This window comes from Enterobacter cloacae complex sp. ECL72, from assembly GCF_019056635.1.
Taxonomy (GTDB): domain Bacteria; phylum Pseudomonadota; class Gammaproteobacteria; order Enterobacterales; family Enterobacteriaceae; genus Enterobacter; species Enterobacter hormaechei_C.
The window spans coordinates 4,131,551-4,187,770 of sequence record NZ_CP077659.1 but is presented as its reverse complement, the minus strand read 5'-3'; the positions used below and the strand labels follow the sequence as shown (position 1 = coordinate 4,187,770).

The 56,220-nt window shown below is 55.2% G+C and carries 56 protein-coding genes (1 of these 56 running past the window's edge); 24 read left to right on the top strand and 32 right to left on the bottom strand.

The features are described 5' to 3' along the window. Positions 1–22: 22 nt before the first annotated feature. The 6 genes from KTH07_RS20230 to KTH07_RS20205 all read right to left on the bottom strand — a co-directional run bounded on the left by KTH07_RS20230 (position 23) and on the right by KTH07_RS20205 (position 5,931). On the bottom strand, positions 23–928 hold the full coding sequence (locus tag KTH07_RS20230) for an EamA family transporter (protein WP_017383673.1): 906 nt from the start codon (positions 926–928) through the stop codon (positions 23–25). 133 nt (positions 929–1,061) lie between these two features. Next, the gene (locus KTH07_RS20225) at positions 1,062–2,441 is read right to left on the bottom strand and encodes a carbohydrate porin (RefSeq protein WP_017694006.1); all 1,380 of its coding nucleotides are present in this window, start codon (positions 2,439–2,441) and stop codon (positions 1,062–1,064) included. A gap of 136 nt (positions 2,442–2,577) precedes the next feature. Then, positions 2,578–2,880 (bottom strand): PTS lactose/cellobiose transporter subunit IIA, encoded by a 303-nt coding sequence (locus tag KTH07_RS20220; RefSeq protein WP_014168006.1) that lies wholly within the window; start codon positions 2,878–2,880, stop codon positions 2,578–2,580. A 5-nt stretch (positions 2,881–2,885) separates the two neighbouring features. Further along, positions 2,886–4,262, bottom strand: coding sequence for a glycoside hydrolase family 1 protein (locus KTH07_RS20215; protein WP_023302831.1), 1,377 nt, complete (start codon positions 4,260–4,262; stop codon positions 2,886–2,888). 17 nt (positions 4,263–4,279) lie between these two features. Continuing rightward, on the bottom strand, positions 4,280–5,605 hold the full coding sequence (locus tag KTH07_RS20210; protein WP_023302832.1) for a PTS sugar transporter subunit IIC: 1,326 nt from the start codon (positions 5,603–5,605) through the stop codon (positions 4,280–4,282). Between the two features lie 11 nt (positions 5,606–5,616). Continuing rightward, the gene (locus tag KTH07_RS20205; protein ID WP_003861034.1) at positions 5,617–5,931 is read right to left on the bottom strand and encodes a PTS sugar transporter subunit IIB; all 315 of its coding nucleotides are present in this window, start codon (positions 5,929–5,931) and stop codon (positions 5,617–5,619) included. 293 nt (positions 5,932–6,224) lie between these two features. Here KTH07_RS20205 and KTH07_RS20200 point away from each other — a divergent pair, with 293 nt between their 5' ends. Further along, positions 6,225–7,175, top strand: a complete 951-nt coding sequence (locus tag KTH07_RS20200) for a LacI family DNA-binding transcriptional regulator (protein ID WP_023302833.1) — start codon at positions 6,225–6,227, stop codon at positions 7,173–7,175. A gap of 48 nt (positions 7,176–7,223) precedes the next feature. On the opposite strand, the gene KTH07_RS20195 is transcribed toward KTH07_RS20200, so the two are convergent. The 6 genes from KTH07_RS20195 to KTH07_RS20170 all read right to left on the bottom strand — a co-directional run bounded on the left by KTH07_RS20195 (position 7,224) and on the right by KTH07_RS20170 (position 15,122). Further along, positions 7,224–7,520 carry a YicS family protein gene (locus KTH07_RS20195; protein WP_003861030.1) on the bottom strand — a complete coding sequence of 99 codons (297 nt, stop codon included), beginning with the start codon at positions 7,518–7,520 and terminating at the stop codon, positions 7,224–7,226. A gap of 82 nt (positions 7,521–7,602) precedes the next feature. Next, on the bottom strand, positions 7,603–8,760 hold the full coding sequence (locus KTH07_RS20190) for a multidrug effflux MFS transporter (RefSeq protein ID WP_023302834.1): 1,158 nt from the start codon (positions 8,758–8,760) through the stop codon (positions 7,603–7,605). Positions 8,761–8,809: 49 nt separating this feature from the next. Further along, positions 8,810–10,174, bottom strand: coding sequence for an efflux transporter outer membrane subunit (locus KTH07_RS20185; RefSeq protein ID WP_023302835.1), 1,365 nt, complete (start codon positions 10,172–10,174; stop codon positions 8,810–8,812). Continuing rightward, a complete protein-coding gene (locus tag KTH07_RS20180) occupies positions 10,174–13,284 on the bottom strand; it encodes an efflux RND transporter permease subunit (protein ID WP_023302836.1) in 3,111 nt (1,036 codons plus the stop codon). The genes KTH07_RS20185 and KTH07_RS20180 overlap by 1 nt, the downstream gene beginning before the upstream one ends. Continuing rightward, positions 13,284–14,405 (bottom strand): efflux RND transporter periplasmic adaptor subunit, encoded by a 1,122-nt coding sequence (locus tag KTH07_RS20175; RefSeq protein ID WP_017383665.1) that lies wholly within the window; start codon positions 14,403–14,405, stop codon positions 13,284–13,286. Before KTH07_RS20175 ends, KTH07_RS20180 begins: the two co-directional genes overlap by 1 nt. A 147-nt stretch (positions 14,406–14,552) precedes the next feature. Beyond that, positions 14,553–15,122: a TetR/AcrR family transcriptional regulator gene (locus KTH07_RS20170; RefSeq protein WP_032620543.1), complete on the bottom strand. Its 570-nt coding sequence runs from the start codon at positions 15,120–15,122 to the stop codon at positions 14,553–14,555. A 185-nt stretch (positions 15,123–15,307) separates the two neighbouring features. Here KTH07_RS20170 and KTH07_RS20165 point away from each other — a divergent pair, with 185 nt between their 5' ends. After that, positions 15,308–15,727, top strand: coding sequence for a GNAT family N-acetyltransferase (locus KTH07_RS20165; RefSeq protein WP_017383664.1), 420 nt, complete (start codon positions 15,308–15,310; stop codon positions 15,725–15,727). On the opposite strand, the gene KTH07_RS20160 is transcribed toward KTH07_RS20165, so the two are convergent. Continuing rightward, positions 15,724–16,371, bottom strand: a complete 648-nt coding sequence (locus KTH07_RS20160) for a TetR/AcrR family transcriptional regulator (protein ID WP_023302838.1) — start codon at positions 16,369–16,371, stop codon at positions 15,724–15,726. The two genes, KTH07_RS20165 and KTH07_RS20160, sit on opposite strands and share 4 nt — an antisense overlap. A gap of 78 nt (positions 16,372–16,449) precedes the next feature. Between KTH07_RS20160 and KTH07_RS20155 the strand changes: the two genes are divergently transcribed. Further along, positions 16,450–17,949, top strand: a complete 1,500-nt coding sequence (locus KTH07_RS20155; RefSeq protein WP_015570095.1) for an MDR family MFS transporter — start codon at positions 16,450–16,452, stop codon at positions 17,947–17,949. Between the two features lie 228 nt (positions 17,950–18,177). Next, complete coding sequence (nlpA, locus tag KTH07_RS20150; RefSeq protein ID WP_023302839.1) at positions 18,178–18,978, top strand: lipoprotein NlpA; 801 nt, start codon at positions 18,178–18,180, stop codon at positions 18,976–18,978. A 33-nt stretch (positions 18,979–19,011) separates the two neighbouring features. On the opposite strand, the gene KTH07_RS20145 is transcribed toward nlpA, so the two are convergent. Both KTH07_RS20145 and KTH07_RS20140 read right to left on the bottom strand, forming a co-directional pair. After that, complete coding sequence (locus KTH07_RS20145; RefSeq protein WP_023302840.1) at positions 19,012–19,692, bottom strand: EAL domain-containing protein; 681 nt, start codon at positions 19,690–19,692, stop codon at positions 19,012–19,014. 75 nt (positions 19,693–19,767) lie between these two features. Beyond that, positions 19,768–20,388: a LuxR C-terminal-related transcriptional regulator gene (locus KTH07_RS20140; RefSeq protein WP_015570093.1), complete on the bottom strand. Its 621-nt coding sequence runs from the start codon at positions 20,386–20,388 to the stop codon at positions 19,768–19,770. 570 nt (positions 20,389–20,958) lie between these two features. Between KTH07_RS20140 and KTH07_RS20135 the strand changes: the two genes are divergently transcribed. Continuing rightward, a complete protein-coding gene (locus tag KTH07_RS20135; protein ID WP_015570092.1) occupies positions 20,959–21,594 on the top strand; it encodes a LuxR C-terminal-related transcriptional regulator in 636 nt (211 codons plus the stop codon). A 6-nt stretch (positions 21,595–21,600) separates the two neighbouring features. Here KTH07_RS20135 and KTH07_RS20130 read toward each other — a convergent pair whose 3' ends face one another. Genes KTH07_RS20130 through KTH07_RS20115 form a run of 4 tightly spaced genes read right to left on the bottom strand, consistent with a single transcriptional unit; the run spans position 21,601 to position 26,518 of the window. Next, positions 21,601–22,665: a fimbrial protein gene (locus KTH07_RS20130; protein ID WP_023302842.1), complete on the bottom strand. Its 1,065-nt coding sequence runs from the start codon at positions 22,663–22,665 to the stop codon at positions 21,601–21,603. 15 nt (positions 22,666–22,680) lie between these two features. Beyond that, entirely contained in the window at positions 22,681–25,173 is a 2,493-nt protein-coding gene (locus tag KTH07_RS20125) for a fimbria/pilus outer membrane usher protein (RefSeq protein WP_032620547.1), read from the bottom strand. Positions 25,174–25,188: 15 nt separating this feature from the next. Then, positions 25,189–25,881 (bottom strand): molecular chaperone, encoded by a 693-nt coding sequence (locus KTH07_RS20120; protein WP_015570089.1) that lies wholly within the window; start codon positions 25,879–25,881, stop codon positions 25,189–25,191. A 52-nt stretch (positions 25,882–25,933) separates the two neighbouring features. Beyond that, the gene (locus KTH07_RS20115; protein WP_017383657.1) at positions 25,934–26,518 is read right to left on the bottom strand and encodes a fimbrial protein; all 585 of its coding nucleotides are present in this window, start codon (positions 26,516–26,518) and stop codon (positions 25,934–25,936) included. Positions 26,519–26,892: 374 nt separating this feature from the next. On the opposite strand from KTH07_RS20115, the gene KTH07_RS20110 reads away from it, so the two are divergent. The 14 genes from KTH07_RS20110 (at position 26,893) to KTH07_RS20045 (ending at position 41,097) form a co-directional block, all read left to right on the top strand. Then, positions 26,893–27,705 carry a winged helix-turn-helix domain-containing protein gene (locus KTH07_RS20110; protein ID WP_015570087.1) on the top strand — a complete coding sequence of 271 codons (813 nt, stop codon included), beginning with the start codon at positions 26,893–26,895 and terminating at the stop codon, positions 27,703–27,705. Between the two features lie 18 nt (positions 27,706–27,723). Beyond that, complete coding sequence (locus KTH07_RS20105) at positions 27,724–28,194, top strand: hypothetical protein (RefSeq protein ID WP_017383656.1); 471 nt, start codon at positions 27,724–27,726, stop codon at positions 28,192–28,194. Positions 28,195–28,421: 227 nt separating this feature from the next. Further along, the gene (locus KTH07_RS20100; RefSeq protein WP_003860995.1) at positions 28,422–29,045 is read left to right on the top strand and encodes a common pilus major fimbrillin subunit EcpA; all 624 of its coding nucleotides are present in this window, start codon (positions 28,422–28,424) and stop codon (positions 29,043–29,045) included. Positions 29,046–29,090: 45 nt separating this feature from the next. Beyond that, a complete protein-coding gene (locus KTH07_RS20095) occupies positions 29,091–29,768 on the top strand; it encodes a pilus assembly protein (protein WP_015570085.1) in 678 nt (225 codons plus the stop codon). Positions 29,769–29,774: 6 nt separating this feature from the next. Beyond that, complete coding sequence (locus tag KTH07_RS20090) at positions 29,775–32,369, top strand: CS1-pili formation C-terminal domain-containing protein (RefSeq protein WP_032620742.1); 2,595 nt, start codon at positions 29,775–29,777, stop codon at positions 32,367–32,369. Continuing rightward, a complete protein-coding gene (locus KTH07_RS20085; protein ID WP_023302845.1) occupies positions 32,347–33,945 on the top strand; it encodes a hypothetical protein in 1,599 nt (532 codons plus the stop codon). The genes KTH07_RS20090 and KTH07_RS20085 overlap by 23 nt, the downstream gene beginning before the upstream one ends. A gap of 6 nt (positions 33,946–33,951) precedes the next feature. Then, complete coding sequence (locus KTH07_RS20080) at positions 33,952–34,605, top strand: hypothetical protein (protein ID WP_006812468.1); 654 nt, start codon at positions 33,952–33,954, stop codon at positions 34,603–34,605. A gap of 73 nt (positions 34,606–34,678) precedes the next feature. After that, the gene (locus tag KTH07_RS20075) at positions 34,679–34,873 is read left to right on the top strand and encodes a hypothetical protein (protein ID WP_013094846.1); all 195 of its coding nucleotides are present in this window, start codon (positions 34,679–34,681) and stop codon (positions 34,871–34,873) included. Positions 34,874–34,896: 23 nt separating this feature from the next. Further along, a complete protein-coding gene (locus KTH07_RS20070) occupies positions 34,897–35,082 on the top strand; it encodes a hypothetical protein (protein WP_001196016.1) in 186 nt (61 codons plus the stop codon). A gap of 67 nt (positions 35,083–35,149) precedes the next feature. Continuing rightward, positions 35,150–37,246: a peptidase domain-containing ABC transporter gene (locus tag KTH07_RS20065; protein WP_017383654.1), complete on the top strand. Its 2,097-nt coding sequence runs from the start codon at positions 35,150–35,152 to the stop codon at positions 37,244–37,246. Next, positions 37,243–37,992, top strand: a complete 750-nt coding sequence (locus tag KTH07_RS20060) for a hypothetical protein (protein ID WP_017694789.1) — start codon at positions 37,243–37,245, stop codon at positions 37,990–37,992. The genes KTH07_RS20065 and KTH07_RS20060 overlap by 4 nt, the downstream gene beginning before the upstream one ends. A gap of 6 nt (positions 37,993–37,998) precedes the next feature. Continuing rightward, a complete protein-coding gene (locus KTH07_RS20055; RefSeq protein WP_017693988.1) occupies positions 37,999–39,249 on the top strand; it encodes an HlyD family secretion protein in 1,251 nt (416 codons plus the stop codon). An 89-nt stretch (positions 39,250–39,338) separates the two neighbouring features. Further along, positions 39,339–40,118, top strand: a complete 780-nt coding sequence (locus tag KTH07_RS20050) for an MBL fold metallo-hydrolase (RefSeq protein WP_017693987.1) — start codon at positions 39,339–39,341, stop codon at positions 40,116–40,118. A 25-nt stretch (positions 40,119–40,143) separates the two neighbouring features. Then, positions 40,144–41,097, top strand: a complete 954-nt coding sequence (locus tag KTH07_RS20045; protein ID WP_017383650.1) for a GlxA family transcriptional regulator — start codon at positions 40,144–40,146, stop codon at positions 41,095–41,097. Positions 41,098–41,125: 28 nt separating this feature from the next. Here the strand turns inward: KTH07_RS20045 and KTH07_RS20040 are convergent, their stop codons facing one another. From KTH07_RS20040 to KTH07_RS20025, 4 genes are all read right to left on the bottom strand, one after another. Beyond that, positions 41,126–42,214 (bottom strand): AAA family ATPase, encoded by a 1,089-nt coding sequence (locus KTH07_RS20040; protein WP_032620741.1) that lies wholly within the window; start codon positions 42,212–42,214, stop codon positions 41,126–41,128. 146 nt (positions 42,215–42,360) lie between these two features. Continuing rightward, positions 42,361–43,320 carry a DUF523 and DUF1722 domain-containing protein gene (locus KTH07_RS20035; protein WP_017383648.1) on the bottom strand — a complete coding sequence of 320 codons (960 nt, stop codon included), beginning with the start codon at positions 43,318–43,320 and terminating at the stop codon, positions 42,361–42,363. Positions 43,321–43,422: 102 nt separating this feature from the next. Then, the gene (uraH, locus tag KTH07_RS20030) at positions 43,423–43,833 is read right to left on the bottom strand and encodes a hydroxyisourate hydrolase (RefSeq protein ID WP_017693985.1); all 411 of its coding nucleotides are present in this window, start codon (positions 43,831–43,833) and stop codon (positions 43,423–43,425) included. 99 nt (positions 43,834–43,932) lie between these two features. Next, positions 43,933–44,658, bottom strand: coding sequence for a MerR family transcriptional regulator (locus tag KTH07_RS20025; RefSeq protein WP_023302852.1), 726 nt, complete (start codon positions 44,656–44,658; stop codon positions 43,933–43,935). A gap of 118 nt (positions 44,659–44,776) precedes the next feature. On the opposite strand from KTH07_RS20025, the gene KTH07_RS20020 reads away from it, so the two are divergent. Continuing rightward, positions 44,777–45,301, top strand: a complete 525-nt coding sequence (locus KTH07_RS20020; protein WP_015570073.1) for a lipocalin family protein — start codon at positions 44,777–44,779, stop codon at positions 45,299–45,301. Position 45,302: 1 nt separating this feature from the next. Here KTH07_RS20020 and KTH07_RS20015 read toward each other — a convergent pair whose 3' ends face one another. Genes KTH07_RS20015 through KTH07_RS19990 form a run of 6 tightly spaced genes read right to left on the bottom strand, consistent with a single transcriptional unit; the run spans position 45,303 to position 51,338 of the window. Beyond that, positions 45,303–46,310 (bottom strand): fimbrial protein, encoded by a 1,008-nt coding sequence (locus tag KTH07_RS20015; RefSeq protein ID WP_017383645.1) that lies wholly within the window; start codon positions 46,308–46,310, stop codon positions 45,303–45,305. Further along, the gene (locus KTH07_RS20010; RefSeq protein WP_015570071.1) at positions 46,310–46,828 is read right to left on the bottom strand and encodes a fimbrial protein; all 519 of its coding nucleotides are present in this window, start codon (positions 46,826–46,828) and stop codon (positions 46,310–46,312) included. The genes KTH07_RS20015 and KTH07_RS20010 overlap by 1 nt, the downstream gene beginning before the upstream one ends. Further along, positions 46,819–49,344 carry a fimbria/pilus outer membrane usher protein gene (locus KTH07_RS20005; protein WP_063162101.1) on the bottom strand — a complete coding sequence of 842 codons (2,526 nt, stop codon included), beginning with the start codon at positions 49,342–49,344 and terminating at the stop codon, positions 46,819–46,821. The genes KTH07_RS20010 and KTH07_RS20005 overlap by 10 nt, the downstream gene beginning before the upstream one ends. Positions 49,345–49,367: 23 nt before the next feature. Continuing rightward, on the bottom strand, positions 49,368–50,045 hold the full coding sequence (locus KTH07_RS20000) for a molecular chaperone (protein WP_032104018.1): 678 nt from the start codon (positions 50,043–50,045) through the stop codon (positions 49,368–49,370). Positions 50,046–50,098: 53 nt separating this feature from the next. Next, positions 50,099–50,683 carry a fimbrial protein gene (locus KTH07_RS19995; RefSeq protein ID WP_015570069.1) on the bottom strand — a complete coding sequence of 195 codons (585 nt, stop codon included), beginning with the start codon at positions 50,681–50,683 and terminating at the stop codon, positions 50,099–50,101. 52 nt (positions 50,684–50,735) lie between these two features. After that, the gene (locus tag KTH07_RS19990; RefSeq protein ID WP_015570068.1) at positions 50,736–51,338 is read right to left on the bottom strand and encodes a helix-turn-helix transcriptional regulator; all 603 of its coding nucleotides are present in this window, start codon (positions 51,336–51,338) and stop codon (positions 50,736–50,738) included. Positions 51,339–52,172: 834 nt separating this feature from the next. Between KTH07_RS19990 and KTH07_RS19985 the strand changes: the two genes are divergently transcribed. The 4 genes from KTH07_RS19985 (at position 52,173) to KTH07_RS19970 (ending at position 55,058) form a co-directional block, all read left to right on the top strand. Beyond that, on the top strand, positions 52,173–52,961 hold the full coding sequence (locus KTH07_RS19985; protein WP_023302855.1) for a transcriptional regulator: 789 nt from the start codon (positions 52,173–52,175) through the stop codon (positions 52,959–52,961). 1 nt (position 52,962) lies between these two features. Further along, on the top strand, positions 52,963–53,442 hold the full coding sequence (locus KTH07_RS19980) for a hypothetical protein (protein WP_023302856.1): 480 nt from the start codon (positions 52,963–52,965) through the stop codon (positions 53,440–53,442). A gap of 353 nt (positions 53,443–53,795) precedes the next feature. After that, the gene (locus KTH07_RS19975) at positions 53,796–54,566 is read left to right on the top strand and encodes a GlxA family transcriptional regulator (RefSeq protein WP_223230145.1); all 771 of its coding nucleotides are present in this window, start codon (positions 53,796–53,798) and stop codon (positions 54,564–54,566) included. A 48-nt stretch (positions 54,567–54,614) separates the two neighbouring features. After that, the gene (locus KTH07_RS19970; protein ID WP_017383639.1) at positions 54,615–55,058 is read left to right on the top strand and encodes a GNAT family N-acetyltransferase; all 444 of its coding nucleotides are present in this window, start codon (positions 54,615–54,617) and stop codon (positions 55,056–55,058) included. Positions 55,059–55,090: 32 nt separating this feature from the next. Here the strand turns inward: KTH07_RS19970 and KTH07_RS19965 are convergent, their stop codons facing one another. The 3 genes in view from KTH07_RS19965 to tssD are tightly spaced (at most 9 nt apart) and all read right to left on the bottom strand, a layout consistent with a single transcriptional unit that may run on beyond the window. Beyond that, entirely contained in the window at positions 55,091–55,678 is a 588-nt protein-coding gene (locus KTH07_RS19965) for a hypothetical protein (protein WP_023295690.1), read from the bottom strand. Beyond that, positions 55,675–56,040 carry a tlde1 domain-containing protein gene (locus KTH07_RS19960; RefSeq protein WP_023302859.1) on the bottom strand — a complete coding sequence of 122 codons (366 nt, stop codon included), beginning with the start codon at positions 56,038–56,040 and terminating at the stop codon, positions 55,675–55,677. Before KTH07_RS19960 ends, KTH07_RS19965 begins: the two co-directional genes overlap by 4 nt. A 9-nt stretch (positions 56,041–56,049) precedes the next feature. Further along, positions 56,050–56,220: the 3' end of a type VI secretion system tube protein TssD gene (gene tssD, locus KTH07_RS19955; protein ID WP_017383637.1), read on the bottom strand. The gene runs 315 nt beyond the window's last position; the window shows 171 of its 486 coding nt (coding positions 316–486); its start codon lies beyond the right edge, outside the window — the gene reads right to left on this strand; the stop codon is at positions 56,050–56,052.

Here is a 56,220-nt window from a genome sequence, read left to right as displayed (position 1 = left end):
GGGTTGGGGTGAGGGCATCAGGCTACGCCGATGTCTGAACCCGTCTTCTCGAATCCATCGAAATCAACACCACCGACGACACAATCAGCAGCGTCCCCAGCCAGTCCGGCAGGGTGAATGCCACCCCCAGCAACACCACCGACAGCAGCGCGCTGCTCAGCGGCTCGGCGCAGCTCAGAATGCTCGCCTTCGGCCCGCCGATCATCTGTGCGCCTTTCAGATACAGGCTGAACGTCAGCGCGGTACCTATCACCACCAGGTAGAAAAACGCCAGCAGCAGGCCCCCGTCGATCACGAAGGTGGTGCCGCGTCCGGCGTAGAACGGCGTCAGCATTAGTCCCGCAATCAACATACTCCAGCCGACAATCGGCAGCGTGCCGTAGCGGGCGATAAGCGTCGACGGGTACGTCGTATAAAACGCCGCGGCAAACGCCGAGGCGATACCGAAGAACAGCGCGGCCGGCGAGATGGAGAGCGACGTCGGGTCGCCGTGGGTTACCAGCAGGAAGGTACCCACAAGCGACGTGAAAATCGCGGATAAGACAAATATGCCGGGACGCGTTTTCCGCGCCAGCGCAAACCATGCCACGATAATGGTCGGCGACAGAAACTGGAGCACGGTGGCCGTCGCGGCGTTGGATTTTTCAATTGTCAGCAGGAAGGTGAGCTGCACGGTAAGCGCGCCAGCCAGCGAGAAAAACAGCAGGCTGAGGGCGTCTTTGCGGTTTTTGACGACCGAGAAAATCTTGTCGCCGTGAACGAAGGAGAGCGTCAGCAGGATCACGCCGGTAAACAGCAGACGAACCATGGTCAGGTAAGGCGAAGAGATGTGGCTTTTCTCCATGATGTACTGCGCGCAAACCCCGGAACTGCCCCATAAAACGGCGGCGATCAGGACGTTGAGCATCCCTTTGCGTGTGGAACCCATGTTCTCCCCTGTTATGTTGTCGTTAATTGGCCAACAGCATAGCATGGTTGTGTGCGGCCTGATGCCCTCACCCCGGCCCTCTCCGAAAACCGTAGGCCGGGTAAGCGTAGCGCCACCCGGCATGTTGTTGACCTTAGAACCACGCCTCCCACATCGCGCCGACGTTGAAGTCGTCCAGCGTCTCATCTTTGGTATTGTTCACGCGCGCGGTACGTTCGTTATCCACCTTGCCGCCGGTCACGTAGAAGCGCAGCATCGGACGGAACTCCGGCCCCATGGCGATAGACATGTTCTGCGACAGGGTCAGCTTCCAGCCCTTGTTGTCGCCGCCGTTGTCGTAATCCACGTGCTGCCAGCCCGCTTCCAGCCAGGTGGAGTGAACGTCGTTCCACCAGTGCATCGGGCGCACGATGGCGTTGTAGTTCTTGCGGTTGTCGGTCTTATCGCGGCTGTTGTCGTAGTCATGGAAGGCGAGGAGGTACTCCACCTGCGTCGCCTGGGTGAATTTGTACAGCCCTTCGAAGCTGGCGTAGACCGTGGTCAGATCCTCGGTTTTGTTGAACACGCTGTTGTCCGCGTTATCGGAGTAGCGGGCAATCACCTTGTTCACGCCGCTGTCGTTGGTGTGGCTCAGCACCACGCCGCCCTGCCAGGCGTTCAGACGTTCGTCGCTCTCCACCGCTTTCGAGTCAAAGCCGTAGTTGGCGTACAGCTCCAGATCCAGCGGACCGAGCTTCATACCATGGATTTTAGACGTCGCGGCGTAGTTGCCTTTGTCGCCCGTGCCGGACCCGCCGGTACAGGTGATGCGCGACGGGTTCGCTTCGTCCTCCATCACTTCCGGGCTACAGGATTCCACCGCTGCCACGGCGGCCACGTCAAACTGCACGCCGCCGATGTCGAAGTTCTTCACCCCGGCGCCCTGACCGTCGTGGTTCATCCAGAAGTAATCGTTGATGCCCTGCTGCGGACGCTGGTGGAAGTCGCGACCCGCCCAGAAGTAGGCGTTCGGGTTGGAGGCCATAATGTTGGTCACGCCGGCGTAGGCTTTCTTGAGGTTAACTTCGTCGCCCCAGTGGTCGATCATCACGTTGATGTCCCAGATGGCGCCGTTTTCGCCCTTGAAGGCTTTAGAGAGCTGGAACTCGCCGCCGTTGCCTTCGTTGCCCAGACGACCAATGGCGGACGCGCCGTTGTAGGAGCCGTCCACCGCCACGTATTTCTGATCGGCGGCCTGGAAGTGCGCGCCGTAGCGGGCGTAGCCGGTAAATTTAACCCCGAACGGGATCGCCATATCCGGAGATTGCGCCGCGCTCTGCGGCTCGGTCACCACGTCCGCTTTTTTCGCGACCGCAGCATCCATTTTGGCCTGACGCTCGGCCAGGGCTTTATCCACCGCTTTCGCCACAATGGCGTCGATTTGCTCCTGAGTGAATTCCTGAGCGAGGACGGAAATTGGGCAAAGCGCGGCGATAACCGCCATGGTTACTGGAAGTTTTTTAATCGTATTCATGGTTATCTCAATATAGTTTAATTTTATTCAGACAATAACCATCCCGCTCCGATCTGACAGAGTATGTCGCTATCATCAGAACAAGTGGATCTCTATTTAGGGTACAGAGGTATTACAGTAATTATTTCGCCATAGACTATCTCTGATATAAATGAATAATTTCTTCGGATAACTCGCGCGCTAATAAGGAATTCATTAAATGATCCTGGGCGTGCACCATAATTAAGGTCATCGGCTGGCGGGCTTCGCCCGCATCCTGCTCGATCAGTTTGGTCTGCATCTTGTGCGCCTGGCGCGCGTAGCCGTCGGCTTCGCGCAGCAGGCTTTTGGCCTCGTCAAGGTTGCCCTGACGCGCCGCGTGCAGGGCTTCAAAGCACAGGCTGCGGGACTGGCCGGCGTTGACGATAATTTCCATTACGGCTTCTTCTAGTGCGATCATCATCATTACTCTTTATCAAAACTATTATTTAAGGCGGTGGCGGCAAACCACTCTCCGCTTTTTTTAATGGTGCGCTGCTGCGTCTCTACATCGAGCTGAATAAAACCGTAGCGGTTTTTATACGCATTACACCACGACCAGTTATCAATAAACGTCCACATATGATAGCCAAGGCAATTGCAGCCTTCGCTAATACCTTTGTGCAGCCACGATAAATGCTCAGAAATAAAATCAATGCGGTATTGATCGTTAATCTGGCCGTTTTCAATAAAGCGCTGCTCGTTTTCGACACCCATGCCGTTTTCAGAAATAAAGCAGCGAGGGTTGCCGTAATTATCGCGCAGGTTAACCAGAATATCGTAAATACCCGGCGCGTAGATTTCCCAGCCGCGGTACGGGTTCATCTTACGGCCCGGCATCTCGTAATTATCAAAGAACCACTCCGGCATAAACGGCGCCTGCGGGTTCACCGCGCTGTCGCGACACTTCACGCGACGCGGCTGATAGTAGTTAACGCCGAGCAGGTCGATTTTCCCTTCCGCAATCAGGAAACCGTCTTCCGGCTTGCAGGCGGGCAGCTGATCGTAAGATTTCAGCAATGCCACCAGGTCCGCCGGATACTCCCCGCGCAGCACCGGGTCGAGGAAGCTGCGGTTAAACATCAGGTCCGCTATGTGCGCCGCCTTCACGTCCGCCGGGTTCCGGGAGCGCGGGTACGACGGCGTCAGGTTGAGCACGATGCCGATCTCACCCGCGTAGTGTCCGGCGCGGTAAGCCTGAACGGCCTTCGCATGGGCCAGCACGGTGTGATACGCCACGGTGGCTGCCCGACGAAAATCCACCACGTTCGGGTAGTGGAAGTCGTACAGATAACCGCCTTCCACCGGAACAATCGGCTCATTGAAGGTAAACCAGTGCAGCACGCGATCGCCGAACAGCTCGAAGCAAATCTGCGCATAGCGGGCGTACGCGTCCACCACGTCACGGTTTTCCCAGCCGCCAATCTCCTGCATCGCCATCGGCATGTCGAAATGGAACAGGGTGATAAACGGCGTGATGCCCTGCTCGTTTAGCTCATCAATGACCTGATTGTAAAAATCGACCGCGTCCGGGCTCACTTCACCGATACCGTCGGGGATCAGGCGCGCCCAGCTAATCGAGGTGCGAAAGCTGTTGTGGTTCAGCTGCTTTAACAGCTGAATGTCCGTTTTCCAGTGCTGATAAAACGTGGAGGTGTGCTGCGGCCCCACGCCGTTGTGAAAACGGTTCGGCTCGCGGGCAAACCAGTAATCCCACGTGGTTTCACCCTCTCGTGTCCCTTCCGTCTGGAGAGCGGAGCTTGCGCTGCCCCACCAGAAGTTATCGGGAAATGCGTATTTCATGACTCTTCCTCTTTGACTTAATTGCTGGCGGCTTCAGCGTTACCGACGGTCGCCTGGGCTTTCTGCTCTTCATTTTTGATGAGCGTACGCTCATAGGCGCGCAGGAACGGCAGGTACATCAGGGCGGACATCACCATGCAGACCAGGCACATCACCACCGGGCTGAGCGCCCAGTTCGCCGCCCACGAGGCGCCAATCGGCGCGGGGGTGGTCCACGGGGTTAACGAAACCACCTGAGCCAGCCAGCCGAGTTTGGTTGCGCCGTACGCCAGGCAGGCGTTGACCAGCGGAACAAACACGAACGGGATAAACAGCATCGGGTTCATGATGATCGGTGCGCCGAACAGAATCGGTTCGTTGATGTTAAAGAAGCTTGGCACCACGCCCATTTTGCCGATGGTGCGCAGGTGGGTAACGCGGCTACGCAGCAGCAGGAACGCCAGCGGCAGGGTGGAGCCTACGCCGCCAATCAGCAGGTAGTGATCCCAGAAACCTTGCAGATAAACGTGCGGCAGCGCCGCGCCCGCCGCCAGCGCCGCCTGGTTTGCAGAGAGGTTCGCCATCCAGAACGGGTTCATGATGCCGGTGACAATCAGCGACCCGTGGATACCAGCGAACCAGAAGATCTGGCACAGCAGCACGGAGAGCAGAATGGCGGGCAGCGAGTCAGACGCCGACACCAGCGGCTCCAGCAGGTGCATAATCGCCTGCGGGATGATCATCCCGGTCTGCGCTTCAATGAACAGGTTCAGCGGGTGCAGCGTTCCGATCACCACCATCACCGGGATCAGGATCTCAAACGAACGCGCCACGCCGGTCGGCACTTCCTTCGGCAGGCGGATGGTGACGTTGTTCTGTTTCAGCCACGCATAGACGCGAGTGGAGTAGATCGCGGTGATAAGCGCAGTGAAGATCCCCTGACCGGAGAGATACTGGGTCGAAATTTTGCCATCGGCATAGGGCGCGGCGACCAGCAGGAAGGCCATAAAGGCCAGCAGGCCGGACATCACCGGATCGAGGTTAAACTGACGCCCCAGGCTCGCCCCAATCCCCACCGAGATGAAGAAGGTCATCACGCCCATGCTGAGGTTAAACGGCAGCATCAGCTGTTCGCGGTAGGTCTCGGAGAAATCCAGCCAGCCGCGGGCGAAGCTGTTGGTGGTATCCGCCGAAAACGGCGGGAAGATAAACACCAGCATAAACGAGCCGATGATCATAAAAGGCAGCGCAGCGGTAAAGCCGTCGCGGATGGCAATCACATACTTTTGCTGACCGAGCTTCGCGGCCAGCGGCGTAATTGACTGCTCAATCACCGCGACCATGGATTGATATAACGAACTCATGTGAACACCTTTTAGTGTGCCGCTTCGATGAGCGACAGAGCATAGTCCAGTACTTTATCGCCACGCTGCATGCCGTAATCCATCATGTCGATGGGCTGCACCGGAATGCCTTGCGTCGCTGCCTTGTCTGAGAGCGTCTTTAACATGTATTTCACTTGCGGTCCGAGAAGCACCACCTGATAGTGCGGAAACTGCGTATCAAATTCGGATACGCCATACGCATCTATCTTCACGGGCAAGCCCCGTTCTTTTGCAACATCGATCATTTTGCTGACCAGCAGGCTGGTGGACATCCCGGCAGAGCAGCACAGCATAATCTTGAACATCGACAACCATCCTCAAAATGTAAAAAGTTATTGCGAGGATGATTGGACATGATACGGAAACCGGTTTCCATTTATAAAAGACAGAAGTGTGATAACCATCAAGATCCAATACTTATGAGGCTAATTAACCGGATGTGGGTCACATAATTTGGCTGTTTTGGCATCAAATTGAGTGGAAACGGAAAATCGGTTTCCATGGAAAACGGAAACGGATATACTCCGTTCTGGCTATAATGTGAGCCGTAGCGGTGATGGAAATTACAGACGCCAGTTGCGTCTGACAGGGGAGAGAGATGTCTACAATCAACGATGTATCGCGTCTGGCCGGGGTGTCCAAAGCCACGGTATCACGGGTGTTGAGCGGGTCGCGTGGCGTTAAAGAAGCCAGCCGCCAGGCTGTTCTGAAAGCGGTGGACGAGCTGAACTATCGTCCCAACGTGATCGCCCAGTCGCTGCTCAGCCAGTCGACGGGCTGCATTGGGGTGATTTGCGCGCAGGAAAACATTAACCAGACCACCGGTTACCTGTACGCGCTGGAAAAACACCTCAGCCAGCATCAAAAACATCTGCTGCTGCGTTTTGCACACACAAAAACAGAAGTGATGAACGCCCTTGAAGAACTCTCCTGCGGCTTATGTGATGACATTCTGGTGATTGGCGCGCGTTTCCCGCTGGACGTGGACATGGACAACGTGATTCTGGTCGACTGTATGGAAGCCGATAACGCCAACAGCATTCAGTTCGACCACGCCTTCGCGGCTGAAACGGCCTGTAACTACCTCACCAGCCAGGGACGTCGCCAGATAGCGCTGATCCACCCGCACGGCAGCGGCTTTGCCGATCAGGTGCTGCTGGGCTACAAACACGCGCTGGAGAAAAACTTCCTGCCCTTTAATCGCAACCTCGTGTTTATGGACGCGACTTCATCGTCCGTTGCGCTTCAGGAATTACTCAACAACGCGTCCACGCTGAACTTTAACGCGCTGCTGGTGGCGGATGAGCAGGAAGCCCAGCGGGTGATCCCGCAGTTACAGGCGTTTAATAAATCGGTACCGGAAGACATCATGGTCTTTAGCCTCGGCGGTTCGCTGCATCTGCCGGGTGTTCCGGTGATCCCGGCCATTGAGTATTCCATGGATGCCATGGCGGCGCGCATCGTGAGCTGGCTGACGGAGAAAACACAAATGCTCGGGTCCTACGTTCTGCGCGGGGATTTGATTATTCCGGATGTGCGGAAGCGTTAAACGTGTGATGTAGGCCGGGTAAGCGCAGCGCCACCCGGCGCTCAACCCTCAGTAATCTTCCATACAATCCACCTGACTTACTGCATCCCAGTAGGCGTCCAGGTTGTCACGCTTCACGGCGGTGATGGCGTTTTTGATCAGCAGCTGATTGGCCTCAGACGACAAAATCATCGCCTGCCAGGCCTTATCGCTCTGCTTTTTCTGCGGGGTACAGGTTTTCTTCACATCTTTCAGGACCTGCTGTTTTATCTGGGCCTCTTTCTCCGGAGCGCTCTTCTCCTGCGCGTGAACAAACGCAGCGAAAATCAGGCAAACGAGCAGGCAAACCAGGTGTGCAGATTTCATCGAAACCTCCTTTGAAAGTCACATGCTTCCCCTGAAATATATCGTTACATTCATCAACGCGATTCAAGCCAAAAGTATGAATTTACGCATTCTGCGTGCGGGATCCGAACGCCAGTGCAATGCCATAGCTTACTAACACCGCGAGACTCATTTTCAGCATCGTTTCTCCGCCGATACCGGCAAGAGGCGCTGCGATCCCGCCGAATAAAAACATCAGCATGCCCAGAATGGCTGACGCTGTGCCGGACTCCTTCGCGTCGACTGCGCTCATCGCTTCTGAACCCGCAATGGTGCTGATCCCGCTGTTAAATGCGACGGTGAAAAAGAGTGCAATCAGTGCCGGAACGGAAAGCTGCATCCACGCAAAGAGCAACGTCAGCCCCGCGCAGGTTACGGCCAACACCAGGCCTATTTGCATTAACCCTTCCGCCGGGTGTCGGCGTGCCAGACGGGAGAAAATCAGCGCTGAGACGATCAGGCCGATACCGTTCACACCGAACAGCAGGCTGAACTGCATGGCGCTCAGGCCATATTCGTTTTGCATCACAAAGGAGGATGCCCCGATATAGGCGAACAGCCCCGCCAGCATGAAGGCCTGGATCAGGCAGTAGCGCATAAAGCGACGATTTTTAAGTACCGTCCTGGCGGTTTGCGTCAGCGATCCCCCGCCCTGTTTCTCTGTGAGGGACTCGCGGATAAAAAGCTGGCTGGCGATCAGCAGCGCCAGACCCGCCCCTGCCATTACCCAGAACAGCATCCGCCAGTCGAAATGCGACGCGATATAGCCACCGAGTACCGGGGACACCACGGGCGCGATGCCGTTGACCGTCATCAGTAGGGCAAAAAACTGCGTTAGCATCGTGCCATGATAGTTATCACGGGCGATGGAGCGGGCAAGTACGGAGCCGCCCGCCCCGGCAACGCCCTGCACAAATCGCCAGCCGATCAGGGCGTAAATATTCTGCGTGCTGGCACAAAGCACTGAAGCCAGTACAAACAGCAAAAGTGAGAACAGCAGCGGCGTTTTACGTCCGATGCGATCGCTTAGCGGGCCGAAAAAAAGTTGTCCCAGCCCCAGGCCAATCAGCGCCGAGGTAAGAGAAAGCTGCGTCAGCGTTGTGGAGGTGTTGAGCTGGGTGGCGATCTCCGGCAGCGCCGGAAGATAAAAATCGGAACACAGCGGCCCGATCGCCGTCAGCAGGCCAAGGATGGCCGCGAAAGAAAAAGAGAGTTTTGCCATAGGTATTTACTCTGATGGCCGGGCAACGTTGCGCCGCCCGGCAGTGATGTTACTGAATCCCGCCGCCCAGCGACTGCCACAGCGTGATGCGGTTTTCCAGGTCGGTTTGCTGCAAGGCAATCAGTGATTCCTGCGCCGACCACAGCGACCGCTGCGCGGTGAGCACCGTCAGATAATCGCCTGCGCCAGCCTTGTAACTGCGCGTCGCCACATCCAGCGTTTTTTGCTCCGCCGCCACGTATTCACGCTGGGCATCAAGCTGTTCACTCAACGTTTCGCGCCGGGCCAGCGCGTCGGCCACGTCCTTAAACGCGCTCTGGATGGTTTTCTCATAGGTCGCAATTAACCCTTTTTTCTCGGCTTCCGCATAGCGCAGCTGCGCCATATTGTTGCCGCCGCTGAACAGCGGCAGGGTGATGGACGGCGCAAACGACCAGACCTTCATCCCGTGGCTGAACAAGGACGACAGCGAATCGCTGCCGACGCCCGCGCTGGCGGTGAGCGAGATGGTCGGGAAGAAGTTGGCGCGCGCCGCGCCGATGTTGGCGTTAGCGCTCAGCAGGTTATGTTCCGCCTCCTGAATGTCCGGACGACGCAGCAGCGCGCTGGAGCTGACGCCCGCCGGGATCAGCGTGATGGCGTTGTCGCTCAGGCTCTCCAGCGTGCCGGGCAGCAGGTTCTCGGGCACCGTATCGCCCGCCAGCAGGTTGAGAGCGTTTTTGTCCTGCATCACCAGCGTCTGGTAGCTCGCCACGCTGGCGCGCGCCTGCTGGTAAACCGCCATCGCTTCACTGACGTCCGTTGCCGCTGCCACGCCCACTTCCTGCTGGCGCTTCACAATCTTGAGCGAGTTTGCGGCGCTCTCCAGGGTGGACTTCGCCAGCGCCAGATTGCTGTTATCCGCCGCCAGCGTCACCCAGGCCGTGGTCAGCTCGCTGACCATCGTCAGGCGCGTGTTCTGCGCGGTGAACTCGCTGGCAAGCCAGGTTTCACGCGCGGCGCGCGACAGGCTCTGGTTGCGGCCAAACAGATCCAGCTCGAAGCTGGAGACCGCGCCGTTGGCTTCGTCACTTGTCGCGACGCCGCTCGCCAGCGTGCGGCTGCGGGTGTGGCTCAGTTCCGCGTCCACCGTCGGGAACAGGGACGAGCGCGTCTCGCCATACTGGGCACGGGCGGCGTCGATATCCGCTATCGCTTTTTGCACGTCGCGGTTGCTGTTGAGCGCCATCGTCACCACGCTTTTCAACCGCGCATCATTCATCACCTGCTGCCACTGGCTCACCACGGCGTTGGCTTCGCCGTGCGCGCCGGGCAGGGTGGCCGGAACGGGCGCGTCCGGGCGCTGATACGTGGGATCTAATGACACACAGCCTGCGCTCAGCAGGGCTAACGCTAAAACAGTTTCACGAAACATTATGACCTCCGGTTTGCGTGCTTACCGGAGAACAGACGTTTCACCAGTACAAAGAATAAAGGAACAAAGAAGATGGCCAGCAGCGTCGCGGCCAGCGTCCCGCCGATAATGCCGGTACCGATCGCCACGCGGCTGTTGGCCCCGGCGCCGGTGGCAATCGCCAGCGGCGTCACGCCTGCGATAAACGCCAGCGAGGTCATGATAATCGGACGCAGACGCGTCTGGGCGGCCCGCAGGGCGGCGCGCGTCAGGGAGTAGCCTTCGGCGACTTTGGCTTCGGCAAACTCGACAATCAGAATGGCATTCTTCGACGACAGACCGATGGTGGTCAGCAGCGCCACCTGGAAGTAGACGTCGTTGCTCAGGCCACGCAGGGAGGCGGCAATGGCCGCGCCCAGCACCCCAAGCGGGATCACGAGGATGACCGAAATGGGCACCGACCAGCTCTCATACAGCGCCGCCAGGCACAGGAACACCACGAGGATGGAGAGGGCATAGAGGCTCATCGCCTGACCGCTCGCTAGTTTTTCCTGCAACGACAAACCGCTCCATGCCCAGGTGCTGCCGGACGGCAGGTTATTCGCCAGTTGCTCCATTTTGCTCATCGCCGTACCGGAGCTGGCGCCGCTGGCGTTCTCGCCCTGAATTTCATACGCCGCCGAGCCGTTGTAGCGCACCAGGCTTTCCGGGCCATACTCCCAGCGGGTGGTGGCGAAGGCGGAGAACGGGGTCATGGTGCTGTCGCTGCCGCGCACATACCATTTGTTAAGATCCGACGGCACCGCGCGATAGTCACTGTCGCCCTGGATGTAGACCTTTTTCACACGGCCACGGTCAATGAAGTCGTTCACGTAGGTGCCGCCCCAGGCGCTGGAGAGGGTGTCGGTAACATCGCTCAGGGAGAGCCCCAGCGACACGGCTTTGTTGTTATCGATATCCACCTGAAGCTGCGGCATCTGCGGCAGATCGTTGGCGCGCACGGCGTGCAGCGAGTTGTCCTGGTTGGCTTCGCCAATCAGCTGGTTACGCAGTTTCAGCAGCGCGTCGCGGTCGGTGCCGCCGCTGGCCATCAGCTCAAAGGTAAAGCCGTTGCTCTGGCCTAAACCATCCACCGCCGGGGGCGTCATGGCGAAAATTGTGGCATCCCGAATGGTGCTCAGCTCCTGCGTGGCGCGCAGGGCAATGGCCTGGGCGGTGTTTTCCTCGCCTTTGCGCTCTGACCAGTTTTTCAGGGAGACGAACGCCATCCCGGCGTTCTGGCCGCTGCCACTGAAGCTGAAGCCTTCAACGGTAAAGATCACGTCGGTATTGGCTTTCTCTTTGGTGAGGAACCACTCGCGTACCTGGCGGCTTACCTCGGCGGTACGCACCGCGGTTGCGCCGGCAGGCAGGGTGTACTGCACCATGATTTCACCCTGGTCTTCGGTTGGCAGGAAGCTGCCCGGCAGTTTTAGCATGGCGAACCCCATCGCGCCGCAGAGCAGGGCGTAGATCACCAGCATGCCACCGGAACGGCGCAGGGCGCGCAGCACCTTGTTCTGATAGCCGTGCTCGGTCTTACTGTAGAAGCGGTTAAACGCGCCGAAGAAACCTTTTTTGTGCGGAGCGGTGTGATTCAGGATCGAGCCGCACAGCGCGGGCGTCAGGGTCAGCGCCACCACCACGGAGAGGAACATCGCCGAAATAATGGTGACCGAGAACTGACGGTAAATCACCCCGGTGGAGCCGCCGAAAAAGGCCATCGGCAGGAATACCGCAGAGAGCACCAGCGCAATGGCGATCAGCGCGCCGGAAATTTCGCCCATCGATTTTTCGGTCGCTTCCCGGGCGGGCAGCCCTTCGTCGCGCATAATACGCTCGACGTTTTCCACCACCACGATGGCGTCATCCACCAGAAGCCCTATCGCCAGCACCATCGCAAACAGCGTCAGGGTGTTGATGGAGTAACCGAACAGCGCCAGCACGCCGAAGGTGCCCAGCAGCACCACCGGCACCGCCAGCGCCGGGATCAGCGTCGCGCGGATGTTTTGCAGGAACAGGTACATCACCACCACCACGAGGATAATGGCTTCGAACAGCGTCTGAATCACGTCCTCAACGGAGATCTTGATGAACTCGGTGCTGTCTTTCGGGTAGGCCACATCGTAGCCTTCCGGCATCGACTTTTTGAACTCGGCGATCTTATCTTTTACCGCCGTGGCGGTGTTAAGCGCGTTGGCGCCCGGTGAGAGCATCACCGCCATACCCGCCGCCGGGTGGCCGTTCAGCTTCGCGGTGGCGGTGTAATCTTCGCTGCCCATCTCCACGCGGGCGACGTCGCTGATGCGCACCACCGCACCGTTGGACTGGCTCTTGACGATGATCTTTTTGAACTCATCGACCGTTTGCAGACGCGACTGAGCGCGGACGGTGGCGGTCAGCTGTTGGGCGTTCGACGAGGGCAGTGCGCCGATTTTACCGGCGGAAACCTGCACGTTCTGCGCTTCAATCGCGCTCTGCACGTCGGAGGGCATCAGCGAGTACGACGCCAGCTTCGCCGGGTCGAGCCAGATGCGCATCGCGTATTCTGCACCGAACACCTGTAGGCTACCGACGCCATCCACGCGCGCCAGCGGATCCTGCATATTACTCACCAGCCAGTCGGCGATATCCGAGCTGCTGGCGGTGTCGGTTTTGTCATATACGCCCATGATCAGCAGGAAGTTGCTCTGGGATTTTTCGACGGTGATCCCGGACTGCTGCACCTCGGTCGGCAGGCGCGATTCCGCCTGCTGGACTTTGTTCTGCACCTGTACCTGAGCGGTGTCCGGATCGGTTCCCTGTTCAAACGTGACGTTAATACTCACCGACCCGTCCGAGCTGCTGGTGGAGGTGAAGTAGAGCAGGTTATCCAGCCCGGTGAGCTGCTGCTCGATCACCTGCGTCACGCTGTTTTCCAGCGTCTGTGCGGAGGCACCGGTATAGGTGGCGGAGATTTTGATCGACGGCGGAGCCACGTCCGGGTACTGCGCAACGGGCAGCGTGCGGATCGCCAGCATTCCGGCGAGCATGATGAGAATGGCGATAACCCAGGCAAAGACCGGGCGACGCACGAAGAAACGGGAAAACATCAGGCGTTTCCTCCGTTGGTTTTCATCTCTTCAGCTTTCACTTCCTGCCCGGCGGTGACTTTATCGGTGCCTTCCACAATCAGCTTATCGCCCGCCTTCAGGCCGCTCAGCACCAGCCATTTGTCGCCGTAGGTGTCGCCCGTCTCCAGCTGACGCTGTTCGACCTTGTTGCTGGCGTTCACCACCAGCGCGGTGGCGGTGCCTTTGGCGTCGCGGGTGATGCCCTGCTGCGGGGCGAGGATCGCGTCATTCATGATGCCTTCATCCACTCTGGCGCGGACGAACATGCCCGGCAGAAGCTGATGCTGCGGGTTCGGGAAGACGGCGCGCAGGGTGACTGAGCCGGTAGACTCATCCACCGCCACTTCGGTCAGCGCCAGGCGGCCTTTTTCGCTGTAGCTGCTGCCGTCTTCGAGAATCAACGACACGTTCAGCGTATCGCTGTTGCTGGCGAGGGTTTGCTTGCGTAAACGCAGCAGATCGGCGCTGGAACGGGTTAAATCGACGTACATACTGTCCAGCCCGCGAATGGTGGCCAGCGCGGTATCCTGCTGGGCGGTCACCAGCGCGCCGGGGGTCACAGAGGAGATGCCGATACGTCCGGCAATCGGCGCGGTGACGGTGGTCCAGTTGAGGTTAATGCGGGCGCTTTCCAGCGCGGCTTTCTTTGACTCGACGCTGGCCTTGTCCTGCGCGCAGGTGGACTTCGCGTCTTCCGCATCCTGACGTGATACGCCGTCGTCCTTCACCAGCTGCGCATAACGCCGGGCTTTCTGGCAGTCGGCCTGCACCAGCGCCTGCGCCTGTTTCAGTGCGGCGGCGGCTTCATCATACGCGGCGCGGTAGCTGGAAGGATCGATCTGATACAGCGCTTGCCCGGCCTTGACCGTATCGCCTTCGGTGAACAGGCGCTTCTGGATAATGCCACCTACCTGGGGGCGCACTTCGGCGCTCATTGCGGCGGCGGTGCGGCCGGTCAGCTCGCTGACGACGGACACCGGCTGGCTCATGAGGGTGACAATCCCCACTTCCGGAAGAGGACGTTGAGGAGCAGATGTTTGCGCATTATCGCACCCTGTCAGGAGGAGTAATGCCGCGATGGAGGTTGTTATGGTTTTCATAATCTTTTTCCAGGGTGAACGAAGCCTGCCCTGTTAATCGCTTAACAGGGAGGAGGGCTAATTAAAAGCACAGCGATCCCGCATCTCTGGCTGAGCCAGAAATGAAAAAAGGGAAATTACTTATTTCCGCTAATTATTCACATGCGATTACTTCGCAGAGAAAATCATATTTAAAATATTCTGGTATATAGGCTCTAATTGTTCTGATGGTACTTTTAAAGGCGTGAGTCGACGGTAAATCGTGCCTTCGATCATCACGGCGGTAATCTCCACGCAGCAGCGAATATGCTCATCGCTCAGGTGAGGGAACTGCTTTTTCAGATGCGCGCAGGCGTTGGCGAACATGCGGGCTTCGGCTTCGATCAGCATGTTTGCCACCAGCGGATTGCGCGTGGCCTCTGCGGACATTTCGAGCATCAGCGCGTCATCGTCTTCGTTAAGCGTCTGGCGCCAGGCAAGCGCCTGCGGCATCCCTTCAACCAGGGTTTTGCCCTGCATCTCTTCAATACGTGAGTCGATAATGCGCCGGATCATCTCTTCAATAATCGCGTCTTTGTTACTGAAATAGCGATAGATTTGTCCGACGCTGAGCCTGGCTTCGCTGGCGATCTGCGACATGCTGGCAGCGTGAAATCCACTGGCGCGAAAGCAGCGGCGCGCGGCGGTAATGATTTCGTCCTGCCGCAGTTTTTGTCGTTCTTCCAGCTTTGTACTCATTGTCGGCTACCGTAAAAAGTGAGAATGATCGTTCTCATTATACGTTTTCGGAGACTATTGGAAAGGCTTTTTTTATTTACATATTGAATGAATATTTCCAGGTATAAACAATGGAGAAAATAAGGAGTTTTTATGAAGGTTAAGCTGTGAGATATTCAGATTGCGCTGAAAATAAGGAGAGAATTATGCATCTGAGCATTACAGATAATGTCACAGCCGAAGAAAAAGAAGAATTATTAACGGGGCTAAGAGCCTATAACGCGCAGTTTTTAGATCTGTCGACATTTGGCGGCGATATTGGCGTATATATGCGAGACGACAATGGCGTCATGCTGGGCGGGTTAATCGGCGTACGGAAAGGCGACTGGCTGAACATCGACTATCTGTGGGTCAGCGACAGCGTGCGGGGAACGGGCGTGGGAAGCCAGCTTATCAAAACGGCTGAAGAGGAGGCCCGTCGCAAAGGCTGTCGTCACGCGCTGGTGGATACGGTCAGCTTCCAGGCGCGCCCGTTCTATGAAAAGCAGGGTTATCAGGTGCAGATGTCCTTGCAGGATTACCCTTATCAGGGAATGCAGAGACATTATCTGTCCAAAAATCTTTAACCGCCTATCCCGGTGCCTATCACGGCTAACACGTGGCGCACCACGATCTCCGGCGAGAGGGCGCTAAGCCTCTCGTCATTGCGCATGCGGGAGAACGGCACCAGCACCAGGCTCAGCAGCGTAGTGAACAGCAGTTCGGGGGCCAGCGCCGGATTCAGCTTTCCTTCCTGCTGCCAGCCTTTGATGGTTGCCAGCGTGGTGTGATATTTCTCATTGCCAAAGCGTGCCTGCAAATGGGTGCGCAGTACCGGCATCTCGCCAATCACCTCCTGCATCCACAGCGGGGCAAACCAGCGATACTTTTCCGCCAGTTCGGCCAGCACCCTGACCATTTCCGTCAGGGCATCCACCGGCGAATCCCGGTTGTCGGCGAAAATCGCCCCGATCCGCTCGCGTAACGGCAGGAAGCGCTCCTCAATCATCGCATCCAGTAACTGTTCTCTGGAGTTGAAGTAGTAGTGCAGCATGGCGGGCGTCACGCCTGCTTCGCGGGCAATAGCGTTCAACGACGTATTGGCGATCCCCTGGCGGGAAAAGAGGTTCAGGGCGATGTCCAGCAGCTGTTCACGGCTGGCGGTAACGCGCTTGCCGCCGCGTGGCCGACCGGGGCGGCGGGGTTCAGAATTGTCCTTTTGTGCTGGCATGGTCACCGTATCTCTTGATCTTATTCATCACTTCCACAAATATTAATTATACGATTAATTAATTTCAAGTGATGTCTTATGGAGTCCGACGTAATGACTCAACCTGCGAAAAAGGCGCCGTCGATTAAGCTGCTGTTCAGCGCACTCCTGCTGGTGATGCTGCTCTCGGCGCTGGATCAGACCATTGTCTCCACCGCGCTGCCGACCATCGTCGGTGAGCTGGGCGGGCTGGATAAGCTCTCGTGGGTGGTAACGGCCTATATCCTCAGTTCGACCATCGTGGTGCCGCTGTATGGCAAATTCGGCGATCTGTTTGGCCGAAAAATCGTTCTGCAAATCGCGATTGTGCTGTTTCTTGTAGGGTCCGCGCTGTGCGGTCTGGCGCAGAACATGACCCAGCTGGTGCTGATGCGCGCCCTGCAAGGGCTGGGGGGCGGCGGTCTGATGGTGATCAGCATGGCTGCCGTGGCGGACGTGATCCCGCCTGCCGATCGGGGTCGCTATCAGGGGTTGTTTGGCGGCGTGTTTGGCCTGGCGACGGTGATAGGGCCGCTGATCGGCGGGTTTATCGTTCAGCACGCATCCTGGCGCTGGATTTTCTACATCAACCTGCCGCTGGGGCTGTTTGCCCTGCTGGTGATTGGCGCGGTTTTCCACGGCAGCGCGCGGCGCAGCAAGCATGAGATTGACTACCTGGGGGCGATTTACCTCAGCATGGCGTTGCTGTGCATCATTCTGTTTACCACCGAGGGCGGGACGATCCGCCAATGGAGCGACCCGCAGCTGTGGTGCATTCTGGCCTTCGGCCTGACGGGGATCGCCGGGTTTATCTACGAAGAGCGGCTGGCGTGGGAGCCGATTATCCCGCTGTCGCTCTTCCGCGACCGCAGCTTCCTGCTCTGTAGCCTGATCGGTTTTATTATCGGCATGTCGCTGTTTGGCTCCGTCACTTTCCTGCCGCTCTATTTACAGGTGGTAAAAGACGCCACGCCGACGCAGGCCGGTTTGCAGCTGATCCCCCTGATGGGGGGGCTATTGCTCACCTCCATTATCAGCGGGCGCATCATCAGCCGTACCGGGAAATATCGTCTGTTCCCGATCCTCGGCACGCTGCTCGGCGTGGTGGGGATGGTGTTACTGACGCGCATTTCAATCACCTCCCCAACCTGGCAGCTGTACCTGTTTACCGGCGTGCTGGGCATGGGGCTGGGACTGGTGATGCAGGTGCTGGTGCTGGCGGTGCAGAACAGCGTGTCAGCCGATCAATACGGCGTCGCGACGTCTGGGGTGACGCTGTTCCGTTCCATTGGCGGGGCGATTGGCGTTGCGCTGTTTGGCGCGGTGTTCACCCATATTCTGCAATCAGGCCTGATCGACAGGCTGCCGGAAGGGGCGGAACTGCCGCGCGAACTTAATCCCGTTGCCATACACCATCTGCCTGATGCCCTGCGTCTGGACTATCTGGATGCGTTCGGCTCGGCGATCCATGCGGTATTCATGCTGGCGGCGGGGATTATGGTGCTGGCGTTTGTGCTGTCGTGGTTTTTGCGCGAAGCGCCGCTGCGTCGGCAGGCGTGAGGGAAGCGGTTCTGCTTGCGCCTGGACTACCGTAGCCTGATGCCCATCGCCCGTGGCGCTACGCTTACCGGGCCTACACTTCGCCCGTTACGTAGGCCGGGTAAGCGCAGCGCCACCCGGCAACAGGCCGCATATAACTTAACCGTCTTACTGATTCCTTTTCGTTTTTTAGCCTGCCGTCTCGTTGTCGATATAGTCTTCAAAACGTCTATCAAAAGGAACTGTCTCGTGAAACTTCGATTGGGTGCGCTTCTCCTGACTGGCCTGCTGCTCGCGGGCTGTGATCAGGGCGGCAATGATGCCAGACACATTAAAGTCGGCGTGATCAATGGCGCTGAGCAGGACGTGGCGGAAGTCGCCAAAAAGGTGGCAAAGGAGAAATACGGTCTGGATGTTGAGCTGGTGGGTTTTAGCGGCTCGCTGCTACCCAACGATGCCACCAACCAGGGCGAACTGGACGCCAACGTCTTCCAGCATCGCCCGTTCCTCGCAGAAGATAACAAGGCGCACAATTACAAGCTGGTCGCCGTGGCCAATACCTTCGTCTTCCCGATGGCGGGTTACTCCCGAAAGATTAAATCGGTCTCTGAGCTGAAGGACGGCGCAACCATTGCGATTCCAAACGATCCCACCAACCTTGGCCGCGCGCTGTTGCTGCTGCAAAAAGAGAAGCTGATTACCCTTAAACCGGATGTTGGCCTGCTGCCAACGGCGCTGGATATTACCGCGAACCCGAAAAACTTACAGATTATGGAGCTGGAAGGGGCGCAGCTGCCGCGCGTGCTGGACGATCCGAAAGTGGATGTGGCCATCATCAGTACCACCTATCTCCAGCAAACGGGGCTTTCTCCGGTACACGACAGCGTCTTTATCGAAGACAAAAACTCACCCTACGTGAATATTGTGGTCACGCGTGAAGAGAACAAAGACGCCGAAAACGTGAAGGAATTTATCCAGTCCTATCAGTCGCCGGAAGTGGCGAAAGCGGCGGAGACCCTTTTTAACGGTGGCGCGGTGCCGGGCTGGTAAGCCCCGGTAAAAAGGCCAGCGCTCCGCTGGCCGTCAAAGCGTTACGCGGGCATCGGTTCGGCTTTCGGGCCACAGAAAACCCTGACCAGACTGTGCGCCGGACGCGCGGGCGCGCGCCAGATCCCGCGAGTTTTCGATGCCTTCTATAAGAATTGATTGCGCGATACCTGCCCTGACCTCCTGTACAAACGGGGCAAGCGGCGCGCGCTCGCGCAGCGCTGAGCGGTCAATTTTCACCCCATCCAGCGGCAGCGCAAGCCGCGCGAACGCCTCCGCCAACTCCCGGGTTAAATCGTCCAGCCAGATTTGCCATCCCGCCTCTTTTAACCGAACAAGCGTGGCATGAAGGCGACGTTGCTCATCCTCGCTCAGCCGTGTGATGGTGAGGGGATCCTGAATTTCAATCGTTAACCGCTGCTGATGGCGTAATGCCAGCAACAACCGGATAGCGCGTTCGTTGAGAAGGTGTTCTGCCTGAAGGTTTAGCCAGTAAGCGTCCCGGGCGGGTATCTGTAACAGGGTGTTGGCCTGCCAGAAGAAGATTTGCAGCGCGCTGCGCGAGGGCAGCGAGGCAAACAGCACCTCAAGATTGACGTTATGGATCTCCACGAGAACTTCATGCGCGAACACCTGGCCCGAATGAAGATCGACAAGAGGCTGGAATCGCAGCCCTGAGATACGTTGCAACAGGGGAGAGGGAAGAACGGTATACATGGAACAGCCTTCAGGAAATGAAAAAAGGTTCCCGCGGACACGGGAACAAAAGGCAAACGACACACGGTCAAATTTTTAATTCAGGATCCAGCGAATGCTCTGGTAAAACGAGGGGCCACGCACGGCCTTAAGCTTGTTCATGGCGTTGTTCTTATAAAAGTAAACCAGCCTGACGTTACACCCCAGCTGACGGGCGATTTGCTTGGTTTTGAGATTACAGGAATAGCCGCGCAATACGCTTGCCTCCTCGCTGGACAGCCTCGCCGGGGTGCGTAAGCGGGTCGTCATGCCTACGTTGTAACGGCCAGACTCTTGCGGCGTCTGGCTCATCAGTATTTGCCACAGCGCTTTGATATCCCCAAGGGAGACTCTTTTGCTGATGACTCCATCAACATGTTTGAATTTCAAATAGCCGGCGGATAACGAATAGATATAGATCTTCGCCGTCACTTGTTTCTGTTTAATACAGAGAATGTCGTCATTCGTCGTCACCCGGAAATGACGCGTATTCAACGGATCATAAATGATGATATCAAAGAGTTGTTCACTCATAGCAAGTTCTTCGATATGGGTAAATCCATGGAAAATAACGTCGTGTTTTTCATCAGGCTCACGCTTTCCAAGCGATTGCAGGCCAATCATCGTGAATTCGCAGCTGTCAACAACGGCAACGTGAATTGTTTTTTTATTTTGCATTGGCATTCTCCTTTCGCTGAGTAAACAGTCCATATAAGAGAAAATGGCGGTTCGCACTCTCTTATTAAAAGAATGGCGAGCACTTTTTTAAATAACGCGATGCGATGGCATCAATGTAAGCCAATACAAACCGTCGAGTAAAGCTGAAGCCAATTATTAGCGGAAGATAAAATTGAAAAATGGTTTTAATGGTATATGCAATTGTTTTAATCTTCTAATAATATTCATGCCAGATTTTTATTCTGTAAATGAGCGGATAATAAGCATCAGAAGGTTGATTAATGGGGTTAATCCACCGCCTTTTCAGTGATTTACTGCTGTTTCTGTAAGAAAAATTGTGATCGTGGCAGGGTTATCGACAGGGCTTTATCTGCGAGGGGAAACGGCGTGCAGAATAAAATAGAATTTTTTCTATGAATTTAATGTCCTTGTTCAGATTTTTAATCCTGAGAAGGATAAAATCCTGGCGCGAAGAGGTTGTGAGTGGTGAGTACATAAACTATTATCATTTTCCTCCGGTCACGAGAATTTAGAAAAGACATGAATAATACTGAACGTATCGTAAGGGTAATGGTGTTTTACAAAATAAATATATTTAAAGAGATAATATTCCGGGCGCTCCAGGATCTTTTACCCGATTACGTACTGAACATTACTCAGGTCGATTCCACAGAACAGGCGCTGGCGGCGGTGGCGGATAATAACGTGGATGTTTTCTTCACTGAATTTAATTATCTGCTTAATCATAAAGAGTGGAGTGCGGAGGTCAGCAGCCGTTTTACATCTTTATGTAAAACCCATCACGTCAGGCGTGTTCTGTTGGTGCCCGAGCTGCCTTACGGGCTGTTAAAAAAAGTTCTGGAGATGAAATTTGAATTAACCATCAGTCAGCAGGATGAATTGACTGAACTGAAAAAGGAATTACCCGCGTTGCTCATGGCGGACGGGCAAAAACCGTCGATCTCTTCGTGGCTCAGGCGGGTAATGCGGTCCGGCTCCCGGGCGCGTTCCATCCTCTCGGCCAGAGAGTGGGAGGTGCTTCATCTTATCGTGGAAGGATTTTCAACGACGGAGATTGCCCGTCATCGAAACCGTTCGGTCAGTACCATTGCGACACAGAAACACAATGCAATGAAAAAGCTGAATCTTTCCAACCACAGCGAACTGATTAAGTATGTGCAAGCGGTTGGAAAGATGGAGGAATAGTTCACATCAGGGATAGATAATATTCAGCGTAGCCGATGTATTGATCTTACCCTGGCTCACCTGGGCGGGCGCCCACACGTAATAGTACGCCGCCATCGGAAGGGTGAAATGTTCGTCCAGCGCCGCGCCAGCCGCCACGCTGAAAATCATCGTGGCGTTGCCACGGCTGGTGGTTGAGGTAGAGAAGGTCACCGGCGTTTGCGGGGCGTCACGTTTTATCAGGCGGAGCCCCACGCCCTGCGCCGCGCTACTGCTGCTGTCGATCAGCACCGAGCTGTCGGTTGAGAGCAGCTGCGTGCTGGACAGAAACATCTCAATTGACCGATCGGAATTGCCGTTAACCCCGACGTTCTGACAGCTCATGTTCAGTGAAAAAGGCGTCAGCCCCGGCTGTGAGGATGCACTGAGCTGGGGAATGCCGAGCGTCGGCAGCGCCACGGTCAGCCCCGCATTATCAAAGGAACAGGTAGTCAGTTTTGGCGCGTATTTGATGATCATCGGCTGACCAAACATATCGCGGTTGTCGTAAGGCCACTTGAACCCGCTGAATAACCACTGCGCTATCTTGATGACCTGATTGATTGGCCAGGTGATGATTTCCCAGATGGATAACCCGCTCATGTCGCTGACGAACAGAACGTCGCTCATGTTCGCCGTATCCCCCGTCAGGGTGGTACCGCTCTGGTTAACGAGGGTGAAGCGAACCGTAAACGGTGTGTTCAGCTCAGACGCCGTATGGCTACCGCTGGCAGACAGGGTTTTATTGGCCGGGGGATCGGTGATCTCCGCCCGCACCATATACTTGTTATTGCTGAACCCGAGGATGGTCGCGTATTTGCTGTCGGTCGAGAGGATCGGCGTGTAAGAAAATTCACTGTTACCCGTCGTACAGTTGAACGAGCCGCTGTACTGGGTGCTGAAGCTGCCGGTCCATGTGGGCGTGGCCGGGCTCAGCTTATCCGATAAATCAATGGTAATCGGTGTGCCATAAACGATGCTGCTGCCGGAGCAGGTGGCATAGCTCATCCCGCTAATGCTGGTGAGGAGCAGGAACATGAATGATCGTAACATTTTGATAATCCGTAATTAATGGCAAACCGATGAGGGGCTGTTCAGCCCCCAGGCCGGGGAGGAGATTTCGCACTTTCCGCTGCGGAGATGCACGTTGAGCGCGCGTGGCGGCTGTTCAGCACGGATATACAGTACGCTGGCCTGGCCGACATACCCGACAGATCCACCGTGTTCATCCAGCACTTCAGTGCCAAACGGCAGCGGTTTGCCGTCGGTGCGCGTCGCATGAAGTACCCATGACTGGCGCTTATCGGTTTCGAAGCGGATATAACTCACCGCCCCGTCATAAGGCGCCACGTTAGCCATATTGCCGATCACCTCCGCGCCAGCGCTGTTTTCCGTTTCGGTTAACGTAATGGCGTTTTTGCGATACGGGGTGGCGTAAGGGACCAGCGCCACGCCATCGCGGTTCGTCATAATGCTTTCATCGCCGTTCACCATCAGTCCCTCCGCCTTTGGCGCATCGACGATAGTCATGGTTGTGCCGGTTTCGTTTGAGGCGAGAACGTGCCACGGGTAGGCCACCAGGCTTCCGCGTCCGCTGAGCCCGGTCTGGCGGTAGTCGGAGGATTCGCTGTAAGAGCCACCGAGTGTCGCGAAGTTCGAACGGTACGCGGCGTTAACGCTTGCCGCATTTTTACCCCCCCGCGCATTACTGCCGGAGAGGGTATAGCTCAGGCGGTTCGACGTCAGCGCGTTCCCGCTCATGCTGATATTGCTCTGTTCGTAATGCGAATCGCTGGCCGTCAGGCTGGAGGTGATCCACGCATTATTATCAAACAGCGAGAACGGCAGGCTGAGGGAGAGGTAAAGGCGCGTCTCTTCTTCACTGTCCCTGTTCCGTACCCGGCTGGCCGACAGGGTATAGCTGGCGCGGCCGATGGCGTTGGAATAGCCCATCTGATATTCGCGCGTGGTTTGCTGTGAGTTCCAGTAATCGCGCTGTGTGCCGGAGACAAACACCGTGCCCCAGTTATTGAGCAGGCGCTGATTAAGGTTAAGCGTAAAGGTATTCTTGGGCTGCGCCGCGCGCAGGGCGTCCCAGGTGCTTAGCGACATGTCGGGCGCAACGCCAAACCGATCTTCATAGTCGTCGTACTGCGCTCTCAGGCGCTGATACCCTTCGCGCGAATAGAGCGCGTCGCTGAAGCTGTAATAGCCTTTAGTGGAATAGCGATAGGCCGCCAGGGTGAAGTTGGTGGCGGTGGTATCGATAAATTTGCTGTACGACACGCGATAACTCTGACCGCTGCTGGTGCGATCCTGTAGGGTGGTTTTGGCGTGGGTGACATCAAACGAGACCGCGCCAAAGGGAAGGTTCCACCCGGTACCGATAAGCCCGGCCTGGTAGTTATCGCTAATAATCGTCCCGGTATACCCGGTGATGAGGTTATTAAACCCGTAGCGCAGCGTGGCCTGCATGAATGCGGGTTCGGCATCGAGCGTGTTCTGATGCACTTTACCCGCCACTACGCTGTACTGACTCACCCCTTCTTTTAGCATCCCGGGCACGGCGGAAAACGGCACCGTGAAGGACTGCTGTGAACCGTCCGCTTCACGCACCACCACCAGCAAATCGCCCGCGGAGCCGGTAGGTTGAATGCTGTCGAGGGTAAACTGGCCCGGCGGCACGTTCTCCTGATAGATCACGTTGCCATTCTGGATAACTTTCACCAGGGCGTTCGTCCGTGCCACGCCGTGAACCACCGGTGAAAAACCCTGCTGTGAATTTGGGCGCATCTTCATATCCGACGCCAGCGACACGCCGCGCACGCGCAGGGAATCAAACAGATCGCCAGGAATATAAAAGTCACCCAGCGTCAGGTTGGATTTCAGCGAGGCCAGGGGACGGCGCAGGTAGCGGGTATTATTCTGCCAGCTACTCTCTCCGCTGGCGGTTTTCCGCCAGGCGCTGCTGTCGCGAAACTGCCAGCCGAACAGGTTGGCGCCGGAATCCAGCCCGGCATAAAAATCATCATTTGTGTCTTTCGCAGTGCCTTTCGCGTGGGTGTTGTACCAGGTCGTGTTCCACGAGAGCATCAGCGCCGGGATCCCCTCGTCCCAGAACTGGGGGGCAATGTAACCTTCTTCAGTACGCTGCACGGCCGCCTGCGGAACGGTAAGCGCCAGACTCAGGGTGCTGGTATCGGTTTTGACTTCACCGCCCTGAACCAGATCGCGCAGCTGGACCTGCCCGTGCGCAATGGCGGGCGCAGGCACGGACGTGGTGTTGATGCCCAGCGACCGGGCATCTTTCCAGGCAAGGCGGATGTCGTCACGCTGCTCGCCGTAGATGACGGTATAACGTCCCTTCCAGCTGCCGTTTACGTAGATATCCATCTCCTGACTGCCGGCAGGCATGGCGTTGTTTTCGGAAAAGCGAGACAGATCGGACTCACCGGATGCGCCAGCAAGCAGGGAGGGATCAAACGAGACGGCCCCTGATTTATGCGAAAGCAGAAGCGTGCAGACTGCCAGCAGACAGAGTCTGTTTTGTTTCATTTTCATGGTGAGTCTTTCCGATCACTGACTGGTGAAAGTGCGGGTTTTATACGCGCCAAGATCGTCCACATACATCAGCTGGAAGGTCTGTCCGCGCTTAACCGTATTTTTGGCGGCGACCGTCAGCTGCCCAAACGGGGAAACCATCGGGGACTCCTGGAGCAATTTCGTTTTACCCAGCGAAATATTGGCGACCGTAATATGGAACGGACTGTTATTTGTAATGCGAAAGCGATCGCCGTCGGCGGCGAGCGTCAGTTTCGCCACCGCGTCATCCAGCGTGCCTTTCAGCGCAGCGGGCCGATAAAAAAGTTTGATACGGGATTTAATCGCCAGCTGAACGGTATTCTGGTTTTGCAGATTTTCAGGTCTGGGCGGAATGTCGAGGACATTCAGGAAAAAGACGGATTCGCGATCCGCAGGCAAGCTGGACGGCAGCTTTTTAATACGAAGCTGTTGACCATTATGTTCGTTAACCTTTATCACCGGCGGCGACAACAGAAACGGCACATTGGCTGTTTCCGGCGTGGAATTAATATCACCGTCATCTATCCAGGATTGTACCAGAGCCGGCGCATCGCCCGTATTCATTAACTGGACGATCACCTCTTTGTTATTTTCAGGATAAAGGACACGGGTGCCATTAATGACAATATTGGCCCATGAGTGACCCGTGCTTAGCAGTAAGCCTGCCAGCAAAATTGCCTTGCGCATGATTGCAACCTTAAATACAGGCTCTGCGAAAACAGAGCCTGAATAATCACTATTACAGGTAGGAAATGGTATACGTTACGTTGGAGCTTAACTCGCCCACGGTGGCGGCAGCGGCGTTTGTTTTATAGTAATAAACGTCCAGCGTCAGCGTTTCGGAATCTGGCGCGGTCGCTGTACCCATAATATTTGTCGTGTAAGGCTGGTTCAGGGTAATAGGCGTAGACGAACCTGGCTCCACTAACGCAAAGCCGACATTACGTGCCACGCTGGCATCGCTTTCGTTCACGCTGTTATTCAGCAGGTATTTACCGTCAGTGGAAATATTATCCGCGCTGGAGAAATAAACTTTCAGCGGGGTACCGGTCGTTCCGGCTGCTGGTGAGCAACCAGAGAATGTCAGCGCAATAGATTTTTTATTTCGGGTGATCAGGCCAACCGTGGTGCCCGCATCTTTTACCGAAATAGGGGAAAGCGCAACGGTAAAGTCCGCGCTTTTACCGCCGTTAATGGTACAGGTTGTATCGGTAATAGCGCCGGTAAAGTTAATGATACCACCCGCCGAATTGTCTGCGGCCACTGCGCTGGTAGAGGCAATAGCGGCGGCCAGCAGTGATACGGTCATGATCGATTTGAACATGATAAACTCCATGAAGATTTGTGTTATTTAAAATGAATGTTAATCGGCTACACATGTCCCTGATGTACCGGCTAGACGCATGGCGACTCGGGAGAATGCTTTGACGATATTATGTTGCACTAAAAAAGTACATAACAAAACATTATTCCAACAACTTCTAAAGTTTAAGATTATAATCTTGTCAGTATGTTTTTTTTAATGTTTTAACCTAAATGCGTTAGTTCGAAGATTTTTATTAATGCTTTAATAATCGTTAATTAATGAAGCTTTATGAATTCATCTCTCAATTAATATCACGCGACTTGACCACACAAACTTTAGACTTATTATTGCCTGGCAAATGCACAAAAATTTAACAATGGCGTAATAATAATATGAAGTATCTCATTGATCTTACAATGCTTTATGAAGTCGACACCGGTATGATCATGATTAATGGAGAGGAAGAGTCATCCATTAAGTTATCTAACCAGGCGGGTCGTCTGCTTTATGAACTTATCATCAATAATGGTAAAACACTCGACAGAGACGACCTGATAAAGAAGGTCTGGGAGGATCATGGTTTCTCTGGTTCTTCGGTGAGTCTGAATGTTGCCATAAGTGAAATCAGAAAAGCATTTCGTACATTAGGATGCGACCCTTTACTGATAAAAACGATACGTGGCAAGGGATTTAGCCTTGCCGCGCATATTGAACACCACACGGTCAGGCCGCCGGTTATTTCAACGCTTAGCGAAGAATCTGCCTCTGAAGCATTCGATACGCTAGCGCATAAGAAAGATGCCGATCCGCCTAAACAAATAATATCGCTGCACAGACTCTTTATTTCTCTCTGCACGTTATTACTAATTATTGTTACCGGCACCGCTGTTTTACTATTGCACCAGCGGGATTCCTATGCCGAGAGCCTGAAAGATTCTGATATGCATCTGCTCGGTAAAGTGGACAGGTGTACGATATACCTGATCGATAAGAATATGTATCAGCCGCGACAGCACTACTTTAATCACGTAAAAGAGGTCATCGCCAGTCAACATATCGACTGTCAACATCAGGTTGCAGATGCTTACTATTCCAGGTTTAAAAAGTCGCAGATAGAAAATTATTTCCTGGCCATCTGTTATCAGCAGGACAGTATCGACGATTATAAGAACTGCATTTCTTACAGAAGCCTGACCGGGAGTTAAAATATGTCACGGACTAAAATGAGTGTACTGTTCAGTATCGTACTGGCGCTGTCTGTCATCGCGTTGTTATGGGTCTATTTTACCAGAACGCAGGATGAGGGGTTTGGCTGCCAGTCAGATACCATTTCCTGGAAAACCTATTCCACGGGTGAGTCAACCGATATGTCGCTAACCACGCTTTTCCTGTTTAACAACAAAGATGTTGTGACGGTTATTCATAAAGGCGTACTCAAGAAAGAGGGCAAAAGCTACCTGATTGACAGAAATTACACGCTCAGCGTGGAAAAAGTCGACGGCAGCAATATCTTTTATATTAAGGATAAAAAGCTGAATAAATCTGAAGATGATGCGGCGCCGGATGGCGTTGTAAACGAAATGTTACTTGATAATATCAACTTCTTCTATATTACCAGCGTAAAAAAACATGCGTGGTTAATTAAGGGGCTGGTGTTGCCTGTAATGATGTGTGTGGCTGTCCCGACGTCCTGATATTTCTCTTTATTGAAAAATCGATATTTATCTATTACTCGGGAAATTGAGTAATTTACTCAATACGTAACAATAAGATACGAGAAATTTATTTATATTTTTATTGTTGCTCTCCGTCGAGTGAATTTTTCTGTATTGCCTCGTTATTTTGCGGCTGTCTATACTCCGCCTCGAAAAAGGGGCTCCCCTTTTTATACACGTGGATTCTTTTTTGAAGGACTAAATAAATGAACAAACTGAACGCTATCGTTCTGGGCTCCCTGCTGTCTGTTTCTGCCCTGAGCGCAGTTAATGCAGCTGAAACGACGGCTTCTGCCACCTGGCAGGCAACCGCGACCAAAGACAGCGAATCCGATCTGGTTGTTACGCCAACGCGTGCTTTGAACTTCGTTTACAGCGCCAATACCAAATCTTTCAACACCGATACCGGTCTGTTTGATGTGGCTATCCGTGGCGATCACTCTACGGCGACCAGCTTCAAACTCGAAGCTATCCTCGACGATTCAAACAACACGCTGTTCAGCGTGGGTGGTGAAGCGACCAAGCTGAAAGTGGGTGCGCGTTGGGGCGGTAACGACCTGGGCTCTATCGGTGGCACCGTGGGGGCGAAATCGACCGCATGGACCACGCTGGTTGATTCTTCTTCTAACACCGGCGTCTCTTCTGGCCTGTGGAACCTGACCACCAGCGCAGGCGCGGCGGCAGATACCGAAATTACCGGCCAGGACAAATTCGTCTTCTACGTTGACTCCGCTCAGGACAACGCGGGTACTGCGAAAGAGTTCAAAGACCTGACCAACAGCCTGTGGGAAGGGACCGTGTCTGTTGCGTTCCGCGCAACCTGGGGCTAAGGCCTGATCGATCCAGGGGCGCAAGCCCCTGTTTAGGGAAATAGCATGTTTAACCTCAAATCCACCTTCTTATTTTTATTATTTATCTCTTCCTCCGCGCTGGCCATTAATGTGGGAAAAGTCACCACCATTATTTCTGCGGATGCTGACTCCACCGCCAAGGAAATAAAAAACGAAGCAGACAGCGTGCGTATTGTTTCTGTTCGCGCACAGCGGATCAGCAGCCCAATGGATGAAGGGATCGTCATTAATCCGGAGAAAGTGGACGAACTGTTGCTGACGCCCACGCGCATGGTAATGCCCGCCGGTACCAGCAATATCGTCAAATTTTACTATCACGGGAACGCCGATAACAAAGAGCGTTACTACCGCATTACCTTCACGGATGAAGGGGTAAGCGAAGAGGTGGACAGCGGTTCGCCAAAAAACGGCACCGGGATGACGCGTGCGGTGGTGAGCACCATTCTGGTGGTTCAGCCCCGGGATAAGAAGATCGACTTCGTCTATGTGGCGGGAAAAATAACCAATAAAGGGAACACCTCGTTTCGCGTCAATGCGACCGGGACCTGCCTGAAGCCGAATCCGGAATCCCCCGGCACGCCGTGTAGCAAAAACTTCTACCTGATGCCAGAGACCTCGCGCGCTATCGAGGATATCAACGTTACGGATAACCATTTTCATCTCGGAATATGGGACCTGAAACAGTTCATTCCTGTTAAGTAAGGATGCATGGTGAAAAATAAATTAGTGTTGCCGGTGATGATGGCTTGCGCATCCGGCACGCTGCCCGCGCTTGCGCATGCAGCCTCAAGCTCCGTGGTTATCGCTAATTACCGTTTTCCCGACTCGCTTTATGCACTGCTGGAGCAGGGGATCAAAATTCCCGTCTATCTGGTGAATACGCGTCCACACTCAGCACAACAAGGGAACCACGAAGGCACGGCGAGCGAATATGTTCGTATCGGTGACGTGACGCTCTTTGCAAAAGATCTGAAGCTGGGGCTGAGGGATGTTCAGGTCCAGGAGTCTGATAACGGCATTCGTCTGTCAAAAGAGATGCGGGCGTTACTGCAAAGCATTAACGATAAGCAGTTTGATGGCCAGATGCGTATTCCGGTTAGCGCGGGTTCGGCGTTCGAACTGGATCAGAAAAAAATGCGCCTGTTGCTGAATCTGTCGCAGAGCGACTACGGGGTGAATATTCGCCCGCGTGAGGTGGATATTGATGCGCCGGAGTCTGACGACCTGAGCGGCACGTTCTCCTACAACCTCGGGGCGTATCACACCGAGAGCGGCTACGGTGACAGCTGGTCGTCGGGCTATCTGAACGCGAGAAACTGGATCTCAATGGGCGTCGATCATGTGCTGATCGATGGCTCTGGCTACGTCAACGAGAGCAGCAGCGATACCCAGATGAACGCGGTTATGTGGGAGCGCGACTATCAGGGGATGCGCTACGCCGCGGGCATGCTGAACGGCTGGGCGATGCAGTCTCTGGCGAGCGTCAGCGGGATTTCCGGCGGTGAAGTCTACGGCGTTTCCATGGGCAACCAGGCCAACTCCCGCAAGCGCGATAACACGCTCTCTCTGACGCCGGTGGTGGTCTATTTTCCCACGGCGGGCGAGGCCCGTATTCGTCGTGACGGGCAGCTTATCGGCATTCAGCGCTTTGACGTCGGCAACCATGAAATTGACACCAGCAGCCTGCCCTACGGGATCTACAGCGTCGAAGTTGAAGTGGTGAGCGGAAGCCGCACCGTGTCGCGCAGCATGTACACCGTAAATAAACCGTTCTCCAGCAACGTGTCGGAAACGCTGCGCTGGCAGATGTGGGGCGGGATGTATAGCCGCGATAAATCCGTCGTCAATTATAAAAAATACGCGAAACGCAAAAACGAGCAGGATAACACCTACTACTACGATTACGACACCAAACATAAAGACACCATGTCGCTGGTGGGAGCCTCGTTCAGCAAGCGCAGCGGGATGGTCGACTGGAACGCCTCTACCTACATGATGCGGGAACACATCGTCAGCGAGCTGTGGGCCTCCCTGAACCTGACGGGCTATTTCTCGGTGAATACCCAGACCATGGCCGCCTCCGACGGAACGTATCGCGCCAACTATGGGGCGAATCTCAGCCTGCCGTGGCAGATCGGCTCGGTGTGGTACTCCCATGAACAGCTCTCCAGCGGCAAGTTCCTGGATATCTATGAGAGCAAGGGCAACACCTGGGGCGCTTCCTTTAGCCTGCCGTCATTCGGCCTGCCCTCGGCAGGCAACCTGAGCCTGATGCGTCAGGAAGACGACCTCTATCGCTATAAACGCTATCAGCTGGACTACTCCCAGGGGTTATACGCCGGTCGCTACGGTACGGCGCGCCTGCGGGTGGGAATGTCGCGCAACAAATACGACGGGTATTACGAAGAGAAAGATCGTTACGTGATGCTCGATTTCGCCATACCGCTCGGCAATACCGTGTCGGTTGGCGTTTCCCACAATCGCGATACCGGCACGGCGCTGAACGTCAGCGCCAGCCGCCAGTTTGAGGGCGATTACCTGAAATCGGCTACCGCCAACGTCTCGAAAGCCTTTAACAGCCGCCAGGATCGCAGCGTAAGCGGCGGCGGCAGCGTGAACTTCGACACGCCGTGGAACAGCAACATCCTCAGCGTCCAGAGCGGCATGAGTAAAGGCTGGAACTCCACGCTGACCAGTGACGGCAGCGTGGGCTGGTCCAAAGAGGCCATCGCCGCCGGGAAAGGTACCGAAAGCGCAGGGGTGATTGTCAGTACCGGTCTCAAATCTGATGAAGCACTGACCCTGAAGCTTAACGGCCGGGCGGAACGCATCAAAGGGGATAAGACCTGGCTGTCGCTGCCGGCATACCAGGCTTATGACCTGGAAGTGATGAACAGTGAAACCGGTACGGAAAGCTATGAGATTGGCGCGAATGCGCGTCGCCATATCACGGTTTATCCGGGCAATACCGTGGTGATGAAGCCGCAGGTGAAGAAAATCGTCACCCTGTTTGGTCGTCTTGTGGATGCAAACGGGGCCCCGGTTGGCGCCATGCAGATCAAAAACCATGTCGGGCTGACCCGGACGGAAAACGACGGACGCTTCGTGATCGACGTTGATAAGAACAACCCTGTCCTGAGTATCGCCACGCCGGACGACAGCGTCTGCGAAGTGCGCCTGGACATCGAGTCTAACCGCGGTGCGCTGTGGCTCGGGGACATCTCCTGCGACAAAGGCGATTTTGTCTGGCAGGAAGCAAAAGGAACGCAGGAACGTGACGATGAAAAAGATATTCGCTCTTAATTTACTGCTGATGAGCGCGGCGGCCCAGGCGCAGGAGCTGCCCTATTTCGCCATTAATAACCCGGACAATAACGGTACGGGAAACAGCGCGGGGCTGTTTAGTCTGAACAGCACGTCGACCGCGTTTTTACACGGTTCGCGCGAGTGGCCGACCCTGAGTGCGAAAACGAATAACGGTATCGCCACTTACATCCCGGACAACAGCTACAGCGGTCCGGCAGGCAGCGCGCTGACCATCGACTTTTCGGTGACCGGTTCCAGCGCCTCTCCGTTCTTCAAAGGGACGGCGTGTTCCTCGTCCTGCGGCAACACGGGGTACACCCCGACGACCAGCTATACCGACACGTCGATGGTGGTTAAGCCGCCGGTGATGGAGCCCGGCACGTCATACGGGCGCTGGGTACTGGGCGATCCGTTCTTTAACTATCTGCTCAACGCCGCGCCAGGGGATGAAGTGACCATCACCTCCACGCCGCAAATCAGCTCCATCAACAAAGTGACCACCACCAATACGCTTCACAAGGTGGGCACGCTGACCATGACCAACGCCAGGGCGCTTAACCTGGGGATTGACCCGATCAGCGGTGAGGTGACGATTGTCGATGGATCAACGGGGGCCACCTGCACCAAATACACCCGCAACACGGTCTCTGGCGTCCTGTGCGACCTGCTCGAATACACGTTTGTTGGGGAGGATATCTCCGGTTACAACGGGGGGCTGGCGCTCACCTCTTCCCGCGTCAACAGCGTGCTGCAATCGCACATGAGCGGCGGCACCGGGCTTGCCGCCGAGCTGACCTTCGATGAAAACACCTGGTACAGTATCTCCGGCGGTATCCTGAGCGATACGCGTGTCCTGGCGAACACCTTCCTTGCAGCGCCGCAGAAAAACGGCGGCAAAGCGTCCCTTAAAATCTTTTTGCCGAAAGCGTTAATTCTGAGCGTGGCGCAGGCGGGGGACGGCAGCAACATTGGCAATATCGTCAGCCTGTGTCTGACGCCCGGCAACAGCTCGCTGGCGGCGGATTTCTGCTTCCAGCCGGGGGGCGGCCTGGTGATTAACCCTATCGAGCCCGGGCTGGAGATTGTGCCAGACAACCCGGATTACACCCTCGATCCTGACGGTCTGGGCGGCTCCGGGAAAGGCATTATCGGCGAAGCGCCCATTGAGATCCCCTACACCATCACCTACAGCGGGGCGCAAAAAGATGCGGCGATTGCGGTCACGGTAAAAGTCACCGGGCCTACCCAAAGCCTTAATGGGGTGGACTACTGCGCCTTTAGCGGCAACGGCTTCACGGTTCCCATTCCGGGCAACGTGCTGGTGGGGAAAAGCCAGACGCTGATGGCGCACAACTGTAAAGGCGAAGTACTGTCGATCCCGGCGCCGGCCACCCATGCGGAAGAGTGGGACAAAATGAGTTCCGGCGTGACCGATATGTGGCTCTGGAAAACACCGCTGATCCTCCAGTTCGTTATGGATAATCCGGTATCGAAAACCACCTATGACGGAAATAGCTGGTTTGGTGAAGTGACCGCGCAGGGAAGAATAGATGTTAGCGCATCCTGGAATTAATCAACCATGACTGGAAAATTCCTGGCTATTTTTGCAATAAATTGCTTCATTTCCACAGGGGCAAATGCTTTAATTATCGAAAGTCTGAATATTGATTTTCTTCCCGAAAGAGAAGTTGTTTTTCAGCCGATAAAAAACGATACCAGCGAGCGTCAGAATTATACCGTTTCGCTTATTCAGGTAGACGTTCCTAAAGAGAAGGGAAAAGAAACCGAAATAAAAGACGGCGAAGTCATGTATTCGCCTAAGCAATTAACGCTGGGGAGCGGTGAACGCGCGGGTTTTAAATTTTATTATACCGGCCCGCATGACAACAAAGAGCGATACTATCGCGTAAAATTCACCGAGACGCCGCTCCAGGCAAAGGTTATCACGCGCAAAGGCCAGCGCATCCAGTCGGATGTGGTGGTCTCGCTTGAGGCTATTTTGATTGTCCGTCCATGGACACGACATTTTGATTATGCGTTTAGCAACGGGGTGGTGAGTAATACCGGGAATACCTATTTTAAATATGTTTCCTCGGTCGGGTGCAGTACGCAATACAACAATTCAAAATATATTCCGCCGGGGCAACGGCTGGAAATAGATAATGCCGGGCAGGCTGCAAGGCGGATGATTATTTATGGCAATAAAATCATTCCGCTTACCACCTGCCCGTAGCAACCGCTTTCCTTCATAAAAGGAAATTAGCCTTTAGCATCATGCTAAAGATCCATCACTACAGGAGATAAAAATGAAAGCGATTTCATTCGTAGAAGCGAAAGACATTATCGGTGGCGCGTTAAACCCGTTCGCTGGTCTGGTTAAAGGTGCACAGCTGGGTTACGACACCGGCGCAAGCATCATGGGCATGGTTGGCGGTGTGGTTGGCGGAATTCTGGGTGGCGCAATGGGCTTCCTGGGTGCGCTGGTTGGTAGCTACAACTAATTCACGTTAACAGGAAAAGACTCATGCAAGTTATTGATTTCAAAAAAGCACAGGCCATCATCGGTGGTTGGGATCCGTTTGCTGCCGCTATTCAGGGCGCAAGCGCGGGCTATAACGCGGGCAGCCAGATGTTAGGCGCGCTGGGCGGCACCATCGGCGGCGTGTTCGGCCTGGTGGGCGGCTTCATCGGCGGTTTCTTCAGCGCCTAAGCGAGAAGCACGTTGTACGCATGGCCCGCATTGCCGGGCCATTTTTTTATTTCAGCCACGGATCATTATGTTTTCGCTCTTTCAGTATAAAAAACAGGGTAAGACCCCTGTTATTCGCCAGCATGAATTTACCGAATGTGGACTGGCCTGCCTGGCGATGGTGTTGGGGCACTACGACCACCATGTCTCTGTCAGCCAGCTGCGCCGGGAGATTTCCGTTTCCGCCGATGCGGGAACCTCAATGGCGGAATTGATGACCCTTGCCAGCGATAAAAATATGTCTGGCCGGGTGCTTAAAGGCGAAATCACTGAAATAGAAACGTCTGAGCTGCCGCTCATCGCCTTCTGGCGCGGCAACCATTTCGTGGTCATCGTGAAGATCGACAGCCGCAGCGTGACCGTTCACGACCCGGCCAGCGGCGTGCGTCGTTACCGTCTGAAAGAGGCGGAAAAACTCTTTTCCGGCTATGTTCTTGAGCTTAAGCCCACGCCGTGCTTCGAAAAGAAATCCCCGGATGAAAAGCTCACGCTTGGCCGGTTAGCCAATAAATCCCCGAGCCTGTTCCAGCGCCAGCTGCTGCTGTTTGTGCTCTGTATTTTTACCCTCATCACCATGCTGGCAAGCCCCACCTACGTGCAGCTGATTATGGATGAGGCCATTTCCCGCAGCGACAGCGATCTGGTGATCCTGCTCACCGCGATCTTCGCTATTGTCTTTATCTTTGAAGTCATCGGTAAATTCCTCAAGCAGCTGCTTGAGATCCTGATGCGTAACATTGCCTATGACGATTTAAGCCAGTCCGTGCGCCACTACATGCTGCGCACCCAGACCAGCTGGTTCCGCTCGCGCCCGCCGGGCATCGTGCTGGCCATTGAAAAATCGCTCCACGCCTGCGCGGAGTTCATCAGCAATGGTTACGTGCAAATTCTCTTTTCCAGCCTGATCGCCGTCACCAGCCTGCTGTTTATGCTGCTGTATAACGTCAAAATTGCGCTGCTGACGATGCTGCTGATGGGCGTGTTTTTCCTGATCCGCTTTTCGCTGATCGGCCCCTATCAACGCGCGGTGGATGACTCCATCGAGCGCACCGCCCAGTATGAATCCCTGCTGGTGGAGACGCAGAAAGGGATCATTACGCTCAAAGCGAACAATATGGAGCAGGCCCGGGATGCGGTGATGGATAAATCCCAGCGCGAACACATCGCCGGGCTGATGCGTAAAGAGCGGCTGCTGGCCCGCTTTGACGTGGCTTCGCTGCTGGTGATCAATGCCGAGCAGCTGCTGGTGGTCTGCTTTGGCGCGTGGTTGATCCTGGAAGGGCAGATGAGCATCGGGATGCTTTACGCCTATATCAGCTATAAGCGCTATTTTTCCGATGCCATGGTGCAGGTGGCGCAGAAGCTGCTGGACAAAAATGCCCTCAAGGGGCCGCTGGATCGCGTGGGCGACCTGCTGTTTGCCCCCTCTGAAACCAGCCAGTTTGGGAAGCGGATTGTCACCTCGCCGGTCTGTCTGCAATTTGAGGATGTCTCATTTGCCTATCCTGGCCGGGAGGCCACGCTACAGCATATCAATATGACCCTGAAGCAGGGCGAAGAAGCGGTGATTGTGGGCCAGAGCGGGTCGGGAAAAACCACGCTGCTGCGTCTGATCTCCGGCATGCTGCTGGCATCGTCTGGCACGCTGCGGATCAATAAGATCCCCATTGAGGAGTGCGATCTTTCCTCGCTGCGTCAGCACATCCGCATCGTCCATGCGGACGATATTCTCTTTACCGGCTCGATTCTGGACAACATCGCCTGCTTTGACAGCGCACCGGATAAAGAGCAGGTCATTGCCGCGTGTCGGCTGGCGGAGGTGGACCACGTCGTCGCCAGGCTGCCGCACGGCTACGAAACGGAGATGCTGCCGGGGAACACCTTTTTCTCTGCCGGGGAGATGCAGCGTCTGGTTCTGGCGCGCGCCCTGTACAGCCAGCCTAAGCTTCTGCTCTGTGACGAAGTGACGGCGAACCTGGATAAAACGACCGCGCAGAAAGTGCTGGCGAACCTGCGTAGCCTGGGGATTGGCCTGGTGTTTGTCACCCACTCGCCGGACGTGGTGGGCTGCCAGGGGCGTCTCTATACCATGGAAAACGGCACCCTGCGGGAGAGTGAGCAATGATGTTTCTGCCGCGTCTCTATGCGCGACTCTGCGCGCGCCAGGCCGGGCGCACGCTGCTGGCAAACCGGATCACGCAAAACTACAGCCAGTTTATGCGCTGCCCGGAGACCGATGTCCCGGCTGATTTTCTGCATCAGAACGCCCATGAGCTGAGCGGGTTTAACTTCGTGGAGCAGATCTTCCCGCCCGCGCTTTGGGCGCGCAACGTCCGCTTCGATCTGCACGCGTACGTGGCGCAGTGGACGCAGGAGCAGGCGTTTTACAGTTCATCTCGCACCCTGCTTCTGGGAATGCGCTGGGCGGGCTTTGGTCTGATCGTGGATGCGCTGCTTGCCACCGCGCCAGCCGATGTGCGCTTTCAGTTTATTACCCGTCACCCTGCGCTGCATAAGCTGATGGCCGCGCACGAAGGCCGACGCGCCAGCTCGTTTTTTGCCCCTCACCGCCTGGTGACGGTGCTGCTGATGGACGAACGCCTGCCGGATGCGCCGCTGTTCTCCACCCAGGCAGGGGATCAAAAGGCGTGGTTAACGGATGTCTCAACGCGGTTTTTATCGCGCTATGGCTACAGCGTCCGAACGCTGCTGCCGATCTGTTCGCTGCACGCGGCAGAGTTTGGGCTGGAGAGTCAGGCGTATGCGCCAGAGGATTACCGTCAGGCCGCCGCCGACACGCTGAACGCGCTGCGTAAAACCCCCACGCTCTGGAGTGCATGGGACGATCTTTCAGTGATTTATCATGGATGACATATCGTGAAATTAAAAAACCGAAGCCGACAGCGGCGGGCGCTGATCCCGCATCATTTCTCAAAAAGCTATCACATCAACGCGCCACGGCTGAAAGCCGTGCTGACCTTGTTCATCACCTTTTTTCTCTGCCTGCTGGTCTTTGCGATTGTCTTTAACTTTTCGGAAACCACGCTGGCACGCGGGGTGCTGATCCCGGCGCAGGGCGATGTCGAAGTGCGCGCCCGGGAGTCCGGTACGCTTGTGGATTTTGCCGTACGGCCGGGCCAGTACGTGAAGGAAAACGATCCGCTGTTCACCGTGTCACAGGACTATGGCGGCAAGCAGGGCTCGGTGGTGCAGTTTGACCGCCAGCAGATGGAAGCGGAGAAGAAGCGCAGCGAGCAGCGCATCCAGGCCATTGAGGACTCGATTGCGTCGTATCGCAAAAATCTGGCGCAGCAGCTGGCTCTCACCGACAAGCAGATCGCCGTTTCCCGCGATAAGGTGAAGAAGCTGCGCGCGCTGTTAAAAAACAGCACCGACACCTACGAGGCGTGGAAATCCGTCTCCGGGAAGGGCTATGTCTCCAAAGTGGATCTCGATAAAAGCCACAACGATGTGCTCAATGCGCAGCTCAACCTGACGCTGGAGGAGAGCACTATTCTTGAGCTTGAGGCACGAAAAACCAGCCTGACCGACAGCACCCAGTCGCAAATTGACTCTCTGAGCGAAGAGCAGCTGTATGTGAAAAACCGTATCAGCGAAATTGACCGCAACCTGTCCAGCCGGGGAAGTTCCACCATGGCGATGCTGGCCCCTTCCGACGGTTACGTGGTGGCGATTAACTTCCCGCCTGGCCGGGCCATTACGCAAAATAGCGAGGTGGTGGTGGTGATCCGTAAAAATACCGCGGCGACGATGGAGGGGTACCTGTATGTTCCGGCAACGGGGGTGGGGCGCGTGGCGAAAGGCGATAAGGTCAAGCTGCGCTTCGACTCCTGGCCCGTAGACAAATACGGTTCCGTGGAGGCGACGCTGTCCGATTTCTATGAGGTAAACATTGATGCCCATTCGGCGCTGATCCCGCTCCAGGAAGGGCAGAACTACTACCTGGCTAAAGTGCGCGTCCCCTCCTGGTTTACCGACCCGGACAAGAAAAAGCGCATGCTGATGGGCGGAATGACGGTGAACGCCGATATCGTTATCGATCGTAAGCCGCTTATCAATCTGCTGATTGCGCCGCTGGAAAGGGTGCGCAAGCGGTTTATCGATTGACCCGATTTCATCGATCATCGCCCTTTAGCCCACATTCTTAACGGCACCCTGGGGCTATTCTCCTTCTCATACCAACCGGAGGATAGCCCATGAACATTACGCAAATTCGCAATGCCACCCAGCTGATCACTTACGCGGGAAAACGCTTTTTAATCGACCCAATGCTGGCGCCAAAAGGCACTTATCCGGGTTTTCCCGGCACGGCGCGGGCTGATATTCGCAACCCGATGGTCGATCTTCCCGTTGACGTTCAAACGCTTCTGGATGCTGACGCGGTGATCGTCACCCATACCCATGCCGATCACTGGGATCAGTACGCCGTTGAGCTGATCGCCAAAGGCAAGCCGATCTACGTGCAAAATGATAGCGATGCCGCGCTGCTGCGCAGCCAGGGATTTACCAACCTGACGATCATGACCGGGGAAACAACGTACGGCGATATCCGGATAGTGAAAACCCACGGCGGCCAGCACGGTACTGACCGCGCTTACGCCGTGCCGGAGCTGGCAGAGTTTCTGGGGGAAGCCTGCGGCGTGGTGTTCCGTCATCCCGATGAGAAGACGCTTTATATCGCAGGGGATACCATCTGGCGCGATGCGGTGGCGGCCGATCTGCAAAAGCACCAGCCGGATATCGTCGTGCTCAACGCCGGTTACGCTCATGTCATTGGGTTTGGGCCGATTATCATGGGGGAAGAAGATCTGCTTAACGTGCATTTCCTGCTGCCGCAGGCGAAAATCGTGGCGACCCATATGGAAGCTCTCAACCACTGCCTGCTGACCCGCCGCGCGCTGCGCGAGTATGTTGATGCCAACGAGGCAGGTGACGCGGTGAGCATTCCCCAGGACGGCGAAACCGTTATATTCTGACTGTTAAAGGGGACAGGAGAGACAGATGCCGCTTATTAACGTTGCCATTGTCGCGGTGGACGGGTTTAGCCCGTTCCACTACTCCGTCCCCTGCATCCTGTTTGGCGACACGGTATCCGGGGAAAAGCGCTTTAACGTCACGATCTGCGCTGAAAAACCGGGATTCCTGAACTCGAAAGACGGTTTTGCCCTGCATGCGACGCAGGATTTTTCCGCGATCGCATCGGCTGAAATTGTGGTTGTACCCTACTGGCAGCACGTTCTGGAGCGCCCGCCTCAGACGCTGCTCGACAGCCTGGTTCAGGCCAGAGACAACGGGGCGGAAATTGTTGGGCTGTGTCTGGGATCATTTGTGCTGGGCTATGCGGGCATACTCAGCGGCAAACGGGCCGCCACACACTGGGAGTTTGAACGCCAGTTCCAGTCGCTATTTCCGGACGTCCGACTGGATATCAACGCCCTCTACGTGGATGACGGCAATATGATTACCTCGGCGGGTACCGCCGCCGCGCTCGACTGCTGTTTGTACATCATCCGTCAGCGCTTTGGCAGCGTCGTCGCCAATCAGATTGCCCGCCGGATGATCGTCCCGCCGCACCGAGAGGGCGGGCAGGCGCAGTTTATTGCGCAACCTGTGCCGAAAGATACCCGTGATGGGCGGATTAACTGTCTGATTGACTACCTTCAGCAGCATATTTCCGAACCGCATAACCTGGACTCTCTTGCGGAAGTGGTGTCGATGAGCCGGCGCACGCTGACCCGCCATTTTATCAAGGCGACGGGCATGAGCGTTGCCGACTGGCTTACCGCCGAGCGCCTGCGGCGCAGCCAGATCCTGCTGGAGTCCGGCAACCTGCCAATCGAAAATGTCGCCGGGCAGGTGGGGTTTTTATCAGCGGTGACGTATCGGCAGCAATTTAAGGCGCGCTTTGGCGTCAGCCCGGCGGAGTGGCGCAAGACGTTTCGTACTCGCCAGTAGGCCAGGTAAGCGTAGCGCCACCTGGCAATTACCCCAGCCTCTCCATCCTCGTCTCCCCCTCCGCCATCGACAGCTGATACAGCGAAAACGATCGGTGCTTCTCAATCAAATGCGCCAGCTCCGGCGAGTGGCTGGTGAGCCAGATCTGCGAATAGCGGCTGGCCTCGGCAATGAGGCTTGCCAGGGCGGGCAGCATCTGCGGATGCAGGCTGTTTTCCGGTTCGTTGAGGGCGATGAATGCGGGAGGGCGCGGGCTTAACAGCGCCACCGCCAGGCACAAAAAACGCAGCGTGCCGTCGGAGAACACTGCCGGTTCCAGCGGTCTGCTCAGCCCCTCGCGCTGCATCATCATGCGGAAGCGCCCGCCGGTGTTGTCGCTGTAAAACACGCAGCCGGGGAAGGCCTGGTCGAGAATGCGCATCAGCAGCAGCTCGTCGCCAATTTCGACAATGGTCTGAAACGCGGCGGTCAGGTTCGCGCCGTCGCTGGCCAGCACCGGGGAACGAAAGCCCACCTGCGGGGCACGGATCGCCGAGCCGGATGAGACGGAAAACTCGTGATAAAATCGCCAGTTACGCAGGGACTCGCGCATCTGCGACACTTCGGGGTAGAGGTGCGGTTCACCGAGCTGACCGAACACCGACTCGTTCTCATACAGCGTACCGCTGTGGGTCACTTTTTCGTGATGCACGTTGTTCAGGAATACCGCCTGATTCTTACGCTTCATCAGCTGTGACGACGGGCGACGGTGCTGTCCGCCGAGCCAGATAGATTCCTCTTTGATCACCGGATCGAGCTGAAACTGTGAGGGGTAGGGCAGCTTTTCCACGAACCCGACCTGAAGCTCATATTCATAGGTTTCCGTTTCCACCGCCAGGTTCATGCGTCGCAGCTGGTCGCTGCGGGTTTTGCCCGCCCAGAACACTTTCAAAATTCCCCCCTCGTTCGCCAGCGCCTGGGAGAATTGCCCCTGCGCCGCGCTGTGCATCAGATAAATCGCTTTATAAATATTGGATTTTCCGGTGCCGTTGGGGCCGAACACGATATTGAGCTGTTCCAGCTCAAGCGACATATCGCGAATTGAGCGGTAGTTCTGAATATGCAAATTTTTGATCATCGGGGTACTCCGCTGCGCACGCTTAACCTGTACAGAATTACAGTATTCTACGCTGAGCGCAAAAAAAAGACGACAGTGAGGGTGTCGTCTAAACGGGGTACTGCTTTGGGCCTCTGTGGGTCAACAGGGCCTTCGCTTCTTTCTTATCAGGTAACGGCCAGACGCAGACCCAAATCATCAGGATAGGGATCAAAGTAGTTTTGCGTCATCAGATACCGGTCAGGGTATTCAGCCAGATAATGCTTCAGCAGCGTCAGCGGCGCGAGGATCGGCAGCAGCCCGTCCCGGTAATGCAGGATCACATCCCGCAGTTCTCCACGCTGGCGGCTGTTCAGCTGGTTACGGAAATAGCCCTGAATGTGCATCAGCACGTTAGTGTGATTCTTCCGCGAAGCGGGTTTTTTCAGGATGGTCATCAGCTTGTCGCGATAGGTCACGAAAAACGCGTCCAGATCGTCCCACTCGTGCAGTGATGCCACGAACGGACCAATTTCACGGTAGCCTGCCTGATGGTGCGCCAGAAGCTGAAGCTTATAGCGGCTGTGAAAGTCCAGCAGGGCACGGCGCGTCAGGCCATTTTTACGCATTATGTTCAGTTCGTGGAGAGCGAAAACGCGCTCAACAAAGTTTTCCCGCAGTACCGGATCGTGCAGGCGACCGTCTTCTTCGACGGGCAGCCAGGGGAAAGTTTCAAGGAGGGCGGCGGTGAACAGCCCGACACCCTCCTTGCGGCCCCGGTTGCCGTTTTCGTCGTACAGCCGCACGCGCTCCATGCCGCAGCTGGGCGATTTTGCACAGACGATAAAACCCGCCAGATCGCCGATTTTCGGCAGATAATCTGCCGTAAATGCGGCCATCTTCTGCGTGACGTCATCGTGCGGCGCTTTGCTGAACCGCATTTCTGTCTCGCCGCCGGTGGTCATCACCAGACGCAGCGCCGGACGAGGCGTGGGCAGGCCGATAGCCATTTCAGGGCATACCGGACGGAAAGCGACCCACTGCGCCAGCTCATCCATCACAAAGCCCATACGCTTATGCCCGCCGTCAAAGCGAACGGCGGAACCGGTCAAACATCCGCTAATACCCAGCACAGGTTTTGTTGTCATGGTGTGCACCTCCCGATCTCATACCTAAAAGTTACACAACAATGCGTATTTGTCCAAGTATTGGCGGGATTATTTTTAAATCGTCTTTAAAATCAAGAGCAATCAGCTGCCCTTGTAGGTTGAGTAACCGTACTGGCTGAGCAGAAGCGGGATGTGCAGTTTTTCATTGGTGCGGGTGACGGTGAACAGCACCGGCACTTCCGGGAAGAAGGAGTCCAGCTTTTTACCGTGGAAGTAATCGGCGGTTTTGAAGGTCACTTTATACACGCCAGGCGCCATATCCTGATCCTGCGGATAGAGCGATTTGATGCGCCCGTCGTGGTCGGTTTTACCGCTGGCAATCGGGGTCCACTTGTCCTGCTCCTGCTTCTCCAGCGTGACGGCCACATCCGCTGGCGGCATACCGGTTTGCTGGTCCAGAACGTGAACGCTCAGGGTGCCTGCCGGGGCGCTGAACGCGGCAGGCGCGAAAGCCATTGCAGCGAGCATCATCAGAGGGAGTGTCTTTTTCATCGTGTTTTCCTGTTGAGTTGTCGGTGACAGGAAAACGTTAGCACTCGCTGTGCGAAAAAATATTCAACTTTTCGTGAAGATTGCCTCAGCAGAAAATAATCAGAGGATAATCACCTCAAGGGAAACCTGCTGCTGCCACTGCGCAACCTGCTTTTTCCGCGCGGCGGTAAGTTTACCGCTGGTGACCAGCAGCCATTTGCGGTCCGGGAAAATTTCCGGGGCCAGCGCGGCAGGGGGAACCGGCAGTATGTCGATGCGGTGGCCCTGGCCGGTGCGCGTCAGAGCTTCAAGCCAGATCTCACAGGGGTCGTTCAGATGCCAGCCGCTGATGAGGATGTTATCGCCCGGCGCTTTTTTATCGCCCTCAAGGCAAAACGAGGTATAGGCGATGAGGATGCCGTCGAGGATCTCACGCAGCGTCATGGCGGCGGCGACGTTGGCCGATATCTGGCTGCGCAACGGACGCAGCACGTTAGTGACCAGCTCTGGCCTTGGGTATTCGCGTCCGGCGTCGTAAATTATCTGACGCAGGGACTCAATTTTCCCCTCCTGCAACTTTTGCAGCATGGCCTGTTGCAGGGTTTGCCAGTTATTGGCGCGGCGCGGCGCAGGGCGTTCCAGCAGTGATTTTACCTGACCGATGGGTACGCCTTTTTTTACCCAGTCGAGGATTTTCAGCGCCTGCTGAACGTCCTCATCGCTGTACAGGCGGTGACCGCCGTCCGTACGCTCGGGTTTGAGCAAGCCATAGCGTCGCTGCCACGCCCGCAGCGTGGTGGCGGTGATGCCGCTGAGTCTGGCGAATTCGCCGATGGAGTAAGCCATGTCTGCATCCGAAGAGAAGGAGTTGTCTCAATATACTACGAATATTCCCCCGACGGGATGAAGCGCCGCACGGGTGCGCTACACTTAACGTCCAACCGCGTAAATGAAAGGAGTTCTCATGAGGCTATGGCCTGTCGTTACCGGTGTCGCCATTGCGCTGACGCTGGTTGCCTGTAAATCTCCCACGCCGCCGAAAGGCGTGCAGCCCATTACCGGCTTTGATGCCAGCCGCTATCTCGGCAAATGGTATGAAGTCGCCCGACTGGAAAATCGCTTCGAGCGCGGTCTGGAACAGGTCACCGCGACGTACGGCAAGCGTAGCGATGGCGGTATCAGCGTACTGAACCGCGGCTACGATCCGGTGAAGAAAAAATGGAATGAGAGCGAAGGAAAGGCGTACTTTACCGGCGAACCGACCACGGCTGCGCTGAAGGTATCGTTCTTCGGCCCGTTCTACGGCGGCTATAACGTGATCAAGCTGGATGATAAGTACCAGTACGCGCTGGTCAGCGGCCCGAACCGCGACTATCTGTGGATTTTATCGCGCACCCCGACCATTCCGGATGCGGTAAAACAGGACTACCTGAACACCGCACGCGAGCTGGGCTTCCGGGTCGATCAGCTGGTGTGGGTGAAGCACTAACCTACTGATACGAAAAGGTGATGCTTGCCAGGGCGTTGGCCGAGCCGGGGACCAGTTCACCGGTTCGGATGTACTGCGCCTGGAACGGCAGGGACAGCGTTTGTGCCGAGCTGGTGGTCTGGATGAAAAACTGTCCCGTCGTACCTGCGGACGAGCTGTCCGGCCCCATCATAAGCGGCCCGGTACCGTTATAGAAAAACTGTACGCCAATGCCGGAGGCCGTGGAGTCCCCGGTCAGCGTCACGACCGACGAGGTATTTGACGGTGTGGTCTGATCGGTCATCACTGCGTTAACCGCCACGTTCTCATCGCAGGTCAGGCTGACGTTAAACTCCCCCGACGGCGAGGTGCTGCCTACGCTGGGCAGCGTGTGAATATCAATGGTGCCCAGGTCGACGTTGGCGCTTTTCGTGCCTACCGTGCAGCCGCTTGCCGTCACCGTGATGGTGGTGGGGTTGATGATAACCTGCGCGGTTTTCACTTCGTTGTTATAGGCCGTCAGGATCGCCGCGTTAATGGTCGGGGTCTGGTATACGCCGGATTTCAGCGGAACGCCGGTCTTGATAAACGTCACTTTTGCCGACCAGCCCAGTGCGGTGGCGTAACCGTTAGTCCCATCGGCCGGATAGCTCTGCGTAATGCCCGTCTGCATCGGGACATAGGTGGTGCCGTTATAATCTTTAAGCCCAAGAATGAAGCCGATGCCGGGCACGCCCGTTTCAAATACCATGTAATTTGCGCCATCAAGAATAACCGTGATGCCGGTGGCGGTTATACTGCTGCTCGGCTCCAGCGTCCCTTTGGAGCAGGTAAATACCAGGCCGCACCAGAACACTTCCGAGACGCTCGCAGAGGCGCTCCATTCAGAGCCGATCGTCTTTCCAGGCACGATGGAGTCTGCCGGGCCGGACCACGACATGGGCGTTGGCGAAAGGGTGATATCCGATGTCCAGGAGAGGGCAAGCGCCTGAGAGGACATGAAAAACAGGGCTAAAAACAGTAAACGCATTATTGATACTCCGTCGTCCAGGTCGCCACTGCCGAAACGTCTCCGGCATTGACCGGCGCACCCGTGGCGGCCAGTCGCGCATAGAAGGTCATTTTTACGCTGTCATCCCCCGCCGCGCCGTAAGCAGCGGTTTGGGTGTCCAGCGGGATAAGTACGCTGTCTTTATCCAGAATCTGCACCGCCACGCCGGTCGCGCCGCCGTCAGCGACTTTGAGAAGCTGCGGGTTCTCGTCATCCGGCGTACCGCTGAAGCGGATTTTCACGCCAGCAAAGGTGGGGCCGCATGCTTCAAGGGTGAGCGTGAAGGGCGTTTTGATATTGCTGACCGCGCCCGCCTCGCTAAATTGCTTCACGCCGAGGGTGCCCAGCGGCACGTTTTGCTCCTTCGAATCTTCCGAGACAATGCAGGTATTGCCGATCACGTTGCCGGTCACGGAAACCAGCACGTCATAGCCGCGCGCGGGAACGGTGATGAACATCAGCAGGATCAGGGGGAGGAACCGGATGGTTACTGACATATGACCTCCTGGGAATAAAGCCCGGTGCGGGCGTGATAATTCTGCGGGTTCAGCGCATAGCGGATCGTGCAGCGCTGGGCGCTGTTGCGCCCCCATACGGCATGCAATGTTCCCTCCGCTGACAGGCCGGTCAGATACACGCTGCCGCCGTCGCCGACGATACCGCTGGCTTTGTCATCCTCTGACGAGACCAGCGTACCGAAGGGGAGCACGTCTTTAGCGTGACGTACGATAAACATCGCTTTTGCCCCCTGACGCGTGGTGAGGGTGGCGCGAACCAGTGCCCCGTCGGTGGGGATTTTATTGGCGATGGCGTTCTCAAGTTCCACGTCATTGCCCACGGTGGTGACATCCAGCGCAACCTGATTAACGCGATACGGCGTGGCGTACGGGATCACCGCATAGCCCCGGCTGTCGGTTTTGATGCCCTTGTGGTTGAGCACGGCGACATGACTGGCGCCCGGGGCTTTCACCAGAATATTGGTGTTCCCGAGCGGCTGGCTCAGCGTCAGACCATCCTCATGCAGCACCGCACCGCCGCTCATCCCGTAACTGAGGTTGCGGGAGTCACCGGCGTAGCTGTAGCCCAGGTTATAGTCTCCCCACGCGCCCTCGTATTGCAGCGCGGCATCGCCGCCGTAGTGCTGCTGCGCGCTGTAGCGCTGGTTGACGCTATAGAAAAGATTCTCCTGCCCCGGCAGATAACCACTGACACCGGTAATGGCGGTGGTGCCAGCGGGATCCGCATGGGTAGCGGTAAAACGGAGACGGGTCGACAGCGCCGGGTTACCCAGCGGCACCGACAGGGACAACGCGAGGATATTGTCTTTCTTGTTGTCGTACAGGCCAGAGCTACGCTGGGCGCTGATGCCAAGCGACAGGTTACGAAACGTCGCGTTCCACGCGAACTGCAAACTTTGCGTGGTTTTTGACGTATTCCAGTAGGTTTGTTGATCCCAGGACAGCGACAGCGCGCCGTATTCGCCCATCGGCTGCGACAACAGCAGCTGATTTTTTGCCTTACGCGACATATGCAGGTTGTAAACCGTGTCGTAGTGAGTGGTGACGGTGCCATCGTCTTCCACGGTCTGTTTTGGCGCTCCGCCCGCCATGCCTTTGTAAGTGGTATCGCTGAGGGTATAAAACCCTGCCGTTGAGTAACGCAGCGAGAAGAAATTGACTCGCGTACCGATATCGTTCAGCAGCTTGCTGTACCGCAGGCGCACCGAATCACCGGTGTAGTGCTGGTTATCAGCCAGCTGGCTGCGGGCATGGGTGAGGTCGAGGGAGTAGGCGCCAAAGCGGCCGAGATTCTGCCCGATACCGAAGGCCAGGCCGTTGTAGCGATCGGAAAACTGCGCCCCGCCATAAAACGTGAGGCCGTATCTCCAGCCCAGGAACAGCTCGCCCTGCGCGAAGGAGGGCGAGATCTGATTGCCCGCAGGGCGGTATTTCCCGGCCCCCAGAGCATATTTGACCTGACCGTTACGCACCAGATTCGGCACGCTGGCAAAGGGCAGGGTGTATTGCGTCTGGCTACCGTCGCTCTCCTGAATGGTGACCGCGAGATCGCCGCCGGAAGAGGTCGGATAGAGATCTTTCAGCACAAACGTCCCCGGCGGAACGGAGGTTTGATAGATGACGTTACCGTTCTGGCGAACCGTCACCGTGGCATTGCTGCGCGCGATGCCACGCACTTCGGGCGCGTAACCGCTCAGGCTGGCGGGCAACATATTGTCATCGGTCTTCAGGGCAACCCCACGCAGGCCAACGGCGTCAAACACCTGCGATGAGGTGAACGTTTCACCGGCATAAACCTGGGCACGCAGGGCGCGGATATCCCGCTGTAGCCAGGTCTGGACGTGGGTGAGCTCGTTACTCTCTTTGGTCCACGTGGTGAAATCACGCAGCCGCCATGCGCCCAGGTTGGCGCCGCTGTTGAGGCTCACAAACAGCTGTTGTTCCCGCGTGCGCGTCTCGCCCCGGTAGTCATTATTCGCGCCATTGACCACATAGTTCAGCCACGCGGCAGGGATGCCGGACTCCCAGCTCTCCGGGCTGACGTACCCGCGCGGCAGAGCACGCATCGCGCTTTGCGGTACGGTGAAGTTGAGGGTAAGCGTCCTCTGGTCAAAATCAAACCGGGTATCGGCGAATGACCGGGTTAAAAAAATGCAGCGCTGCGCAGGCGGCAGCTCACCCCCTTTAGCCTGACGGCTGTCGATGCCAAGTGCGGCGAATTGCGCAGGCGTAAGGCACGGCAGGGCTTCACCGGCGGTGTTTTCAGCGACGCGAAACGTGACGTTACCTGTGAACGCGAACTGGGTGTTGATATACACGTTAAGATTGTACTCGCCCGGCGGCAACGCGCTCCCGGCGTTGACCCAGGCGAGATCGGCGCTGTTGGCGCGCTCGCCGTTGAGAAACGCAGGATTAAATTGCAGCTCGCTTTCGGCAGCCACGGCTTGCCGAATCACCAGGGCGATCGCCGTGGCGCACAGGATTTTAATTTTCATGTGGTCACGCCTTACTGTTTTTATTATTGGGACAATGACGTGCGGGTAACGGGCGTCCAGGCGCCATAATCGTTAATCGTCTGGTAGCTTAAGCTGCTCGCATGGCTGAAGGTGTCTGCCAGCGTCACGCTGGATTTCGGCGGTACCATGACGGGCGACACCGGCCTGCCATCAATTTTCACGTTAATGGTGGTGAGGTAATACGGCGTTGGGTTGGTCAGCGTGACCTTGCCCGCGCGGTAGGCGCCGGCAAGGTTTTTCCATGCCTCCCCTGCACCTTCCCTGAGCCGCTCCGGGCGATAAAAGACCTTGATGCGGTTGGCAGAGGCGAATTGCAGCGAATTGCCGGAACCGTTTTTAACCTGCTGTGGGATAGCTTTGACCGTCATCCAGTACAGCGTCTCGCGATCGGCTGGCAGGGCGTCGCCGCTGAACATGATTTTCACCGCGCTTTCGCTGGCGGGCTTCATGACGTACAGCGGCGGCGTGATGACGAAGTCGTTGGTACGGCTCCCTTTCTCGTCTTCCATCCAGGACTGGATCAGAAACGTGGCATCAGGGTGGGTATTTCTTACCTGCATCATCGTCTGCGTAGCCGCGCCGGTGTAGATCAGCCGCGTTGCGCCTAACCCCACGCCGCCTGCGTACACGGCGGATGAACATAACGTGCCAGCCAGACAAATCCATGTGTTTACGCGCATAGTGCGTCTCCTGAAAGCTGAGTCAGACCCGGCCAGCAGACCGGGCCTGAAGATTACGAATAGGTCACGGTGTAGGTGGCGACCGCGCTGGCATCACCCGCCGTGGCGTTGCCCAGTGGGGAGTAATATTTCGCGCTGAAGTTCAGGATGTTCGCCCCCGCACGCAGGGGGATCGCTGCTGCCGGCTCACCCAGCCTGACGACGTTGCCCTGTTCGTCATAAAGACGGATAGCGACATGCTGCGCCGAGCCCGCGCCGCCGTTTACTCCCGCGGCCAGGCTATTCACATCGGTACTGTCCGGTGTACCGGTGAAGGTGATAGCCACGGTCGTTGCGGCAATAGGGTTATCTTCCGTGGACGCGGAAGTATCGGCGATTTCGCAATCTTCCAGGGTGATGGAGAAGGCTTTTGCGGTACTGGCTTCACTGCCTGCGGCAGCCAGCGTGGCGGTACGCACTTCACCCATGTCGACGTCGATATTGGCGCTACCGGCGCTGATGGCACAGGCGGAGGTCACCACTTTACCGCTGAAGTTAACCGTGCCGCCGCTGGTGGTGGCGGCCAGTGCTGAGCCCGCTGGCAGCAGGGCGGCAATGCTTAATGCCAGCAGAGAATGGCAAGTAAGGCGTGCTTTCATTTCATAGTTCCTTGATTTTTTTATTACGAGATTTGCTCTGAAAGCGGCAGGTCTAACTGGTTAAAAAGACCAGCAAATCTGTCTTATTCCTGAGCCCGAGTTTCCTTATCGCTGAGCTTTTTAAGGCGCTCACGCGGCGATAAGAAAGTTTCTCCAGTTCTGCGATGTAACGTATATCCAGTCCGTTCCTGAGTTCCTTTAATACCCTCCTTTCTCCAGGCGTCAGCGATAACGCCGCTGGCTGCTTTTGGGGCCGATAATGGCTATCGACCATTTTTGCTAGCTTTATCCGCCACTGATAAACCGTGTTCTGTAGCGAGATATAGGCATCAATATCTTCCCGGACCCATAACAGGGAATGGGCAGAGGTTGAGTACAGGCAGATAATCACTTCAGGCTGCGTGACTTTGATTTTTTTTAAATATTTCAGTGAGTCATACCCTGTATGGTATTTCTCTGCGCCGGATATAAATAAGATATCGATACGAATCGACGACAGCGCCTTATCCAGTTCCTGATAACCTCCTTCGATGATAATGATGTGAAGGTCGTCGCGGATGCTGCTTAATAACGTTTTAATGCCGTTTCTTGCATAATGATCGCCGCCCATCAGTGCAACAGTTATATGCTGTGTTATTTGGCTATTGTTCGTCATGTTATTCCTCGATTTATAATAGTAATCAGGCGAATTATTTATAAGGTTATCGCCAGTATTCTCGAAGCAATGACGTATTGCATACTGTAGGCCTACTATACGTCGGCCAATAAAGAGGTAATCTGAATTAATCTAAAATTGTATTAATTACTAAGATCGAGACCGGTTACAACGCTTCCCTCTGATTGGTCTTATTCCGCTTCGCTTTCTGTAAATTATGATAGCCGCTATTTTTAATGAAAATTTAGCTTTGATAAATGTTTTGTAAGGAGTTTGTCTTTTGGTGTCAGTGCGGGTGTGAAGTTGCTGACGGGGAATAACAATTTACGAATGTTATCATCGATAAAAACTGATAGAAAGGTGGCTTAAAAGCATACAAAAACCATGTAAGTTATTGATATTAGTCAGGTTGAGAAAACTTAAGGCTTAAGGGTGCTGAATATTTCAGACACGCATGTCCGTGGCGTACAATGTTTTTTTATGTAGATATTTGTCAATGTCAAGAGGCGAGGAGCGCGCCAAAAGATGAGGCCCTGATAAATGAGATGCTGCCGGTAGTCAGATACTTCTGTGGAGCGGAAATTCACTTCACAAAACATCATAATGAGGATGATCGCGGATGAAGCGGCTCTGCAAGCCGCATTCTACAAGGGTTGAGTTCTTATGCAGGTTCAGTGAAGCTTAAGGGATGAAATATAAATTAAGATTTTTCGCCAATGGCGAAGATATACAGCATGACGTTAATCAGTCACATTAATCCCGACGTGAATGTCATCCCATACATGCGGTGACCCAGGTTCAACATCTGTTAACCGGAGAATTCATACTGCCCCTATGCATAAGCATTACATTATAAATAATATCGTCGAATTTCATCCTGCGGCCAGCACGTTACGTGATATCAACAATCCTGACCGTGTGGTTGTGTTAAATTCGCCAGCAGGCCGATGCCTGTTGTTATTAATCGACAGAGCGGGGTCGATTGTCACTCAGCAAGAGTTCCTTGATATTGTCTGGCAAAGCCGCGGCATGCTTGTCTCCTCCAATACCTATTACCAGAACATCTCCATCCTGCGCAAAGGGCTCAAAAAGATTGGTTTTGAAACTGACCCTATCGTTACCATTCCGCGGATTGGGTTGACGCTGGCAAGCGACACGCAAATAACCGTCAGAGAGTCTTCACCCGTCGCGCCTCAACCCGCAGAGGGACAATGTGTAGAGGCGCCAGCGATCGAGGAGGTCTCTGCACCCTCCGAGCCAGCAACGCCCGTTGCCAGGAAGCCCACGCGCTGGCTGGCTGTTGTCATGGGGCTGTTGATCATCCTGGCCGGGGCAGGCGTGACGGGATATATGAACGCCTCAGAAAACCGTTTTGTTGAGGATTACCGTTTTGCGGCATCCGTCGGAGCCTGTCGCGTTTATCTTGCGAACGACATTCAGACCCACGCTGAACGCGCTTCCGCGCTGACCTATGTGGAACAATTCAAGGCTGAATGCGCGCAATATCCCTGGGTTTACATCAGCTGGTACGCTCTGCTTCCTCGTGCGTCGGTTATTCGCTGCGACCGGCCAATGAAAGAACCGAACCGCTGCATATCTGATTATTTCCTGAAGGATAGCTAGCATGACTCGTTTTCGGCAGATGCTGTATATCATCGTGACGGGCCTCGTCACGGCAGGCGTGCTGACGGGCTATTACCTGTGGCACCGAACTTACGTTCAGCCTTTTTCATGCCAGGCTAATCTGGTCCAGCACCATCCGGATGAGACGCTGACGGTCTGGCTGAATTACACCTTCGACGGGAAATTCGGCACCCTGAGCATGAATGGCCGGGCAAAGAGCGATCCGGGTAAAACCATCGACAGGAAAATTTCCTTTCGGGTGGATAGACAGGATCATCTCTATTTGCTGACGTCAGAAAAAAATATGACGTTCCCGGACGATAATGTCGACGACAGCTGGCTGGAAAAATATGAACCGCAATTCTTTGTCTATCCGGGCAAGAGTATTTATATGCGGATCAATGAACAACATAATGGTAACTATATCTTTACCTTAGGAACATTACCGACATATGTGTGTCGTGGCTCAAAAAAAGAATGATATAAACGAGAAAAACATTATATTTTCCTCCCGTCTCATTTATGCTTGATTTAAAATATCAGGATTACCTTAGAAATAAAAAGTGCGACAGATCATGTTGCGATAATGTAATTAATTTTAAATTTGGCAAGTAAATGAAAAGTGTATTTGACTCCTCCGATGGGGGGAAATCAGTACCGGAAAAGTGTCTGCATATTGGGTTGATATTATGGCCCCGTTATTCACTCCTGGCCGTCTCCGGGTTGCTGGAGGCGCTGCGTTATGCAGCGAAAGCTCAGGATAAATTAGCATTTAAAATCAGCCTGATAAGTGAATTTCCTGATATCCCGATTATCAGCAATGCGGGGATTGTCATGAGACCGGATTCTCCCCATGCGCCGCCGGACAGTTTTAACTACCTTGCTGTTATCGGCGGTGAATTGCAGTATCTGGACTTAGGGTATCAGGGGGATAAAGCGTATCTGGCACATGCCCACCATGCCGGGGTTCCGCTCATTGGCATTGGCACCGGCAGTTTTGTCCTCGCACAGGAAGGATTGCTGAATGAACGACGAGCGTCCATCCATCCTTTCCACCTTGATGCATTTCGGCAGGCTTTCCCGCTGGTTTATGCTGAGCAAGGGTATGATTTCATCGACGATGGCGATGTGCTGACCTGCCCGGGCGGTATTTCCACCCTGACGCTGGCAACTGAGCTTATCCGCGCCCATGCCGGGGATGATATCGCCAGCACCACCTGTCAGCGTTTGTCGCTCGTTCCGCATGAAATTGCCACCCCGCGTCCGGCGAATTTTGCGCTTATCCCTGACTCGCGGTTGCGCCGCGCCGTCATGCTGATAGAACAGTTCCTGACCCGGCCGCTCACCACCGCCGGGCTTGCGCGAGAAGTGGCATTGAGTGAACGCCAGCTCAACCGTCTGTTCCACGCAGAATTCGGCAAAACGGCCCGCGAATTTATCCGCAGTGCCAGACTGCGCTATGCTTGCTGGCTGCTGAAGAACTCACAGCAAAGCGTGACGGATATTGCGCAGCGGATGGGGTTCAGCGACTGCGCGCACTTTATTCGTCATTTTCAGACGGAGTATGGTTGTACGCCTGGCGTGTGGCGCACGTCGCAGAGCTGAATATCATTACATTGCTGCCCTGAAACTTTACTCAACCGGAATATCACCATGAAAATAGAAGCCGCACACCCCTCACAATTTGAACGTCTCGTCGCAGTCTGGGAGTCGTCCGTTCGCGCCACGCACCGCTTTTTGCAGGAAAGCGATATCGCGGCGCTGCGTCCGTTATTGCTCAACGCATATTTGCCTAATCTCAGGGTTGTGATTGCCCGGGATGACGTGGGTATTATTCACGGCTTTTTGGGCGTGGATAAAAATCGCATTGAAATGCTGTTTGTGGATGATGCGAGCCGGGGGAAGGGTATCGGGAAAATGCTGCTGCAATATGCCATTGCAGAATTCGGCGTAAATGAAGTGGATGTGAACGAGCAGAATCCGCAGGGGGTGGCGTTTTATCGCCATATGGGGTTTGAGCAGGTCGGGCGTTCAGAACTGGATGGGCAGGGGAATCCGTTTCCGCTGTTGCATATGCGGTTGAGTGGACAGGCTTAACGCCCTCTTCTGTAAAAGAGGGAGCCTGCAAGCTAGTTACTGGTTATTTGCCCGATAATTACGCCGCGCAATTTTTCGCCATCAAAGTAATAAGAGACTGTATTGTTCTGAACAAATCCATCCTGTACAGGTGTCTCCTGATAAAGCAGGATCTTTTTTCTGTTGCCGATTGCTTTTTTGCCGAACAATTCAACTAAATCCCCGTGAGTGGCATTTAACAATGGAACGCCAGAGACTGAGACACTGACTCGTTCCGTTGTATTCACACATTCTTTATGGATGCCATCCCTGGATATGGCTAGCGCAGTTAACAGCCCTGCACCCATTTCGTTATCTGAAATGAACCAATAATTGGTGCCATCGTCGTCATGAAGGCAGATCCAGTGCGCGGAGCTGTCTTTCTCCACGTATGTACTGAAAATCTGAGACAGATGAGTAACTTCCATCTGAACCGTTTTCTTGCCGATCGTGATGGTCGGGGAAAGGGGCACTATGGTTGAAATTTCCGTCAGCGAGCCGTCTTCATCGTAATACTGTGTTGCGAAGCCGGTCATTTCAGATGCTGAGACATGCGAACTGACTGCAACGAGTAATGGCAATGAACAAATTAAACGCTTCATTTGACAATCAACACCGTATCGTTGCTTTTCCAGATACTCCTTCTGGCACTCAGAGGAGCAATGATGCAGCCCTCTGAAGAGTCGTCAGGGTGCAAACTGCTTTTACCATGTATTTTAAATGAGTCTCTACCACACATCTCATTTGTCGAGTAGGGCGTGAGGCTGAGAGTATATTTCCCGGTGTGGGCTGAATTATGAGGGGAACCAATTGTGTATTTCCCTCGAGGTAGAGGCCCACTGTTTTTTACACATTCTTGAGATGGATCGTTTTTGTAACCACTTGCTCCTGCATAATCTGCATCGAACTGATAAACACCATCAAGATAAAATTTGTGCTCTTTTACATCATATTCCCAGGACATACTTTCTCCTTAAGCGCGTTCCTTCCAGGTATCAGAATGAATGATGTTTCCATCTATGTAATGCCATGTTATTTTTTCATATGTTAGATCTACATATTCACAATGTGTATAGCGTTCGTTTCGCGGTAGTTTAATGTCAAACATGAGTGGTTCAATTTGAACTACTCTTGCATTTTCTAA

What these genes read in the sequence shown, in the direction of transcription:
- KTH07_RS20230 (WP_017383673.1), bottom strand. Translation starts at nt 928, where the DNA reads ATGGGTTCCACACGCAAAGGGATGCTCAACGTCCTGATCGCCGCCGTT.
- KTH07_RS20225 (WP_017694006.1), bottom strand. Translation starts at nt 2,441, where the DNA reads ATGAATACGATTAAAAAACTTCCAGTAACCATGGCGGTTATCGCCGCG.
- KTH07_RS20220 (WP_014168006.1), bottom strand. Translation starts at nt 2,880, where the DNA reads ATGATCGCACTAGAAGAAGCCGTAATGGAAATTATCGTCAACGCCGGC.
- KTH07_RS20215 (WP_023302831.1), bottom strand. Translation starts at nt 4,262, where the DNA reads ATGAAATACGCATTTCCCGATAACTTCTGGTGGGGCAGCGCAAGCTCC.
- KTH07_RS20210 (WP_023302832.1), bottom strand. Translation starts at nt 5,605, where the DNA reads ATGAGTTCGTTATATCAATCCATGGTCGCGGTGATTGAGCAGTCAATT.
- KTH07_RS20205 (WP_003861034.1), bottom strand. Translation starts at nt 5,931, where the DNA reads ATGTTCAAGATTATGCTGTGCTGCTCTGCCGGGATGTCCACCAGCCTG.
- KTH07_RS20200 (WP_023302833.1), top strand. Translation starts at nt 6,225, where the DNA reads ATGTCTACAATCAACGATGTATCGCGTCTGGCCGGGGTGTCCAAAGCC.
- KTH07_RS20195 (WP_003861030.1), bottom strand. Translation starts at nt 7,520, where the DNA reads ATGAAATCTGCACACCTGGTTTGCCTGCTCGTTTGCCTGATTTTCGCT.
- KTH07_RS20190 (WP_023302834.1), bottom strand. Translation starts at nt 8,760, where the DNA reads ATGGCAAAACTCTCTTTTTCTTTCGCGGCCATCCTTGGCCTGCTGACG.
- KTH07_RS20185 (WP_023302835.1), bottom strand. Translation starts at nt 10,174, where the DNA reads ATGTTTCGTGAAACTGTTTTAGCGTTAGCCCTGCTGAGCGCAGGCTGT.
- KTH07_RS20180 (WP_023302836.1), bottom strand. Translation starts at nt 13,284, where the DNA reads ATGTTTTCCCGTTTCTTCGTGCGTCGCCCGGTCTTTGCCTGGGTTATC.
- KTH07_RS20175 (WP_017383665.1), bottom strand. Translation starts at nt 14,405, where the DNA reads ATGAAAACCATAACAACCTCCATCGCGGCATTACTCCTCCTGACAGGG.
- KTH07_RS20170 (WP_032620543.1), bottom strand. Translation starts at nt 15,122, where the DNA reads ATGAGTACAAAGCTGGAAGAACGACAAAAACTGCGGCAGGACGAAATC.
- KTH07_RS20165 (WP_017383664.1), top strand. Translation starts at nt 15,308, where the DNA reads ATGCATCTGAGCATTACAGATAATGTCACAGCCGAAGAAAAAGAAGAA.
- KTH07_RS20160 (WP_023302838.1), bottom strand. Translation starts at nt 16,371, where the DNA reads ATGCCAGCACAAAAGGACAATTCTGAACCCCGCCGCCCCGGTCGGCCA.
- KTH07_RS20155 (WP_015570095.1), top strand. Translation starts at nt 16,450, where the DNA reads ATGGAGTCCGACGTAATGACTCAACCTGCGAAAAAGGCGCCGTCGATT.
- KTH07_RS20145 (WP_023302840.1), bottom strand. Translation starts at nt 19,692, where the DNA reads ATGTATACCGTTCTTCCCTCTCCCCTGTTGCAACGTATCTCAGGGCTG.
- KTH07_RS20140 (WP_015570093.1), bottom strand. Translation starts at nt 20,388, where the DNA reads ATGCAAAATAAAAAAACAATTCACGTTGCCGTTGTTGACAGCTGCGAA.
- KTH07_RS20135 (WP_015570092.1), top strand. Translation starts at nt 20,959, where the DNA reads ATGGTGTTTTACAAAATAAATATATTTAAAGAGATAATATTCCGGGCG.
- KTH07_RS20130 (WP_023302842.1), bottom strand. Translation starts at nt 22,665, where the DNA reads ATGTTACGATCATTCATGTTCCTGCTCCTCACCAGCATTAGCGGGATG.
- KTH07_RS20125 (WP_032620547.1), bottom strand. Translation starts at nt 25,173, where the DNA reads ATGAAAATGAAACAAAACAGACTCTGTCTGCTGGCAGTCTGCACGCTT.
- KTH07_RS20120 (WP_015570089.1), bottom strand. Translation starts at nt 25,881, where the DNA reads ATGCGCAAGGCAATTTTGCTGGCAGGCTTACTGCTAAGCACGGGTCAC.
- KTH07_RS20115 (WP_017383657.1), bottom strand. Translation starts at nt 26,518, where the DNA reads ATGTTCAAATCGATCATGACCGTATCACTGCTGGCCGCCGCTATTGCC.
- KTH07_RS20110 (WP_015570087.1), top strand. Translation starts at nt 26,893, where the DNA reads ATGAAGTATCTCATTGATCTTACAATGCTTTATGAAGTCGACACCGGT.
- KTH07_RS20105 (WP_017383656.1), top strand. Translation starts at nt 27,724, where the DNA reads ATGAGTGTACTGTTCAGTATCGTACTGGCGCTGTCTGTCATCGCGTTG.
- KTH07_RS20100 (WP_003860995.1), top strand. Translation starts at nt 28,422, where the DNA reads ATGAACAAACTGAACGCTATCGTTCTGGGCTCCCTGCTGTCTGTTTCT.
- KTH07_RS20095 (WP_015570085.1), top strand. Translation starts at nt 29,091, where the DNA reads ATGTTTAACCTCAAATCCACCTTCTTATTTTTATTATTTATCTCTTCC.
- KTH07_RS20090 (WP_032620742.1), top strand. Translation starts at nt 29,775, where the DNA reads ATGGTGAAAAATAAATTAGTGTTGCCGGTGATGATGGCTTGCGCATCC.
- KTH07_RS20085 (WP_023302845.1), top strand. Translation starts at nt 32,347, where the DNA reads ATGAAAAAGATATTCGCTCTTAATTTACTGCTGATGAGCGCGGCGGCC.
- KTH07_RS20080 (WP_006812468.1), top strand. Translation starts at nt 33,952, where the DNA reads ATGACTGGAAAATTCCTGGCTATTTTTGCAATAAATTGCTTCATTTCC.
- KTH07_RS20075 (WP_013094846.1), top strand. Translation starts at nt 34,679, where the DNA reads ATGAAAGCGATTTCATTCGTAGAAGCGAAAGACATTATCGGTGGCGCG.
- KTH07_RS20070 (WP_001196016.1), top strand. Translation starts at nt 34,897, where the DNA reads ATGCAAGTTATTGATTTCAAAAAAGCACAGGCCATCATCGGTGGTTGG.
- KTH07_RS20065 (WP_017383654.1), top strand. Translation starts at nt 35,150, where the DNA reads ATGTTTTCGCTCTTTCAGTATAAAAAACAGGGTAAGACCCCTGTTATT.
- KTH07_RS20060 (WP_017694789.1), top strand. Translation starts at nt 37,243, where the DNA reads ATGATGTTTCTGCCGCGTCTCTATGCGCGACTCTGCGCGCGCCAGGCC.
- KTH07_RS20050 (WP_017693987.1), top strand. Translation starts at nt 39,339, where the DNA reads ATGAACATTACGCAAATTCGCAATGCCACCCAGCTGATCACTTACGCG.
- KTH07_RS20045 (WP_017383650.1), top strand. Translation starts at nt 40,144, where the DNA reads ATGCCGCTTATTAACGTTGCCATTGTCGCGGTGGACGGGTTTAGCCCG.
- KTH07_RS20040 (WP_032620741.1), bottom strand. Translation starts at nt 42,214, where the DNA reads ATGATCAAAAATTTGCATATTCAGAACTACCGCTCAATTCGCGATATG.
- KTH07_RS20035 (WP_017383648.1), bottom strand. Translation starts at nt 43,320, where the DNA reads ATGACAACAAAACCTGTGCTGGGTATTAGCGGATGTTTGACCGGTTCC.
- uraH (WP_017693985.1), bottom strand. Translation starts at nt 43,833, where the DNA reads ATGAAAAAGACACTCCCTCTGATGATGCTCGCTGCAATGGCTTTCGCG.
- KTH07_RS20025 (WP_023302852.1), bottom strand. Translation starts at nt 44,658, where the DNA reads ATGGCTTACTCCATCGGCGAATTCGCCAGACTCAGCGGCATCACCGCC.
- KTH07_RS20020 (WP_015570073.1), top strand. Translation starts at nt 44,777, where the DNA reads ATGAGGCTATGGCCTGTCGTTACCGGTGTCGCCATTGCGCTGACGCTG.
- KTH07_RS20015 (WP_017383645.1), bottom strand. Translation starts at nt 46,310, where the DNA reads ATGCGTTTACTGTTTTTAGCCCTGTTTTTCATGTCCTCTCAGGCGCTT.
- KTH07_RS20010 (WP_015570071.1), bottom strand. Translation starts at nt 46,828, where the DNA reads ATGTCAGTAACCATCCGGTTCCTCCCCCTGATCCTGCTGATGTTCATC.
- KTH07_RS20005 (WP_063162101.1), bottom strand. Translation starts at nt 49,344, where the DNA reads ATGAAAATTAAAATCCTGTGCGCCACGGCGATCGCCCTGGTGATTCGG.
- KTH07_RS20000 (WP_032104018.1), bottom strand. Translation starts at nt 50,045, where the DNA reads ATGCGCGTAAACACATGGATTTGTCTGGCTGGCACGTTATGTTCATCC.
- KTH07_RS19995 (WP_015570069.1), bottom strand. Translation starts at nt 50,683, where the DNA reads ATGAAAGCACGCCTTACTTGCCATTCTCTGCTGGCATTAAGCATTGCC.
- KTH07_RS19990 (WP_015570068.1), bottom strand. Translation starts at nt 51,338, where the DNA reads ATGACGAACAATAGCCAAATAACACAGCATATAACTGTTGCACTGATG.
- KTH07_RS19985 (WP_023302855.1), top strand. Translation starts at nt 52,173, where the DNA reads ATGCATAAGCATTACATTATAAATAATATCGTCGAATTTCATCCTGCG.
- KTH07_RS19980 (WP_023302856.1), top strand. Translation starts at nt 52,963, where the DNA reads ATGACTCGTTTTCGGCAGATGCTGTATATCATCGTGACGGGCCTCGTC.
- KTH07_RS19975 (WP_223230145.1), top strand. Translation starts at nt 53,796, where the DNA reads ATGAGACCGGATTCTCCCCATGCGCCGCCGGACAGTTTTAACTACCTT.
- KTH07_RS19970 (WP_017383639.1), top strand. Translation starts at nt 54,615, where the DNA reads ATGAAAATAGAAGCCGCACACCCCTCACAATTTGAACGTCTCGTCGCA.
- KTH07_RS19965 (WP_023295690.1), bottom strand. Translation starts at nt 55,678, where the DNA reads ATGAAGCGTTTAATTTGTTCATTGCCATTACTCGTTGCAGTCAGTTCG.
- KTH07_RS19960 (WP_023302859.1), bottom strand. Translation starts at nt 56,040, where the DNA reads ATGTCCTGGGAATATGATGTAAAAGAGCACAAATTTTATCTTGATGGT.